We start from the raw sequence: 41165 nt of genomic DNA, 5'->3' as shown, positions 1-41165 counted from the left end.
TCGGTCGTAGGTTCGAGTCCTACCTGTGGAGCCATGGAGAAGTACCCAAGTGGCTGAAGGGGCGCCCCTGCTAAGGGTGTAGGTCGTTTACGCGGCGCGAGGGTTCAAATCCCTCCTTCTCCGCCATAAAAAGTTATATAGTGGCCCGTTGGTCAAGCGGTTAAGACACCGCCCTTTCACGGCGGTATCACGGGTTCGATTCCCGTACGGGTCACCAACAAATCTCTCTATTATTTTAGAGATTAATCCAAATTAGTAAGAGCCATTAGCTCAGTTGGTAGAGCATCTGACTTTTAATCAGAGGGTCGAAGGTTCGAATCCTTCATGGCTCATCATTTAAGGTATTTTTTATAAAATTCCAATTATACGCGGGTGTGGCGGAATTGGCAGACGCGCTAGACTTAGGATCTAGTGTCTTATGACGTGGGGGTTCGAGTCCCTTCACCCGCATTATAAAAAGCATACATATTGTATGCTCAGGCTGTTGAGAAAGTCTTCTCAACAGCCTATTTTTTTGCTTTCTAAATCCGATTTGAAATGGTTTCGATTGATCAACTTGTTCCAGTAGATCATCTTTTGCGAAAGATCGATGAAACGATTGATTTCGCAGTTGAACACCGCATGGTAGGTGGACGCGTTCTATTCACCGACTCTACTCATTTAAAGGCAAATGCAAACAAACGGAAATTCGTTAAGGAAACTGTTCAAGTAGAGACACACGATTATATCAAGGAACTTGACCAAGCTATTGAAGAGGATCGAAAAGCACACGGAAAAAGTCTTTACCAAAAAAGGACAAGGAGGTAGAAGAAAAAGAAGTTAAGGTCAGCACGACAGATAAAGATAGTGGCTATATGTTTCGAGATGGAAAGCCTGAGGGCTTCTTCTATCTGGACCATCGTACAACGGACTTTAAATTTAACATTATAACGGATGTCCATGTGACACCAGGCGATGTTCATGATTCCCGTCCCTACTTAGCACGTTTAGATCGTCAACGAGAACGTTTTGGTTTTGAATTGGAAGCTGTTGGGCTCGATGCTGGTTATTTAACCATGCCTATTTGTCATGGGCTTGAACAGAGAAAAATCATGGGTGTCATTGCCCATCGACGCTTTTCGCCTAAAAAAGGATTATTCCCAAAATGGAAGTTTACTTATGAAGTTGAATCCGATACATACACATGTCCCAATGGAGAGACTTTGACTTACTCAACTACGAATCGCGAAGGGTATCGTCAGTATCACTCCAATCCCAAAACGTGTAAAAGCTGTCCTTTTCTTTCACAATGTACAACGGCTAAGAAGCATAAAAAGATCATAACTAGACACGTTTGGGAAAGTAGTAAAGAAAAAGTCAGGGAAAATCGTCTTTCTCCAGAAGGAAAGACGATTTACAAAAAGAGAAAAGAAACAATCGAGCGAAGCTTTGCGGATGCGAAACAACTCCACGGGCTTCGCTACTGCCGGTTGCGCAGCTTGAAAGGCGCTAACGAACAAGCGCTGATGACAGCTGTAGCACAGAACATAAAGAAGATCGCAAACCACCTCACCAGAGGGTGAGATGGTTTGCGATCCTCATTTTATGAACGTTTACTGTGGTTCAAAGAGAAGAACCAACTTCAAAGAGAAACCCCCACTTAAAAAGTGGGGGTTTCTCAACAATCTGAGCATACATATTGTATGCTTTTTTTGAGGTAAAAAAGGGAAATTTCCTATTAGTGGGAAGTTGAAAATCGAATAAATATAGATGGGTTTCAATGAAGTATGAAAAGCTAAAGAAAAAACCTTTGCGGTTTTTTCTTTAGCTTTTATTTGGATTCCATGTTATCTTTTTCCGGTACTAGATCAATGCCTCCAGGATGGAAGGGGTGACACTTAGCTATTCTTTTAATCGTTAACCATGTCCCTTTAAGTGTTCCGAATCTTTTAATTGATTCTAAACCATAGTGTGAGCAAGTTGGGTAAAATCGACAGGTTGGAGGTTTTAAAGGAGAAATAAAACGCTGATAGAATGTAATGATTAATAAAAAAAAACGCTTCATAACAACAACCTTTCAAAAAAAAGTTAATTTTAAGAAGGAAATATCAAACCAATGTCTAATTATAACAAATATCGACACGAAAAGGAGGATAGAAAGTCTATTACCGCCAGTTACTCTCTTCATTTTCCCCGTCCCCCCGAATTAAAAACTCCAGAGGTGATAAAAATGAATAAGTTAGAAAAAGAAGATGGATTTACGCTTGTAGAGATGCTTATTGTATTGATGATTATTTCCGTATTGCTTTTAATTATAGTTCCTAATATGAGCAAGAATAATGAGATTGCAAGTGGAAAGGGTTGTGAAGCGACGATTAAATTATTACAAGCACAGGTACATGCGTACAAATTAGAAAAAGAAGATTTACCTGCTTCTCTTGAAGTTCTAACAAACAGCGAATATGTCGATAATATAACATGTCCCAATGGAGCAATGGTTAATTATGATCCAACGACTGGAAACGTAACACCCCCATCACAAACTACTACAGAATGAAGCATGCTGAATCCGGTTACACTTTAGTTGAACTTCTTATTACCCTTTCCTTACTCTCCATTTTAGTTAGCTTACCACTAGTAACTTTTCCTAAATTAAATGAAACCTCACTTGAAGCTGATATCATTGCAAAACAAGTAAAAGAAAATTTATTACTCGCACAGCAAGTTGCCATGTCAACTGGTCGCCTGACTCAAATAAGAACAGATAACTCAACTAAAGAATTTACGATCAGGTTTGCTCCTTTTGACAATTATTCTGTTATACCTTACCAGCATCGAGACATGCTTTTTGAGTCGCTAACTATTTCCCCATCAAGTGTTGCCTTTCTAGCTAACGGACATCCCTCTAGGTCTGGAACATTTTTATTAAAGGTTGGTCATCATCGTTATACATTTACAATTCATATAGGGAAAGGAATGATTACTTATAGGAAATTATAAAGGTTTCACTTTTATTGAAGTGATGGGAGCACTGTCTTTATTAGTCCTGTTTTCTGCAACTGTTGTTCCTTTACTTACAATTGTATATTCAGAAAGAGTAACGATACGAGAAGAAGTAAGAGCTTTAACTATATTGGAGGACTCTGTACTTGAATTTGTTGTTGATGGTGTTCCTGGTTTGAAATCAATAAATCAATATGAAATTAGCAGTGATATAGTGAAAGATGGAATTGTTAATACATGTTGTACTTGGGTTGGCTCAAATGGGAGGGAATATGAACATTGCTTATTGGCTGCGAATTGAAAAAGGCTTTACATTAATTGAGATATTATTGGTTTTGTCTCTTTTTCTATTAATCGTTTCATTTTTCTCAACTTTCGTTTTAACCGTAACAAAAGGTTATCAAACCGATAAAATTACGTTTCAACAAGTAACGATGTTTTTCAATCAAATTTCTCAGGATTTTAGGGTGACCTCAAATGTAGAGGTCGGACAAGGAATTTTAATCTTGCGAAGCGAAGAGGAAAAAGATATTGAGATTAGGTTGTTATCGAGTGGTCAGGTGAGGAGAACAAGAGATGGAGAAGGAAATGTGTTACTACTAGAAGAAGTAGATACTTTTTCATGTAGCACGTATAAGCAGATTGTTCATTGTAAGGTTGTGATCAAAAGTCTAGCTTCTTTTAATAAATCGTTCCTACTACCCTATGGTAACGAAGTGGAGAGCCCATGAAAAGTGAAAAGGGATTTATTTTTCCTACTACTTTGTTTCTTTGCTTTCTTATCATACACATTTTGATACTACAAATTCATCTTTATCAAACAGAAAAACGATTTATCTATGAACAAGAGAGATTGCTGCAACTCGAATATCTTCTTCAAGTAGGGATCAAAGAATTTCAAAGGGGAGAGTATGATCCAATTATTATTCAGCCCATCGTTTTTTCATATGAAACAGGTAACGTTACCTTTACCACTCGAAGTTTGGATGATGGGGTTAGTTTCATTTACGTAACGGTTAGTTTGAAATCTGGTCACAAACGTATAGCTGGATTTAAATATACCTGGGAAAGTTCAGAAATTAATGACTATTGGGAGAGTGTCAATCCAGGTTCTACTTCTCTGCAATTACTGATTATCAAAACTGTTTGATGAAGTAGTACAGTGTTAAAAGTTCTATCATCTGGGTATACTAGCTTCTAGAACGTCACAGAGGTGAGAGTATGTCATTGAATGATTACGTTAAATTTTTAACACAACAGGCTGTAATTAGAATGGATCAACCAAAAGAAGAGAGACGGTCGAAAAAATTAGAAAGAAAAGTAGAGCGGAAGCCTTTTTCTACTCAGGCTTTTGGTATGATTCCTTTAGGAATATCCTTGTACTTGAGAAAACGAAAAAAGAAAAAGTAATCGCGTTGCGCTGTCTCTGACAGTTGCTTCGCTTTTTCTTTGTCATTATTTGTTGAAAATGATTTATTTGCAACCATAACTGTACTATAATGGGAAGAAGATGGTAGTCTAGGAGTGAATAATATTATGGAACAAGAACAAAACACATTGAAGATAACTAGTGTGTTGTCTGATCCAACGCGGTTTTCTATTTATCAACATGTTTCAAGAAAACGTGAGAACGTAACAGTACAAGAAATTGCTGATCAATTTAGTATTCATCCAAATGTAGCACGTCTTCATTTAACCAAACTAGAAGATGTTAAAATGATTATCTCTGAAACGCAAAAAACGGGTAAAGGCGGTCGGCCTAGCCGTTTTTATAAACTTTCTAATGAGGTTATCCAATTACAATTTCCATTTAGAGACTATCAACGCTTATCTAAAATGGCAATAGAATCATTGTTTGGACTTGGGGACGTAGGTTTAGATGCTTTACATAAAGTTGGTTATAAATATGGCCGAGAGAGTGCTGAACTGTATGTTCAAGAACTTCAAGTAGACATCGCCACTCTTTCCATGGAAGAGAAAGTGAGAATGATTGAGGAAATTGCTATTAATCAAGGGCTAAATCCTGAAATACAATACGTCAAGGAAAAAGACGAAATTGAGTTTAGTATTTATAATTGTACCTTTAAAGAATTAATGACTGAGCACTCTGTTTCACTTTGCTCGATGCACCATGAATTATTTAAAGGGATTTTTTCATTGTTTCTTGGGGATCATATTCTTAAAGATAACTCAAAATTAACCGATCCTAAAGCAAAGGCTTGCTCTTATGCTGTGGTAACACTATCGAAATCTTGAGTGACACAGTTTTGCCATTGTTCAAGCATTTACAAATAAAGAGACAGTCGATATAATAAGTCTGTACTCTATCATTTGATATCCTAAGCAAATAATGCCATCGTGGTAATAATTTGTGCATGAAGGAGGGGAAACGAATGGACCGTATGTTTCGTGTTTTAGCTTTTTGGACAGGGATTTTTGCTGTTCTGTTTTTTGTAGGAGATATGTTTAATGTAGCGTTGCTATTCTTCGCACAAACTGGTGCACTTCTAGCATTAAGCTACTTAAACTTATCTGAACGTGTATATATCTATATTTTTGGCGCCTATTTAACGATTTTCTTCGTTGGCTTCACGTATTATTCAACATTCTTATTAGTACCAAGCTTTGGTGGACATTAATATTTGGTACATATACACTGATCGGAACCGTTTCCTCATTTAATAGGGGACGGTTTTCTTTTTTTATAAGAAATTTGATTGAATGAAGGGTGGGCTTCAAGTATGAAAGCCTACTCGCAAGAAATGACGGCTGTGCCGCTTTATAAAAAAAAGCGGCCTTCAACATCGTTGAAGGCCACATGGGAAGTAAATCGTATTGATGTAAGAACATTGAGGGGAGGGGGACTCCCATTCAAAGACCCACCCATCTAAGTCTCATTCTATAAAATAGTTTATCACTATGTCAACAGTAATAACAAATTATAGAAATAGAATTACCTACTTTTATAAATATAATGTGTTGGCTCCGACTAAACAGATACACTATCTGAGCAGCAATACTAAAAAGGTCTTTGAAGAAGCGGAAATGGCTACGCAGATTGTTCAAGACTACTGAAAAAAGTAAAAATAGATTTTTTAACAGTAGTCTCAATCATCGGTGCTATCTTTGCATTAAAGTGGTGACAGATAGCTTTTAATGAATTAGTATTAAAAGCCTGATAAGAATGGGTTACTATCCATTTCACTTGCTATTGTGGTCGTTGACCCATGACCACAAGCAACTATGGTGTCTTCAGGTAACTCAAGGAGCTTTTGATGGATACTTTCAATCAGTTGTTGGTGATTTCCACCAGGTAAATCTGTACGACCAATGCTTTGTGCGAATAAAGCATCACCAGAGAAAACGATGGAGTGCTCTTTTAAATAAAAAGAAACACTTCCTGGAGAATGTCCTGGAGTTTCAAATACCTCTAATTGAAAAGATCCAATAACAAGGCTTGTTTCATTTTCAATGATATGTTCAGCTGGTTTAGCTGTTATAGCGTTTGCATTTAAAAAGCGTTTTGAACCATTTTTTTCTCCATCAGAAAGCCAATCTTGTTCATTTTTGTGTATGTAGACAGGGCATTTGAATTCATTCCGCACATCATCAACAGCTCCAATATGGTCAAAGTGAGCATGAGTTAAAAGAATGGCAGTAGGCTTTAAGTTTTGTTCAGTAAGCCATTGTACAAGGGCTGGGCCTTCGCTACCTGGATCAATAACAATGGCATCTCTTGCGTCGTTCTGAACTACATAAGCATTCGTCTGTAATGGCCCGAGGGGAAGTTGAGTCCATTTCATATTTATTAACCTCCAATAAAATAAGATAGTTCTATCATACATTATGGAAATCGACTCGACAAATATTTAAAATAAGAGTAAAATAAGAGCAAAATGCCCAACCTAATTAAAAAGTTTAGTTTTGTGCTAGCTTTGTCAAAATTTAAGGCTGACAACGTTCTCATATAGTCTTATAATTGGACTAGTTAAGCTGGGTTCTTAGTTTCTACATAAGGAGGTTAAGTCAGTATGATCTTATCTATCATCCTTTTAATTGTAGCACTTTTAAGTGCTGTTGCGATCGTTCGTGAAATTAAAAGAAAGAACTTTTTCGCAGTTGGCTTTGCAGGAATTTCATTTGTTGTGTTTGGATGGTTTTCAATTGCGACAATCATCGCAATCATTACAACAGGTGGAGGAGCTCCTGTAGCTCACTAAGCCATAAAAAAACGAACTACCTCCGTGTAGTTCGTTTTTTTTTATTGGTTCAATGAGTGTGTCTATGAGCTATTATTTGAGAGAAGGCTCTTTAAAAAACTTGCTGCTGAAGATAGAACATCCCACCATTTACAACCGAAACATGGATATTAGGTTCATACTGTTCTTTCAGAGCTTGTTTTTCAACATGATAACTTTCAGGTTTTTCTTCTTGATCTTCATAAAAGGCTTCTAAAAGTTTTAAATCGGCATCCCATCTTTCGACAGCTTCTTCAGCCCAGGTATCGTCCTCATTCTCTGCGTAGGTTTGGACCATTTTTTGAAGACGGATTAACCCACTCTTAACTGTAATTAATGGTGATAGTTTAAAGCAATAGTCAGGAATGTTAGGAGTCAAATCTTTTTCACGAATCCGATCATAAAACTGGGGAACGATTTGTCCGTGTATCAAATTGAGTCCTAGTGACAACAAAACGTCCTTTTTACGGTCACATTGAAAAGAAACTTTTGCATTTAAACACAGCCAAGGTTGTAAGGAAATCGATTTATTTCCAGAAGCCTCAATACGTTCGAAGAGGCGAATGAATCCTCCTAGTTCCCTTGTTGATTCAAATAATTGTCGTAATCGCGGTGACCCAAAATGTATTTGTTCCCCGCGGATATCATCAGGCACATGAGTTTGATCGGTGATGAATGTTACTTGCATCGGACGTGGCTCACCACCGGTTTTCTCGAGATAATGCCAATAAAAGGGACGATTCATTAGGAGCTTGTCTAGCTCAATAGATAGTTGAATCTGTAAATAACTAGAAGTATTCTCAATGATTGGACTGTCATTTGCTTTAAAGTAACGCTCTAAAAAATCATGAACTTGAGGCTGTTGCATCGATAGGATCCTCCTCTTTGGATTGAGCAGCTTCTTCAGCGGCTTCATTCATTATGGCTGCAAGATGATCAAATTTAATCCTCATTTCTCCTTCTGAGTCCGATTGTAACAGGATGTCTTGAACATGTTCCTCAACTGAAGGAAGTTCAATCTTCGTTAAAATATCATCAAGTTCTCCAATCACTGATTCAAAAAGGTGAATTTTTTCATACAATAACTTAAGAATATGTTGTTCGACCGTATCTGTTACGGCAAAATTGTAAATGCGAACATCTTCTTTTTGCCCTAAACGATGAATCCGTCCAATCCGTTGCTCGATTCTCATCGGGTTCCAAGGCAAGTCATAATTAATGATATGGCTACAAAATTGAAGATTAATTCCTTCTCCACCAGCCTCTGTCGCAATTAACACTTGCGCATGGTTTTGAAACAGTTGCCTCATCCAATCTTTTTTTCCTCGTTTAAATCCACCTCTAAAAGGTACAGACGATATCCCATTTTGTTTTAGGTACCACTGTAAATAAAGTTGAGTAGCTCGGTATTCGGTGAAGATGATTACTTTATCATCAATCTTTTTAATAATTTCAAGCGCTTTTTCAGCCTTTGCATGGCCATCAATTTCTCCTATTTTATTTAGGAGTTTTTCAGCATCAGGTAAGGAACGACCATCTTTATGTGCTCGTTCAATCATGTTTTTTAAAGTCATAAAAGCCGCTTCTCTACTACTACAAAGCTCTCGTTTTAACGTTAATAAAGCAAAGTGACTAGAACCATCTTTCAATTGCTCAATCTCACTGTAAAAAGCACGCTCTGAATCACTAAATTCAATTGGAACGGTTTCAACGATGCGTTTTGTCCACTCAATTCCTGTTTCTTCCCGCCGATTGCGAACCATTACTTTATTAACAAGCTCTTTTAATTTCTCTTCATTTTTAGGCGAGCGTTTGTTGGAACGATACTCTTTTTCAAAAGAAGTGATATCGCCTAGATGTCCCGGTTTTAACAGGGATACTAAATTAAAGATTTCCTCTAATTTATTTTGAACAGGAGTTGCTGTTAAGAGAAGGCAAAACTTTTTCTTTAGGTGTTTGATGAATTCATAGTTTTTTGTTTTAGGGTTTTTTAGTTTATGAGCTTCATCAATAATGACCAAGTCATATGGTTGGTTAAGAACAATATCACGATGAGGCTGTCGTTTGGCTGTATCGATAGAAGCGACAACTACATCACATTGCTCCCATACATATGATTTACGCTGAGCAACAGCAGGTATATGAAATTTGGTATTTAATTCAATCGCCCACTGAGACACAAGAGAAGCTGGTACTAAAATGAGAACCTTTTTAACGAGTCCACGAATCATATATTCTTTTAAAATCAAACCAGCTTCAATTGTTTTTCCAAGTCCTACTTCATCAGCCAATATAGCTTTCCCATTCATTTGTTCAATGACCGTGTTTGCTACTTCAATCTGGTGAGGAAAAGGCTGTAATTGCGGGAGATGCTGTGGTGCTAGTAATCCATGAAACTCGGGTATGACTTGATGTTCTTCAGCTTCATAAGCGAGTTTAAAGAGCTCCCAATTAGACCAAGGTCCATCTTGGTCCAACCTTTCTAAAAAGGTGTTTTTCCACTTTTGATCAAAATGAATATCTATATTCACCATCTATCATCCTTTCGAACAAACTTAAGTCAATATCCGAATGAAAACAACAAAAATATATAAAAAAATATGATTTAAGAAATAATAGTTGCGTCTAATCGTTTAACTTGTTAGGATATTAATATAAATTCCGAATAACCTTACTTTCTAAAAAAGTTAAGTAGTATATAGTTAGTATGTACCAATTGTTAAAAATTCATGAGTATAAATAGGAAACAATTGAATTCAATGCGGATGAGAATAAGGGGAGAGATTGCAAGAACGTTTGTGACGCCGAAGGAGCAAGTTTCTGATAATGTGTTATCAGTTCGAATCTCTCAGGCAAAAAGACTCTTATTTGACGCAGCTCTGGAGAGCGCTGATAAAGCCACCTACGAAGACACTATATTCTTTGCTATTGAATATAGGAAACTTTCTGGTATAAGGACAGAGTTATACACATTTCAGTGTATAACTCTGTCCTTTTTTGTTTAAAATGAGTTGATTTGAAAGGGGAGTATACGATAAATGACAGAATTAAAACGAACACCTTTATGGAGTCTTTATAAAGAGAATGGAGCGAAAACCATTGATTTTGGTGGATGGGACTTACCTGTTCAATTTTCCAGTATTAAAGATGAGCACGAAGCAGTTAGAACAAAAGCTGGTTTATTTGATGTGTCACATATGGGTGAAGTGGAAATTAAAGGTCAAGGTGCGCTTAATTACTTGCAAAAGCTCATGACTAACGACGTTTCTAAGATTATCGATGGTCAGGCTCAATATACAGCCATGTGTTATGAAAATGGTGGAACCGTCGATGATTTGCTTATTTATCGTAAGTCAGAAGATAACTTCTTGCTAGTTATTAATGCATCTAATATTGAAAAAGACGTTGAGTGGATGGAGCAGCATCTAACTGCTAATGTAACGGTTAAGAACATTTCAAGTGACATGGCACAATTAGCGATTCAAGGTCCACTTGCAGAAAGGATCTTGCAAAAGGAAACTACTTTTGATTTGTCATCAATTCGCTTTTTTCATTTTGCAGAAAATGTTCAAATTGGAGGAGTAGACGCTCTAGTTTCTAGAACTGGATATACCGGTGAAGACGGTTTTGAGATTTACTGTGTGGCTGCTGACGCTCCAAAGCTTTGGAGCCTATTACTAAAGAGTGGGAAAGCAGATGGTCTTGTACCGTGTGGCCTTGGTGCCCGTGACACCCTCCGTTTTGAGGCTCGTTTACCTTTGTATGGTCAAGAGCTTACAAAAGAAATTTCTCCACTAGAGGCAGGTATTGGTTTTGCAGTAAAAGTGAATAAAGAAACTGATTTTATTGGGAAAGCTGTATTAAAGAAGCAAAAAGAAGCAGGGTTAACTAGAAAGCTTGTTGGCATTGAGATGATTGATAAAGGAATTCCACGGACAGGATATAAGGTATTCGTTCATGATAAACAAGTTGGTTTTGTAACAACAGGAACACAATCGCCAACACTTAAAAAGAATGTCGGTCTTGCTATTCTTGATCTTGATTGTACAGACCTTGATACAGAAGTAGAAGTACAAGTTCGTAAAAAGCGTTTAAAAGCTAAAGTGGTATCAACCCCTTTTTATAAAAAGTCGTAGGAGGAACGTTTATGAATCATCGCTATTTACCAATGACAGAAGCAGATCAAAAGGAAATGCTTAAGACGATTGGTGTTGAATCAATCGAAGACTTATTTTCTGATATCCCAAAGGACATTCGATTCAAAGGAGAAATGGACCTGAAGGAAGCATTAAAAGAGACTGAGTTAGTTTCTTATTTTCAAGGTCTAGCAAGCAAGAACGTTTCAATTAAACAAGTGCCGTCGTTTTTAGGTGCTGGTGTATATGAGCATTACATTCCTTCCATTGTTGATCACGTTATTTCTCGTTCGGAATTTTACACGGCTTATACGCCATATCAACCTGAAATTTCGCAAGGAGAATTGCAAGCAATTTTCGAATTTCAAACAATGATTTGTGAGTTGACAGGTATGGATTTAGCCAACTCTTCAATGTATGATGGTCCAACCGCTCTTGCTGAGGCTGCTATGTTAAGTGCTGGTCAAACGAAAAAGAAAACGATTCTCGTTTCAAAAGCCGTGCATCCTGAAGCTCGCGCTGTTTTGCAGACGAACGCAACGGGTCAGCGTTTGAATGTGATTGAAATTGATACAGAAAATGGTGTTACCGACCTTGCTCAGTTAAAAGAATTGTACGGAGAAGACACAGCTTGTGTCCTTGTTCAACATCCTAACTTTTTTGGAAATCTTGAGCCATTAGCTGAACTAGAGCAGATCACACATAGTGGAAAAGCGATGTTTGTGGTTTCAAGTAATCCACTTGCCCTTGGTTTATTAAAACCACCTGGTCATTTTGGAGCTGACATTGTCGTAGGCGATGCTCAACCATTTGGAATTGCTACTCAATTTGGAGGTCCACACTGTGGGTATTTTGCAACAACGAAGAAATTAATGCGTAAGATACCTGGTCGTTTAGTCGGACAAACAACCGATGAGCATGGTCAGCGTGGTTTTGTGTTAACTTTACAAGCTCGTGAACAACATATAAGACGTGAAAAAGCGACATCTAATATTTGTTCCAATCAAGCCCTAAATGCACTAGCAGCTTCTGTTGCGATGACGGCGATTGGTAAAAAGGGTGTTAAAGAAATGGCTTATCAAAATGTTCAAAAGTCGGCTTATCTGAAGAAGCAATTAAAAGCAAACGGCGTTGAAGTGGTATTCGAACAACCAACATTCAATGAATTTGTTGTGAAAGTGAATAAACCTGTTTCTGAAGTGAATGAGATTTTACTAACAAAAGGATTTATTGGTGGCTATGATCTTGGCAGAGATCATGAAGCACTAGAAGGACAAATGTTACTAGCAGTAACTGAGGTACGTACGAAAACAGAACTTGATAGCTTTGCTAAAGAATTGGGGGCTCTAGTATGATTATAACAAAAGACCAGCCACTTATTTTTGAACGTAGTAAACCAGGCCGAGTGGGACACAGCCTGCCTACTTTAGATATCACGGAACAAAAAATAGACGATTTAATTCCTAGTGAATTTTTAAGAGAAATCGAGCCAGAGCTACCTGAAGTTTCTGAGCTTGAAATTATGCGGCATTATACGGCGTTATCTAAACGAAATCACGGTGTAGATTCAGGGTTCTATCCACTTGGTTCTTGTACGATGAAATACAATCCGAAAATCAATGAGAACGTCGCTCGTTTTGAAGGCCTTGCTCATATTCATCCATATCAACCAGTCGAGCAAGTTCAAGGATCTCTTGAAATGCTTTATGAGTTGCAAACGTCTTTAGCTGAGATTACGGGAATGGATGAAGTTACTTTGCAGCCTGCAGCTGGAGCCCATGGTGAGTGGACAGGGTTAATGATGATTCGTGCTTATCATGAAGGAAATGGTGATTTAGAGCGTAGAAAAGTGATTGTACCTGACTCTGCGCATGGTACCAACCCTGCTTCTGCAACGGTTGCTGGCTTTGAGTCTGTAACAGTTCGTACGGATGAAAATGGTCTTGTAGATCTAGATCATTTACGGGAAGTAGTGGGTAAAGATACAGCCGCACTCATGTTAACAAATCCTAATACGCTTGGATTGTTTGAAACATATATTGTAGAAATGGCGAAAATCATTCATGATGCAGGTGGGAAGCTTTATTATGATGGTGCCAATTCAAATGCCATCTTAGGAATCGCTAGACCTGGAGATATGGGCTTTGATGTTGTCCATTTAAATCTTCACAAGACGTTTACAGGACCACATGGTGGCGGTGGTCCGGGATCAGGTCCGGTTGGTGTGAAAAAAGATTTAATTCCGTTTTTACCAAAACCACTTATCGTGAAGCGTGATGGTCGCTATGATTTTGATTACAATCGTCCACAGTCGATCGGTCGGGTAAAACCATACTATGGTAACTATGGAATCAATGTTCGTGCATATACGTATATTCGGACAATGGGTCCAGATGGATTGCGTAAGGTTTCTGAATATGCGGTCTTAAATGCTAACTATATGATGAGAAGATTAGAGCTTTATTTTGATTTACCTTATACTCAACATTGTAAGCATGAATTTGTTATTTCAGGGCGGCGCCAAAAGAAATTAGGCGTCCGTACTCTAGATATTGCTAAGCGTTTGCTGGACTTCGGTTATCATCCACCAACGATCTACTTCCCATTAAATGTAGAGGAATGTATGATGATTGAGCCAACAGAAACAGAGTCGAAGGAAACATTAGACGAATTTATTGACGCAATGATTCAAATTGCTCGTGAAGTGGAAGAAAATCCAGAGATTGTTCAAGAAGCTCCACATACAACGGTTATTTCAAGACTCGACGAGACGACAGCTGCGCGAAAACCAATTTTAAAATATGAAAAAGCCTAAGCATCACGCTTAAGCTTGAAAGAAGACTCAGGAGAGATTAGTCCTTCCTGAGTCTATCTTTTTACTTCTTTCTAATTTTACCAGACCACTTTTTAAATCCACCTTGTAGATGAGAGATGTCTTCCACTCCACGCTTCTTTTTTAGTAATTGAGCAGCTTGTCTACTACGTGCACCAGATTGGCAATACAAATACACTGGTTGATCTGTACGTACTTCATTGATTCGTTGACGAATTTGTGACATCGGAATGTTGCGGGCTCCGAGGATGTGACCACCATCATATTCACGAGGTTCACGTACATCAATTAATTGAGCTTTGCGATACCCTTTAATGAAATCGTCTTGAGATAATGTTTTTAAGTATTTTGGATTATAAAAGCGCTTAAACACAGTATAAACCACAAAACCAAGCAGAATTAGCCATAAATATACCATATGTTAATCTCTACACTCCTTTACGTACTACAGTCATTATTTATTATAATAGTCGTTGGACATTTAAGCAATAAGATCTCATTGGGCATATAGTTTGGCTAGTAAGCGTTCGTTTGTTAAAATGATTAAGATAAATGAACGAAAGAAGCGGTGTATAATGAAGGAAACGTGGCGTTTTATTGACTCAGGTGATTGTTCTCCGGCTTATAATATGGCTTTGGATGAAGCGTTACTTGATTGGCACAGCAAGAGATTAATTCCGCCAACGATTCGGTTTTATAGTTGGAATCCGGCAACTTTATCAATTGGGTATTTTCAAAAAGTTGAAAAAGAAGTTAATCTTGAAAAGGTTCAAGAGTACGGTTTAGGTTTTGTACGTAGACCTACAGGTGGTCGTGGGGTTTTACATGATAAAGAGCTAACGTATAGTGTAATTGTTTCTGAAGATCATCCGGAAATGCCTGCAACGGTAACTGAGGCCTATCGCGTAATTTCACAAGGCATTTTAGAAGGATTTAAAGATGTAGGCCTTGATGCTTATTTTTCTATTCCAAGAACAGACGAAGAGAAAAATGCGTTGAAAAATCCCCGATCGGCTGTTTGTTTTGATGCTCCTTCCTGGTATGAACTTGTTGTCGAAGGGAGGAAAGTCGCTGGAAGTGCTCAAACAAGACAAAAAGGCGTCATTTTACAGCATGGATCGATCATTTTAGATATTGACGAGGATAAACTTTTTGACTTGTTTAAGTATTCTAGTGATCGACTAAGAGAGCGAATGCAAAAGAATTTTAAAAATAAAGCAGTTGCGATTAATGCTTTACGAAAGGAACCTTTATCGATCGATGAAGCTAAAAAGGCTTTTAAAAGAGGTTTTGAAAGAGGGCTTAACATTGAATTAGAGCCTTATACCCTAACTGATGAAGAAGAAAAAGTAGTTAATGAAATCGTGAAAAGCCGGTATGAAAATCATGAATGGAACTTTAGAAAATAATCAAAGAGAAGTTTCTCTTTGATTATTTTCTAGGTAGAATAGCTTTGAACTTAGTTTGTAGGTCTTTTGTCACGGGACCTACTTCAAATGTCGTAGCAAGTTGTCCTTTAACAGATATGATAGGAGTAATTTCTACGGAAGTGCTTGTAATAAATGCTTCGTCTGCATGTTCTAGTACTTCAACAGGGAATGGTTCTTCAACAACGGAATAATTGTGTTTTGTCGCAACATCAATTAGTAGTTGTCTTGTAATACCATTTAAGATCAGGTTCGTAGCAGGGTGAGTGTATAGAACCTGATCTTTAACTAGAAATAAGTTAGAGGATGATCCTTCAGTAATCATTCCATTTCGATGAAGAATGGCTTCATGACATTGATGGTCAGCTGCCTCTCGTTTCACCATGACATTACCTAGTAAGTTGATTGTCTTTATATCACATCGTAACCAGCGAATGTCATCTGTTAGCCAAACATTGACCCCGTTTTTTTGTGTTTCTTCAAGATTTTGAGCAGCTTGTGTAAAAGCTGTAAAAACAGCAGGTGAATTCCTTGTATATAAATGGTTTCTTGGTTCTACTCCTCGAGTAATTTGAAAATAGAGAAAGCCGTCAACAACCGCATTTTTATTAAGTAGCTTCATAAGGAGTTCGGTTATTTTTTCCTCTGCGTATGGAAGAGTGATATCTAACTTTTTTGCACTCGACTGAAGTCGTTTTAAATGATGATCCATGGCAAAAGGTTGTCCGTTATAAATTTTAATTACTTCATATATACCATCTCCAAAATAATAACCACGATCTTCAAAATTAATAGAAGCCTCTTTCTTCGGTAGTAGTTGTTGGTTTTGAATAATATATTCCATTGTCATTCCTCCTGCAGAATAAACTTTGCTATTTAAGGTAACTTTGTGAAAGTACGTTTCTAGAATATCATAATAAAATGAAAAGGAATGAAATTTTTTTGTCAAATGTAATGGATGTAACGACAATCTATGCTGTACCAAGGCTTTGAATTAAAAATGATTCTGGCAAGAGACAAATTGGTTCAAAATGTCGAAAAAAAGCGGATTAAAGACTAATAAACTCGTTTATACTTCTATTATTTAGCCATTTCGCAGTTGACAAAATAACTAGAAATGAATCCTGACACAATATATGGTGTATTTTAAATAAAAGTGAGCACAATATATTGAATCTGTATTGGGACTTGTGGTAAGCTTACCCAAGAATAATTTGTACATGGACGACCATTAAAAATCAACAACTAGATTGATAGTATAGATATCCATGTAATTATGAGGAGGAGAAGCGAATGGCAATGGCGTTGTCAAATGTGTTACGCATAGATGTTGAGCGTTTAAATAAGGATATCGAACTTTTTTCACAAGTGCACCCAATTACGGGGGATATGAACATTCGGAAAAAAGGAGTATCTAGGCTCGTAATGTTAGATAGATACACATTCAAAGATACGGAGAAGAAGACATTAAAGAATGGAGACTTTGTTGTTTTAACGGTTAAAGATGATCCGAAATTTCCTGCGCGTGGATATGGGTTTGTTGTCGAACTTGATCGTGAAAACAATCGTGCGAAGGTACTTATTGATGAAGACTTTAGAGGGGTTTTAGATGGCGATGAAGCAGAAAGTGGAATCGTATATCGTTCATTAGATACGATTGAAAAGCCACTTGAACTTTACTATGAGCAAATCGCAAAACGAAATGCTACTGGCTTAGCTTCTGTTGAAACAACTGAAGAGAAAAGACAAGAAGCATTTGAGCAATTTTATGAGCAACTTGTATCAATGAATTTTATTCCAGCTGGGCGTGTTCTATACGGAGCTGGAGCTGAGACGGATGTAACTTATTTCAACTGTTATGTAATGCCTTATGTTCAAGATTCAAGAGAAGGCATCTCAGAACACCGTAAGCAAGTTATGGAAATTATGAGCCGCGGTGGTGGAGTTGGTACAAATGGTTCCACTTTGAGACCTCGCAATACATTAGCTCGTGGAGTCAATGGTAAATCCTCTGGTTCTGTTTCTTGGCTTGATGATATCGCAAAATTAACGCATCTTGTTGAACAAGGTGGGTCAAGACGTGGCGCCCAAATGATCATGCTTGCGGACTGGCATCCAGATATTTTAGAATTTATTATTTCTAAAATGCAAAATCCACGTATTTTAAAATTTTTACTTGAAAATACAACAGATGAAGTCATTCAAAAGCTAGTTAAGGACAAACTTTCTTTTACTCCATTAAACGCAGTTGAAGAATCGATGTACCAAGGGATCTTGAATTACAGAGCGATCCCAGGACAAGGTGGATTCGACCAAAAGGTTATTAACGAAGCCGAAGAGAAGTTACAAGTTGGCGGAACCTATTCTGTTAACAATTCTGAATTTTTAACTGGTGCTAATATTTCAGTTTGCTTGACAAAGGAATTTATGGAAGCTGTTGAAAATGACGAAGAGTATGCCTTACGGTTCCCAGATGTTGAGAATTATAACGAAGAAGATATGGCTACTTATAATACGACTTGGCATCAAGTTGGCGATGTTCGTGAATGGAAAGCTCGTGGATTCGGTATTAGAACTTACCGTATTATTAAAGCTAAGGAGCTTTGGAATCTGATCAACATTTGTGCGACATATAGTGCAGAACCAGGGATTTTCTTTATTGATAATGCCAACGATAAAACGAATGCGAAAGCATATGGACAAAAGGTGGTCGCCACAAATCCTTGTGGAGAACAACCACTAGCACCATATTCTGTTTGTAACCTTGCAGCGATCAACTTAGCTGAAATGGCGAATAAAGATTTAAAGCAAATTGATTTTGATAAATTAACGAAAACGGTTGAAGTCGGCGTAAGAATGCAAGACAATGTCATAGATGCAACCCCTTATTTCCTAGAAGCTAATACGAAACAAGCTAAAGGTGAGCGTCGGGTAGGTCTAGGGGTCATGGGTCTTCATGATTTGTTAATTTATTGTGAGTCTGTTTATGGGTCAGAAGAAGGGAATCAACTAGTCGATCGTGTATTCGAAACGATTGCAACAACTGCGTATCGTACAAGCATCGAATTAGCAAAAGAAAAAGGAAGTTTTCCGTTTCTTGTTGGTCAAACTGATGAAGAAACGAAAGAACTTCGAAAGGCTTTTGTTAATACTGGTTATATGAGCGAGATGCCTGAGGATATTCGAGAAGGTATTTTAAAGCACGGTATTCGGAATTCTCACTTACTTACGGTCGCACCAACAGGTAGTACAGGGACGATGGTCGGAGTATCGACAGGTCTTGAGCCCTATTTCTCTTTCTCTTATTTCCGAAGTGGTCGTTTAGGTAAATTTATCGAAGTGAAAGCTGAGATTGTTCAAGAATATTTGGATGCAAACCCTCATGCAGATGAACATCAATTACCAGAGTGGTTTATTTCGACAATGGAGCTTTCACCGGAAGCCCATGCTGATGTTCAATGTATCATTCAACGCTGGGTAGATAGTTCTCTATCGAAAACGGTGAATGCGCCACGTGGTTATACGGTTGAGCAGGTTCAAGGTGTATATGAGCGACTATATAAAGGTGGAGCTAAAGGCGGTACCGTTTATGTAGATGGAAGTCGCGATGCTCAAGTTCTCTCATTAAAAGCAGAAGACAACCGTTTTGATGATGAATCATCAAAATCATCCCCATCTGAAAGCAAAGTAGTTTTAGTCAATACAGTTACTGAAGTGAGATCAACCAACGTGACAATTGGTTCAGAAGTTGGAAACACTTGTCCTGTATGTCGTGAAGGACAAGTTGAGGACATTGGTGGATGTAACACATGCACAAGCTGCGGTGCGCAGTTGAAGTGCGGTCTTTAATCTTACCGCAAATAGTCCTTTCTTAATTAATAGCAAAAAGCGCAAGGATTTTAAAACAATCCATGCGCTTTTTTTATTGTTACATGCATTTTGATTTTTTGCCTCTTTTACGACCCATAGTTAAGACTCTTAAAACATCGGCTTTTCTATTATCTGGATTGGCTTTTTTATTTCGTTGTGCACATGCTATAAAAAAAGAGAGGTGCATGTTTTTGAAATCTTTTACTCCACAATTGGTTTATATTGAACCAGGAGCATTGGAATACCCTTTGGGACGAGAACTAAAAATGAAATTTGAAAAAGAAGGTGTGGAAATTCGAGAAACCACATCGCATAATCAAGTCAGAAATATACCTGGTAATAATGAACTTCAACAATATCGTAATGCTAAATCGACCCTAGTAATTGGTGTAAGAAAAACACTTAAATTTGATACTTCAAAGCCCTCTGCAGAATATGCACTTCCACTTGCAACGGGGTGTATGGGACATTGTCATTATTGTTATTTACAAACGACTCTTGGAAATAAGCCTTATATCCGCACTTATGTAAACTTAGAAGAAATTTTCGAATCTGCCGACAAATACATTAAGGAAAGAAGCCCTAACATTACTAGGTTTGAGGCGGCTTGTACTTCTGATGTCGTTGGTATTGATCATCTAACCCATTCATTGAAAAAAACGATTGAACATATGGGGCAAACTGAGTCAGGGCGCCTGCGTTTTGTTACAAAATACCACCATGTCGATCACTTACTTGATGCTAAGCATAATGGAAACACACGATTCCGCTTTAGTGTGAATTCGGATTATGTAATTAAACAATTTGAGCCAGGTACTTCCTCCTTCTTAGAAAGAATTGAAGCAGCGGGAAAAGTGGCAAAAGCCGATTATCCGTTAGGCTTTATTGTAGCTCCACTGATCTTGCATGAAAATTGGAAGGAAGGATACTATGACCTTTTTGAACGTTTAGAGGCCATTCTTCCCTTCTATGCAAAAAAAGATTTAACATTTGAGTTAATTCAACACCGTTTCACAAAGACAGCAAAAAACATCATCCAAAAGCGTTATCCTAAATCAAAACTTGAGATGAACGAAGAAGAGCGAAAGTATAAGTGGGGGCGCTATGGACGCGGGAAATACGTCTATAAGAATGAGCAAGCTGATGAATTAAAAGAAACGATTCAAACATATATTGATCGCTTCTTTCCTGAAGCGAAAATGGAATACTTCACATAAACTTGTCTGTTGTGCATTGTCCTCTTCCTATATTCTGGTGTAAAATAAAACTGTTGCTCATTTTCAGTAACAATATTGTAAAAATAGAATACAATTACTACATCAGTTTACTTTATACGCTTTGATCACCATTGTTAATGGTAAATATGGAGGGGACACTATGCCAACACCTAGTATGGAAGATTATTTAGAAAGAATATATATGTTGATTGAGGAGAAAGGCTATGCCAGAGTATCCGATATTGCAGAGGCATTAGAAGTCCATCCTTCTTCAGTGACAAAAATGGTCCAGAAACTTGATAAAAGTGAATACTTAATATATGAACGGTACCGTGGACTAGTTCTAACAACTAAGGGTAAAAAAATTGGAAAACGCTTAGTTTATCGTCATGAGCTATTAGAAGATTTTATGAGGATTATTGGTGTTAACGATTCTCACATTTACCAAGATGTTGAAGGAATTGAACATCATCTTAGTTGGAATGCGATTGATCGAATCGGAGACCTTGTTCAGTATTTTCAAGAACAAGAAGAAAGAGTTGAAGCACTAAGAGATATTCAAAAACGTAATGAAGAAGAGTAACCGGAAACATTCGCATGCGTGATTGCGAATGTTTCTTTAGGTTGCACTCAGTGAAGGTGTAACCTAAATTTCACAAGAAAAAAGTAAGGTAGTCCCTCTCAATAGACGTCATATGGTTTAAGTGGGAGGTGATTTCAGATGATTGTAGATGGAATTTTTGCAGGTGGTGGTGTTAAAGCCTTCGCATTTGTTGGTGCCCTGCAAGTAATGGAACAAAGAGGCTTCCAATTTGATCGTTTAGCAGGAACGAGTGCTGGTGCAATTGTTGCTGCACTTATTAAAGCTGGATATACAAGTAATGAGATATTCAAGTTACTTGATGAATTAGATGTAGAATCCTTTAAAGATGAGAGAATGTCGGTGCTTCCTTTTACTATTGCTAAATGGGTGCATATGTATTATCGCCTTGGATTATACAAGGGAAATGCGCTTGAGGCATGGTTGAAGAAAGTTTTAGGAGCAAAAGGGATTAGAACATTTGGAGATTTACCGACGGGATCATTACGTATCATTGCTTCAGATTTATCAAAAGGTAAATTACTTGTTCTTCCTGATGACTTAGGAAAATATGGGTTAATACCTGAAAGATTTCCTGTAGCTAGGGCGATTCGAATGAGCTGTAGCATTCCATTTTTCTTTGAACCGGTCAAAATCTATGACCGTGGAAATGGAGGGGAAGCTTCTTATATTGTTGATGGAGGGCTTTTAAGTAATTTTCCAATGTGGTTGTTCATGGATGGTAACCTGAAAAGGTGGAAGCGGCCGGCGATTGGCTTTCACCTAAAACCAGAATTAAGTGAAATCCCACCTAAAAAAATTAAAAATGCTATTACTCTATACCGAGCGTTGTTTGAAACAATGACTTCTGCCCACGATTTGAGATATGTCGATTCAGCCGATGAGAAAAATGTCGTCTTTATTCCGGTACTGGATGTTAAAGCAACTGATTTTGAACTCTCGGACGAACAAAAGGATAATCTCGTTACAATTGGGAAAAAAGAAACCAAGCACTTTTTAAAAAACTGGAGTTATTAAAGATTTGTATAAAAAAGGACGGTCTTCCCTTTTTTATACAAATCGATGCATGAGCGGAACCGCTGCAAGGTTTTAAGCCTTTTGAGCGGTTTTCTCGAAAGGCGGGCAGCGAGTGGAGCCATGCAAAAGGTCAAGAGAAAACCTAGATAAAAAAGGACGGTCTTCCCTTTTTTATACAAATCGATGCATGAGCGGAACCGCTGCAAGGTTTTAAGCCTTTTGAGCGGTTTTCTCGAAAGGCGGGCAGCGAGTGGAGCCATGCAAAAGGTCAAGAGAAAACCTAGATAAAAAAGGACGGTCTTCCCTTTTTTATACAAATCGATGCATGAGCGGAACCGCTGCAAGGTTTTAAGCCTTTTGAGCGGTTTTCTCGAAAGGCGGGCAGCGAGTGGAGCCATGCAAAAAGGGTTAAGAGAAAACCAAGGTAAAAAAGGACGGTCTTCCCTTTTTTATACAAATCGATGCATGATTTGTTTTATATAAAGGGTTTATTCGACGAAAAAAAGAAGAACCGAGTGTTTAAAAAAATGCTCGGCTCTTCTTTTTTTGTTTCTTACCTTCAATCACTTTAAGATTATGGCCTTCACGACGTTGTTTCGTAGAAGAACGAATTGGCTTCTTTTTAGTTTGGGGTGCCGTTACCCTTTTACTTTTAAATACAGCACCTGATGGCGAAGATGCTTGGCGCTGTGTACTTGTTCGTTTGGCTTTCTTTAACTGTGCTCCACTTGGACCTGTTTGTGACGGAAATAATGGTGTTCCGTAGCGTCTAGCCATAAACCAACGATAGATAATAAAAATGACTGCGATAAACCCAATCATCATTAATATTCTCGTTAAAAAGCCAAGGGGATTAAAGAGAAGCTCGTAACCAAGCCCAATAATGGCAAAAATCAAAACAGCCGGTATGATGTACTTCATAATCGAACGCATGTATCTGCACCTCCAATATATTGACGATCAAAGGTTACACAATTTCCTTTGCTTTTGCAAAACTAGCTTTCTAAATATGCTTCACGTTTCAGCATCTCGTTAAAGGAAGTAATTGTAACAGATGATTCGAAGGTTCCTCTTTGTTGTATGGAGCTAAAGAGGGAGCCCAGGATAACCAAGCCATTTCCTAAATTTAGTTGGTTAATGGTTGTGCTTCGTAGAAAGTCCCCAAACTAAGGTATGTGAGCAATTCGATGTAATTGCTCAAAGATATTATCATAAAGACTTCAACAAGTATGGTAAACAAGATAAAACTACTCCCACATTGATAGTGTAGTCTTAATTGTTCTTGAACATGATCAATAGTTAATGGCGACTTTCGTTCATATGCATTAATCACTATATCTTCAGCCCCGTGATAATGGAAAACTCTTCGTATTAATAGGGGGAGAGTAAATGTGTATTTTAAAAGAGAGAAACTTAATGATGAACCCTTGTAATAAGCTCTGAGTAACATGATTCGGATCTTTTCTACAAATGGTTGTTATCAAACATGATGCTTTCTACGAGTGCTTGCCCACCGTAAGCGGTCTTTGGTTGATTCCTTGACATGATGACACCAACCTATCTACATTTCAGATATTATTAATTAATTCTACATGAATTTTAAAAAATCCTTCTTTGTAGGTGCTTGCTCTTGTAATCAAGTAAAAGAATCTTTTTTTTACAGTATATCCAATTTATCGGACATTCATTCTAGGTAGACAAGATAAATTTCATGAGTTTTCAAGTTTAAAAACGGACATACTAGGCGTGGAGGTGGTCATTTTGGAAAAACAACATAGTGCAAGAAATAGACAAGAAGAACAAATGTCGTACCCAATGAAAGTTGCGTTGATAGGACTATTTGGTGGTTTAATATGGTCGCTTGTTGGATACTTCACTTTTTATTTTCAATTTATTAGAGTAGGGCCTGCCCTTGCGTTGATGCCTTTTGCCTTAGGAGATTGGAAAGATACGTATATAGGTCAATTAGTTGGGGTCGCAGTCATTTCTGTTCTTTCCATTGGAATCGCTTTTTTATATAGACTTATTCTACAAAAAATTAATAAAATTTGGGTAGGAGTAGGATTTGGATTAGTCCTATGGCTTGTTGTCTTTTACCTTTTAAATCCAATATTCCCTGGGCTGAAGTCTATTCAAAATCTTGATATGAATACGATTCTTACTTCAATTTGCCTTTATGTCCTTTATGGCACATTTATTGGCTATTCTATATCTTATGAATATGCCGAACAGCAACAAAATGTGTAGGCTTCTCCTATCAAGCTTTATGCTACAATAAAAAAGTAGTGTTCCTAAACAGTAAATGAAAAGGTGCATGTGTTATAAAGCTGAAGGTCATGTGAGTGGCAGCCGTTGTGGAAAATCACAAGACCTCTTCATGCACCCATAAAGGAGAGGGTATAGGATGAGTCGAATTGAAGCAGTGCGTTCTAAGTTAAAGGAATTTGGGATTGATGGGTTACTTCTTACAAGTCCTTATAATAGACAGTATACGACCAACTTTACTGGAACGGCAGGAGTCGCGATAATCTCGGAGCAAAAGGCCATTTTCATCACCGATTTTCGCTATGTAGAGCAAGCGAAAGAGCAGGCACAAGGTTTTGAAATTGTTCAGCATACAAGTCCAATCTATTTAGAGGTAGCTAATCAAGTGGCGAAACTCGGTTTAAAAAAGGTAGGATTTGAACAATCACATCTTACATATGAAGCACATCAGATCTATGAAAAGCATGTTGAAACCGCATCGTTAATACCTGTGTCAGGTTTGGTAGAAGGTATTCGTCTCATTAAAGATGAAAAAGAAATCAAAATGATTCAAAATGCAGCTGATATTGCAGATGCAGCATTTGAATATATCATTACCTTTATTAGACCAGGTATGACAGAATTATTTGTATCAAATGAATTAGAATTTTTTATGAGAAAGCAAGGTGCTGCTAGTTCATCCTTTGATATTATCGTTGCATCAGGTTATCGTTCAGCTCTACCACATGGTGTTGCGAGTGAGAAAGTGATTGAAAAAGGGGAATTAGTCACATTAGATTTCGGTGCTTACTTAAAAGGATACTGTTCTGATATTACTAGGACAGTTGCAGTAGGAAATGTAAATGATGAATTAAAAGCTATTTACAATACGGTACTAGAAGCTCAACTTTTAGGGATGAAAGGAATAAAACCTGGTTTAACGGGAAAGGAAGCGGATGCTCTAACTCGTGAATATATCACTGAAAAAGGCTATGGCGAGTATTTTGGTCATTCTACTGGACATGGTCTAGGAATGGAAGTACATGAAGGTCCATCTCTCTCAATGAAATCTGAAACCATTCTGGAAACTGGAATGGTCGTAACCGTTGAACCAGGGATTTATATTTCTGGGGTAGGCGGTACGAGAATAGAAGACGATACTCTCCTTACAGCAGAAGGAAATAAATCTTTTACACACTCTACTAAAGAATTATTAATAATTGGTGAATAATTTTTGAGGAGAAAGTTTTTCCAAGCTGTGGTATAGTAATGACTGTGACTGATATCCAATTATATTTGGATGTAAAGATGGAGGAATAATCAATGATCTCAGTAAACGATTTTAAAACAGGCTTAACGATTGAAGTGGATAATGGACTTTGGCAAGTGATGGAATTCCAGCATGTAAAGCCAGGTAAAGGAGCTGCTTTTGTTCGTTCAAAGCTGCGTAATTTACGAACAGGTTCAGTTCAAGAAAAAACATTTCGTGCAGGTGAAAAAGTTTCAAAGGCGCATATTGAAAACCGTCGGATGGCGTACCTTTACGCAAGTGGTGATATGCATAATTTCATGGATAATGAATCGTACGAACAAATTGAATTACCAACAGCTCAAATTGAACATGAACTAAAATTCTTAAAAGAAAACATGGTCGTTCAAATTATGAGTTTCCAAGGGGAAACTCTTGGTGTAGAAGTCCCCAATACTGTTGAACTAGAAGTAACAGAGACGGAGCCTGGCATTAAAGGTGATACAGCTTCAGGTGGAACGAAGCCAGCAATATTAGAAACGGGGCTTTCAGTACAAGTTCCTTTCTTCATTAACCAAGGTGATGTTCTCATTATCGATACTCGTAACAGTTCATATGTTTCACGTGCATAGTAAAAGACAGCCAGGTTCATTGAGAGCCTGGCTGTCTTTTGTTTAATAATAAACAAAGCTCCTATCAGTACACTATGAGAGATATAAGGAAAAGTAGATTTTTAAATTTAGTTGCAAAATTGGAAATGTTAATTCATTTAATAGGACGAACTAGTGAAATTCAAACTAGCTCGTCTTTTTTGTTCTGAATAGAAATCTTCTTTCATAGGTTGTACAAAGTGACTTTTAAGTTGAGGTGGAAGTATGAAGACCTGGTTCTACACAGTTGAAATGGCGCTACTTGTAATGGTTGGTTTACGAGTCGTTTCAGGATTAATCGAACTTACCGTAGCGGGATTGATATTGAAATTTAACAGTATAGAAAAAGCTGTAGCTTTAAACGCGGTCCTTGCTATCGTTGGTCCAGCTATCTTTATTACATCAGTGGCCATTGGTTTAATTGGAATGTCAGATCGACTTTCTGCATCTAAGTTTGTTTTTATAGGAGCCGGGGTGTTGTTAATTTTAATTGGAATTAGAAAGTAAGGGGGGCGAAGGGATCATGTTACAAGATGTTGTAGCAATTTTACCAGGGGATATTCGAGAAGTACTTAAACAGTTGTCACCAATAATCCTAGAAAAAACCGAAGAAATCCGCCTCCGAGTAGGACGTCCTCTCGAAGTCATTTCAAGAGGAATACCCTATTATCCAAGTGTCAACGATCGACATTACATCGTTAAAGCTGATGATGCCAAATTTTTATTAAATCAATTGAGTCAGTATTCGATGTATGCCTTTGAAGAAGAATTACGACGTGGATTTATTACGATCAAAGGTGGACATCGAGTTGGTTTGGCGGGAAAAGTCGTTCTTGATCACGGACAAGTTAAAACATTAAGAGACATAAGCTCCTTTAACATTCGGATCGCTAGGCAAACCATTGGTGTTGCGGATCGGCTTGTCTCACAATTATATGACCAAAAATGGTTAAATACTCTTTTTATTGGTCCACCGCAAACAGGAAAGACGACAATGCTACGAGATGTAGCACGATTAATTAGTCAAGGAATGCCGAGTAAAAACATTGCGCCATTAAAAGTTGGAATTGTTGATGAACGGTCTGAGATAGCGGCAAGTATGAAGGGTGTTCCTCAGCTTGAACTAGGGTCAAGAGTAGACGTACTTGATGGATGTCCAAAGGCAGAAGGGATGATGATGCTCATTCGTTCAATGAGTCCAGATGTTATTATCGTCGATGAAATTGGAAGAGAAGAGGATGTTTTTGCGGTTCAAGAAGCTCTTCATGCCGGGGTAAAAGTAATGACAACGGCTCATGGTTACTCGCTTGAAGATATTGAACGGCGTCCCGCATTGAAATCGTTGCTTGAAATGGAAGCTTTTGAACGTTGTGTTGAATTAACAAGAACAACCCAGGCAGGTGTAATTCGTCGAATTCGAAATCAACAAAGGCGAGACGTGGTGAGAGTAAAATGAAGCTTTTAGGTGCGGTAATCATAATTCTTGCAACAACCTGGCTTGGATTTGAATTTGCTAAACGATTAAGTGAAAGGCCAAAGCAATTACGTCAATTAAAAGTTGCGATCCAGTCACTCGAAGCCGAGATCATGTATGGATTAACCCCGCTCGCCGAAGCAAGTATGCATATTGCTAAGCAAATGCCAAGGCCTATTTCTTATTTTTTTGAACGCTTCTCTGACCGGTTACTCACGAAGCAAGAAACGGCATTTGAAGCTTGGGAAGAAAGTTTAAAGGAAACCTGGAACTTAACATCTATGCTTGATAGTGAACGAGAAGTCATGATGCAATTTGGAGCAACTCTTGGGCAGCATGACCGAGAGCAGCAGCAAAAGCAGATTAAATTGACACTGGCTCACCTAGAACGTGAAGAACATGAGGCTAAAGAACGCCAACATCGTTATGAACGAATGATTAAGAGTCTAGGATTTCTTACAGGGTTGCTAATTGTCATTCTCATGCTATAGAGCAAGAGTAGGAAGTAGGAGGGGGAGAGGTCGTGGTGTACGATGTTAACACCATTTTTCAAATAGCAGGAATCGGAATAGTTGTGGCAATGATTCATACGGTTTTGAAGCAAATGGGAAAGGAAGATTGGGCCCACTGGGTAACCTTAATTGGCTTCGTTGTCGTTTTGTATATGGTTGCCACGATCGTGGATGATCTTTTTCAGAAAATCAAAGGGGTTTTCCTGTTTCAGGGGTAAAGGGGTGAGTTGCGATTGATATTATCCAAATAGTCGGGTTAGGGCTTATCGCAACCTTCCTAGCCTTGGTTATAAAAGAGCAAAAGCCGTTGTTTGCCTTTATGTTAACTGTTTTTGTTGGAATCCTCATTTTTCTGTTTTTAATAGATGAAATCGCCAAAATAATTAACATGCTCGAGGGAATTGCTGAGCAAGCAAATATGAATATGATGTATTTACAAACGATCTTAAAGATTATTGGAATTGCTTATATCGCAGAGTTTGGTGCACAAATAGCTAAAGATGCAGGACAAGCTGCGATTGCTTCTAAAATTGAATTAGCAGGTAAAATTCTTATACTAGTAATGGCAATACCAATCTTAACAGCAGTAATCGAAATGGTTCTAGCTCTTTTACCTTCATAAAGAGCGAAAAAGGGGAGGGACAAGCGTGATTCGGTTCATCGTCCAAGGAATAATCGTAGCTTCCATTCTACTTATGTTTGCACCAGTCAGTTCGGCTGAAAATGACCCATTGGACGAGCAAGGCTTTGTTGAAAAACAAATGGAACAACTCCAATTAGACGAAGTCCGAGCATACTGGGAGGAAATTTCTACGGAATACGGTGGCTTCCTACCTGAAAGTCAGAAAGGAACGTTTATGGAATTCGTTCGAGGTGAAAAGCAGTTTTCCATAAAGGAATGGGGACTAGGCCTCCTTCGCTTTTTACTACACGAGTTACTTGTCAATGGAAAATTACTAGGGTCACTTATTTTACTAACGGTTTTTTGTATGATCTTACAGTCTCTTCAAAATGCGTTTGAACAACATACAATCAGCAAAGTAGCTTATGCGATCACTTATATGGTGCTCATGATTATCGCTTTAAATAGTTTTCACGTGGCTATTTCTTACGCCTCAGACGCCATCAACAACATGGTCCATTTTATGATCGCGCTTCTACCTTTGTTGCTTGCTATGATGGCTGCAATTGGGAGTATTACATCAGCTGCTCTGTTTCATCCATTGATTATATTTTTTGTGAATACAAGTGGATTATTAATACAGCATGTCGTGCTACCACTATTATTCTTGTCAGCAGTCCTTAGCATTGTTTCAACACTAACTGACCACTATAAAGTAACAAAGCTTGCCACGTTTTTAAGAAATATAGCAGTAGGTACATTAGGAATTTTTCTAACCATTTTTCTTGGAGTCATATCTGTTCAAGGGGCAGCAACTGCAGTTTCAGACGGCATTACGGTGCGAACGGCTAAGTTTATTGCTGGAAACCTAGTACCGGTTGTTGGTCGGATGTTTACAGATGCAGCAGACACCGTGCTCTCAGCATCTGTATTGTTAAAAAATACGATCGGGATAGCTGGTTTAGGAATTCTTCTAATGCTATGTGCATTCCCAGCTTTAAAAGTGTTATCCCTTGCCATCATCTTTAACTTATCTGCAGCTGTCCTTCAACCACTAGGCGGAGGGGCCATCATCGAATGCTTGTCCATCATCGGAAAAGCCGTCATTTTTGTCTTCGCAGCCATGGCCGTCGTCTGCCTTATGTTCTTCCTAGCCATCACCATCATGGTAGCAGCGGGGAATTTGTCTATTATGATGAGATAGATTTTGTCCCAAAAGGTGTGCACTTCACCTTTTGGGACAAAATCGTCGCGATGAGCATAGCCGCTGCCATGTTTTAAGCCTTCTGAGCGATCTTCTCAGAAGGCGCGCAGCGTGCGGAGCCATCGCAAACATGTACGCACATAACAAGGCCGAAGGGCGTATTCACCTTTTGACAAACTCGACACGATTAGGCATAGCCGCTGCCATGTTTTAAGCCTTCTGAGCGATCTTCTCAGAAGGCGCGCAGCGTGCGGAGCCATCGCAAACATGTACGCACATAACAAGGTATTCATTCAGCAAATCCAAACTTGTCTCTTAATTCTAATGAAAGGAGAAAAACCAATGGGCTTTTTGACAGAATGGCTTACGAACATCATTCTATTAATTTTACTTGCTACTATTTTAGAGTTAATGCTACCCAATTCGAATATGCAGCGCTATGTAAAAATGGTTGTTGGTTTACTTTTATTAGTTGTCATGCTTCAACCATTACTTTCAATATTCACTGAAGACGTTGATGAATGGCTTTTTTCCTTGTCAAATGTGACGGTACAAACTGAACAATCTGTAAATCATCAAATAAATTTGCAAAAAAGAGAAATAGAGTTGGGACAACGTGCATATCATTTAGAACAGGTGGCTGTCCAACTTGAGAGACAAGTAGCAGAGACATTGCTTGAACAGCATGAGCTGACAATTGACCATGTCGCTGTTGAATTGGATGACGATGTACTTGAACATTTAGATAGTCAAGAGCAGCAACTGAATGAGGAACAAATGATTTATGCGATCAAAGCTATTCATGTTTATGTTCAATCATCGTCGAAACCAACTGTTGAACAAGAAAAATCAAGAGGAAATTCATCTGTTCAAGTTGTTCATATTGATACATCTAAACCAATTACAACTACGGACGAAATCGATGAAACGAGTCATGATTTAGAACCTGTTCAACAATTTCTCTCAGAAAACTGGTACATCCCTAAAGAAAAGATTTTACTAGCTTGGGAAGGGGGGAAACGAGCAGAATGAATCGCGACGAACAGAAGGATCAACAATGGCTACAGAACCTATTCAAGAAGCAGGATAAAGGAAAAAAACGGCGTTTACCTCTTCACTATGTTTTGCTTCTTGGATGTGTAGGTCTTGCGCTCATGATAACGGGCAACCTTCTGACCAATCCAGCAGGAGACGAAGAACATTCCTTACCCGCTTTTAATGAAGAAAAAGAAGAGGAAGATGAGCCGGTATTCAAAAGGGGTTCGTCAGTGGAACCAAATTCAATGCAAGACTATGAAATGCGCTATGAAAATCAGTTGAAAGAGCAACTTGAACAGATCATTGGTATTTCAGATGTTTCAGTCATGATTAATTTAGCCGATACAGAGCGAAATGTGTATGAGAGAAATACGAATGAAAAACAGCAACATACAGATGAAACCGACCGAGAAGGTGGAACTAGAAAAGTAGAAGATATTTCTCGTGACGAACAACTAGTCATTATTCGTAACGGTGAAAAAGAAGAACCTATCTTAGTCCAAACAGAAAAACCATCTATCCGTGGAGTTTTGGTTGTGGCTAAAGGGGTTGAAAATGCTCAAGTGAAAAGTTGGGTGGTAGAAGCAGTAAGTCGATCATTAGATGTACCAACACATAGAGTTTCGGTTATGCCGAAGAAAACTAAGGAGGACTCGTAAATGGTATTGAAAAAGCAGACAGTTTGGTTGTTAACGATGTTAAGTTTGATTATTGTACTTTCGGTGTACTATGTTTCATCTCCGCAAGCTCCAGGTGAAGAAATTGCGTTTGTAGGGGAAAATCAAGAGGAACAAGAGTTAGATTTTGAGCAGCCAACCAGTGGCGATGCGAACGAAGTCATTGTTAACATTGCTGAAGAATTAGACGAGGTTGAAGAAGCAGAATCAGGAATGATCTCTTCAATTACTACGAATGAAGCTTTTGCTTCAATTCGTATGGAGCTTCAAGCAACACGTGACCGTATGGTTGAAGAGTATACAAATATTCGAGCTTCTGCAGATGCATCTGCTGAAGAAAAAGTCGATGCACATGAAAAAAGCATGGAATTACAACGTTTAGGACAAAAAGAATATCAATTAGAAACATTAATTATCGCTAAAGGTTATGAAGATGCACTTGTATTAGCAGAGGATAATCAAGTGCGAGTGATTGTTCAAACGGAAGAGCTTTCTGCAGCAGAAGCTAATGAGATTCTTAGTTTGACACTTAATCACTTAGGTAGTCAATCAGAGGTTACGGTAGCGCACCAAGCTTCAAAATAAAAAGGAAGAAGCCGCCAATTTGGCGGCTTTCGTCATTTGAAAACTAGTTATAAATAAAGCGGCATAAATTCTAGTGATGGGAAACGAAATAAAAGCGGAGAAAGTAAATGTGGATAATAAAATGCAATGAAAAATTAAAAGGGATTAAAAGTATAAAAGAAATCAAAAGTGGCATTAGTTGCTTTCTTTCTTAATTCTTTGTCCATAAAAAAAGGAAAAACCAATTTTAGAAAGGATGCATCTCGTCATTTGTCTATGATATAATACGCAAAGTAACTAATGACAGAGGAGCGATATGAAATGGAATGGAATGATTTAACAGAAGGTGCGAAGGCCGTTTTAGAGCAGACACGTAATATTAAAAATGATCATATCCAAATTGTCGAATTTGAAGTTGGCTTTGAACAGCAATTTGAAGATAACGATGAAGATACATACAAAGTTTCAATTAAAGAAGATGATTATCAAAGCTTAAAGCGTTATACGCAGGAAAATGAATATGGCGATAAATTTCACATGGCGCGTAATAAAAATATTGTGAAAATTATTTTATTAGAAAACGGAAAGATTCCAGACAACCTTTCAGAGTTTCCTGTTTTCCGCCAATACAAGAAGGAAGCTTTAATAAAAAATGAAGTTGAATCTGAAAGTGCAGCTGAGACTTCACAAGAATAAAGGCTAACTCCGCTAATTCATGTAAATGGTTTTCTAATAGAGGGCACTGAAAAGGCAAACACTGACCTTTCAAAGATCAATGTCTCCGCACATTGCACGCAAGTGGGTTTCTCATTGCAAGCTAAAGATGTGATATCTCACACCAAGAACCACTTTTTGGTTCGAGGCTATTGAAAAAGGTAAATAACGACCTTTTTCAGTAGCCTCTTCTAATAGATTCAGTCTTTTTTTGTTAATAAGATATAGAGGGATATAATCCTTTTTGTCGAAATCATTATGTTATAATAGCGGTAAACTACGATAAACTAGAAATCCTTATCCATAACTTTGATAGGGAATGAGGGAGTGTACAAAAGATGTTAAAAGTACAAGAATTAAAAGAATTAATTAAAGCATTAGATCAGTCAAATGTAAATGAATTAAAATTCGAACAAGATGGTACTAAGCTTGTTCTAAAAAAGCAGGCTGCACCAGCACCAGCTGTTGACAAGGTTATAGAAGGACCAAGAGAAACAGTAGCAGTAGCAGCACCCGTTGTACAACAAGAAGAAAAAGTAACCGCAGAGTCAGTTATCACAAAAGCTCAAGAGCCAACAACAAATGCGAATGTACATACAATCACATCACCTATGGTAGGAACATTCTATTCGGCACCATCACCTGACTCAGAGCCATATGTAAAACAAGGAGCTCGGGTAACAGACGAATCAGTCGTTTGTATCGTCGAAGCGATGAAGCTAATGAATGAGATTGAAGCAGAAGTTAAAGGGAAGATTGTAGAGGTTCTCGCTGAAAACGGTGAGCTTGTTGAATACGGTCAACCATTATTTGTTGTAGAGCTTGTATAGCTAGGGAGAGATCAGATGATTAAAAAAATCTTAATTGCCAACCGTGGAGAAATTGCTGTCCGTATTATTCGTGCATGCAGAGAATTAGAGATTGAAACAGTAGCAGTATATTCAGAAGCAGATAAAGACTCTTTACACGTACGGTTAGCTGATGAAGCTTACTGTATTGGTCCAACAGCTTCTAATAAAAGTTACTTAAATGTAACAAACATTATGAGTCTTGCGACATTAACGGAGGTTGATGCGATTCATCCTGGATATGGATTCTTAGCAGAAAACGCTGATTTTGCGGAAATCTGCGCGGCGTGTAATATAACGTTTATCGGACCGAGTCCATATGCAATTAATCAAATGGGTACAAAAGACGTGGCAAGAGCAACAATGGCAAAAGCGGGAGTACCTATTGTACCTGGGTCAAGAGGAATTGTAGAAAATGTAGAAGCAGGCCTAGCAGTAGCAGAAGAAATTGGATTTCCTGTCATCATTAAAGCGACTGCCGGTGGTGGCGGAAAAGGAATTCGTGTTGCTAGAACAGCTGAAGAACTCAAAAAGGGAATGAATATTACCCAACAAGAGGCAGCGACAGCATTCGGTAATCCCGGTGTGTACATTGAAAAATACATTGAAGATTTCAGACATGTTGAAATTCAAATACTCGCTGATAACTATGGAAACGTGATTCACCTTGGTGAACGAGATTGTAGTATCCAAAGAAGGTTACAAAAACTATTAGAGGAAACTCCTTCACCTGCCATATCAGCTAAAACAAGAAACGAGATGGGAACAGCCGCGGTAAATGCAGCTAAGGCAGTTGATTACTCTGGGGCTGGTACAGTTGAATTCATTTATGATCACATAAATGGAAAATTTTATTTCATGGAAATGAATACCCGTATACAAGTAGAGCATCCTGTTACAGAAATGGTGACTGGAATTGATCTAATTAAAGAACAAATCCGTGTAGCAAGTGGAGAAGAATTAACGTTTACACAGGATGATGTTACCTTCCAAGGATGGTCAATTGAATGTCGAATCAATGCAGAAAATCCAAAAAAGAATTTCATGCCTTCTCCAGGTAAGATAACCAATTACTTGGCACCGGGTGGTCTAGGGGTTCGAATTGACTCTGCAGTCTACCCAGGTTATGTCATTTCTCCATTTTATGACTCAATGGTTGCTAAGGTTATTACGCATGGAGCGACCCGAGCTGAAGCTATTGCAAAAATGAAACGAGCGCTTGAGGAATTTGAAATTGAAGGTGTGGAGACAACAATTCCTTTCCATCTTCGCCTCCTGAATCATGAGACGTTTATTTCAGGTGATTTTAATACGAAATTCCTTGAACTGCATGATGTCATGTCCGTCAAATTAAATTAATTAGGAGGAACATAGCATGAATGAAAATCATATTCTCGAACTCGAAGAACAAAAGTCTGAACTTGGTAAAGTTGAAATCTCACCAGAAGTCATTGAAGTCATTGCTGGTATTGCTGCATCAGAAGTAGACGGTGTAGCGACAATGCGTGGTAACTTCGCGACTGGAGTAGCTGAGAGATTAGGTCGTAAAAACCATGGGAAAGGCGTTAAAGTGGAGCTTGCTGAAGATGGGATTACAGTCGATGTTTCTGTTGTGATCACATATGGAGTATCGGTCCCGGAAGTGGCTAACCTGATTCAATCAAATATTAAACAAGCTTTACAAACGATGACAGCTATTGAATTACAAGCGATTAACGTTCATGTTGTAGGCGTACAGTTTGAAACAGCTGAACCTGTCGAAGACGAAAACTAAACAATGATAGTTTTTGGGCAGTTGAGGTATAATCCTCGACTGTCTTTTCGTTATTTTGGGATATAATAAAAAGAAAAGAAAAGAAAATAGCTTCAAACCTTCCTTTAAATTCTTTTATTTATGAATAGAGCCATTGTCTTTGTGTCAGAATTGTAGCATGAATAACCTCTGTGAATAGGTATCCTAAGTAAGCAGAGCCTTTTATACTCTGTTCGTGTCTAGGCGGAAGGAATAGTCATTGCACGTGAAACACACACATATATAAAGTCAGTTTGATTGAAACCGAAAGATATCAATGTGTTCAATCTAAATTGTTCTGTTTTAGCATGGCGTGATATGCTATCATCAACATATTAATTGTACAAGTATGCGATCTATTTATGCATACTTTTAAAAAGGAGTTTTACAAATGAATCGAAGAGTAGCAAGACTTAGAGCAGCACAAGCGCTCTATCAAATTGATTTAGCGGATACAGATATAGACTCAGCCATACATAGTGTGCTTGATGATGAGGAAACGGCAAGTGATTTTATGACCGACCTTGTAAAAGGAACGGTTGAACAAAAAAGTGCAATTGATCCGTTGATCTCTGCAAGCCTTCAAGGCTGGACCATTGATCGAATGGGTCTTGTTGATCGTGCGATTGTTCGTATGTCACTTTATGAGATGAAATACATTGAAGATATTCCAGTAAACGTAACGTTTAATGAGGGTATTGAGTTAGCAAAAGCATTTGGTGGGGAAGAGTCAGGACGCTTCGTAAATGGAGTATTGTCCAAAGCTATGGAAGAAATTTAAAACTTAAGGGAGTGGAAAAAGAATGACAGCTTTATTATTGAATGGAAAAGAACTTGCAGCGAAAAAAAGAGAGCAATTAAAAAAAGACGTGGACCAACTGACAACTGAAAATGTAATTCCTGGACTAGCCGTAATTTTAGTAGGGGAAGATCCAGCTTCACAAAGCTATGTAAAAGCAAAGCAAAAAGCTTGCGAACAAGCTGGTATCCATTCTGTCTTAATTAAAAAGCCAGATACGATTACCGAAGAAGAATTATTATCTGATATCGAGCGTCTAAATGAAGACAACTCCATAGATGGAATTTTAGTGCAACTTCCAATTCCAAAGCACATTTCTGAACAGGCAGTTATTGAAAAGATTGCTCCTGAAAAAGACGTAGACGGTTTTCACCCAATTAATATTGGTAAAATGATGGTAGGGGAAGAGACCTTCTTGCCTTGTACGCCATATGGTGTTGTTGAAATGTTGAAAGAAGCTAAAATCGATCTAGTAGGCAAGCATGTTGTCGTTGTGGGTCGTAGCAATATTGTTGGTAAACCTGTTGGGCAGTTACTTTTAAATGAACATGCTACAGTTACATACTGTCATTCTCGAACAAAAAATCTACGTGAGATGACGAATTTAGCGGATATTTTAATAGTGGCAATCGGAAGAGCTAATTTCATAAATGCAGATGATGTAAAGCCAGGAGCAGTCGTCGTTGATGTAGGAATAAATCGAGTTGATGGCAAACTTTGTGGTGATGTAGACTTTGATAGTGTAAAAGAAAAGGCCTCTTATCTAACTCCTGTTCCAGGTGGGGTTGGTCCGATGACGATTACGATGCTCTTAGAAAATACTGTTCAATCAGCACGAAAGCGTTTATAGGTTCAGAGAAAATGGCAACTCAAAATATTTGGTCCATATCTGAGGCGACTCGCTACATCAAATCGCTCTTAGAGGAAGACTCCATCCTTCATAATGTTTGGTTAAGAGGAGAACTTTCCAATGTAAAGTTGCATAGCCGTGGACATCTTTATTTCACGATCAAAGACGATCAATCAAGAATGCAAGCTGTAATGTTTGCTGGTCATAACCGGTATTTGGCATTTAAGCCGGAAAATGGTATGAAGGTAATCGTTCGTGGAGAGGTGAATGTTTACGAGCCTTATGGTCAATATCAGTTCTATGCAAAAGAAATGCAACCGGATGGAATTGGGAGTCTATATTTAGCTTATGAAAAATTAAAAGCTCAACTTGAGCATGAAGGTTTATTTGATGCAGAAAGAAAAAAGCCGATCCCTATTTTTCCTTCTCGGATTGCAGTGATCACATCTCCTACTGGAGCAGCGATTCGAGATATTGTGACGACCTTAAAGCGACGTTATCCTGTTACTCAAATCACCTTGCTCCCTGTCCTCGTACAAGGAGAGCAAGCACCAGGATCTATTGTTCGTGCCATTAGGCAAGCAGATCTTGCTAATTGCTTTGATTGTTTGATTGTTGGGCGTGGTGGGGGTTCCATTGAGGAGTTATGGGCTTTTAATGATGAGGGAGTCGTTCGAGCTATTGCCGAAACTCGAGTCCCTGTCATTTCTGCGGTTGGACATGAAACGGATTTTACGATTAGTGACTTTGTTGCTGATTTACGAGCACCTACACCAACAGGGGCAGCTGAACTTGCAGTCCCAGATATAAGAGAAGTTCAACGTTCTCTTCAGATGATGCAGAAACGTTTGAAGAAACTTATGGGTGACAGACTAGTAACGGAAACCAACAAGTTGGATCGGCTAAAGCGATCGTATGCTTTCAGATATCCCGAGCAGTTAATTCGTCAGAAAGAACAACAATTAGATGGATATATTGATCGTTTAAAACGTTCCATTGTAATGACTGTAACAGAACCTGCTAATCAACTAGGACACCTAGATAAAGCTCTTAATCGATTGCATCCTCATATCAGAGTTGGGCAAGCAAGAGAAAGAAAGCAACAGTTGCAAGACGCATTAATAAAAGCGATAAAACAACAAGTGAAAGAAAAACGTCTACCGTTTGAAAAAGCACTCGGAGACTTAAATTTGTTAAGTCCTTTGCGAATGATGGATCGTGGATATAGCTTAGCCTACAAAGAGGATCATTCACTAGTGAAATCGGTCAAACAAGTTAATAGCGGAGTAAAATTAAATATACGGGTTAAAGATGGAACGATTCATTGTTTGGTTGAAGATATAGAGACAACGGAATAGGGGGAGAAAAAATGGCTGAGAAAGAAGAGCTAAGCTTTGAAGAGGCGATGGCTGAATTAGAGCAAGTAGTAGAACAACTTGAACAAGGAGATGTTCCACTCGAAAAAGCGATTACAATGTTTCAGGAAGGAATGGCTTTGTCTAAAAAATGTCATGAAAAACTTGAACAGGTGGAAAAACAAATGGATCAAATCCTTCATGAAGATGGAGAAATCGAACTGCTAGATTTTCAGGAGGATGAATAACAGTGAGTGAAGAGCTTCGTTATTTTCTAAATGAGGTAAAAGCTAATATTGAACAGCAACTACCAAGCCATATTGAGAAGCTTGCAGCTCCATCTATCTTAAAAGAAGCAATGATCTATTCTCTTAATGCGGGTGGAAAAAGAATTCGTCCTGCTTTGTTGTTTGCCACACTAAAAAGCTTTGGAAAACCAATGGAAGAAGGGTATGAAGTGGCGTGTGCCATCGAGATGATTCATACATATTCTCTCATCCATGATGACTTGCCAGCTATGGATAATGATGACCTAAGACGTGGCAAGCCTACAAACCATAAAGTATTTGGAGAAGCGATGGCGATTTTAGCAGGAGATGCCTTATTTACATATAGTTTTGAACTTATTGCTAACATGCAAGGAGTGAACCTTTCGTCAGAAAAAAAGCTTTTGCTTGTCCAAGAAATAGCAAAGGCTTCAGGACCAGAGGGAATGGTAGGTGGGCAGGTAGCTGATATGAAAGGCGAAAACCAAGCTCTTTCTATTGAGGAACTCATGTATATTCACGAACATAAAACAGGAGATTTATTATCTGCATCGATTATTTCAGGAGCCATTATTGCTGGGGCAACTACAAATGATCTTGCTAATCTAAAACTGTTTGCAAAAGAATTAGGACTAATGTTTCAAATTAAAGATGATATTCTTGATGTTGAGGGGGATATGGAATTAATTGGTAAGCCGATCGGTAGTGATAATGGCAATAATAAAAGTACGTATCCCAATCTTTTAGGGTTAGAGGGAGCAAAATCCATGCTTAATGAGCATAAGGATAAAGCGAAGAAATTTTTAGCCAATGTAAATATGGAACAGCAATTACTATTAGCTTTAACCAACTATGTAGCAGATCGTGACCATTAATTTCAAAGCATTTCCATTGAGCTTACAATGTCGCCATGCTATAATAGCAGGATACGAGAGTGGTGCAGTATTCTAGTCAGTTCTCCGTTCTTGAAGGCGGGGCTAAAAATCCGCCAAAGGGCACATCGATGAAGCTCCTTGTCTTGGCTTGAGGCGCCCAGCTTTGGGTCTTGATTGGGAGATAAGGTAGTAGGGCGATCCACAAAGGCATGTGGGCGTTGACCCTCCTACTGTGGAGGCCTTTTGCTCGGTCCTTACACGAGTAAGGTACAAGTGCAATGGGTATGAACCTGCATCGGCAAGCTAGGGAGCTTGTCTGCAGCGTAGCCTGCCTTGAGTGGAGGAAGAGGGGATTATGGAGATGAGGTTGGTATCTGTCGGCCAACAGCTTTCAACCTTAAGTCATATGAAATCTACTCTGCAAAAGAGGATAAAAGAACGGCAAGGAACTGCCGAGGAAATCTCCTAGACTGTTCAATAGACATTTAAAGAGGATTGCAGTGTAGACTAAGTGGTAATCTAGTCTGACGCTTGGTGACAACGTCAAATTCAGCGTAAAGGGAAACCGCCTTTGCGGCGACGCATTGGTTCTGAATTGGGAAAACCTACTGGACCTAAGCTACAGAGTTTACTCTTTAAATGACCACTCCATCATTTATACATAGTCTATTCTTAAAAAGGTGATTTTGAGAAAATTATGAAAGTTATTCTGAAATCGATACATTGGAGTTTGGGTATTGCCGTTATCACACTCGTGCTAGCGGCTATTTTTTCAGTTATTTCCACATTTATATTAAGTGGTGTTACTTGGGCTATTGGGATGGGGATCGTTTTCATTATTGTCTTTTTAGGGGTGTTCTTTGATACAATTGGAGTAGCCGCGACAGCAGCTAATGAAAAGCCATTCCATGCGATGGCATCCGATCGTTTACAAGGGGCAAAGCATGCCGTCTTGATTACAAGAAATGCGGATAAATTTGCTAACTTTTGTAACGATGTAATTGGAGATATTTCTGGGATTATTAGTGGTACGGCTTCTGCCTACGTTGTTTTACAGCTGTCTTTACAGCTTGGCTATAGCGATACGTCCTATCAGCAATTTGCCATTTCC

General features: G+C 38.3%; 47 protein-coding genes, 4 tRNA genes, 1 pseudogene and 1 riboswitch (1 of these 53 only partly in view). Of the genes and pseudogenes, 44 read left to right on the top strand and 8 right to left on the bottom strand.

Annotated elements, in window-relative coordinates; all coding sequences use genetic code 11:
- Positions 1–35 precede the first annotated feature (35 nt).
- From LDX58_RS19460 to LDX58_RS19440, 5 genes and pseudogenes are all read left to right on the top strand, one after another.
- A tRNA-Ser gene (locus LDX58_RS19460) sits at positions 36–126 on the top strand.
- 16 nt (positions 127–142) lie between these two features.
- A tRNA-Glu gene (locus LDX58_RS19455) sits at positions 143–217 on the top strand.
- A 42-nt stretch (positions 218–259) separates the two neighbouring features.
- Positions 260–332: transfer RNA gene (locus tag LDX58_RS19450), tRNA-Lys, on the top strand.
- Between the two features lie 36 nt (positions 333–368).
- Positions 369–450, top strand: a tRNA-Leu gene (locus LDX58_RS19445).
- A gap of 156 nt (positions 451–606) precedes the next feature.
- Positions 607–1562, top strand: a pseudogene (locus LDX58_RS19440) (IS1182 family transposase); the annotation flags it as partial.
- 248 nt (positions 1563–1810) lie between these two features.
- Here the strand turns inward: LDX58_RS19440 and yidD are convergent.
- Positions 1811–2044, bottom strand: coding sequence for a membrane protein insertion efficiency factor YidD (gene yidD / locus LDX58_RS19435; protein ID WP_227938544.1), 234 nt, complete (start codon positions 2042–2044; stop codon positions 1811–1813).
- A 165-nt stretch (positions 2045–2209) separates the two neighbouring features.
- Here yidD and comGC point away from each other — a divergent pair, with 165 nt between their 5' ends.
- From comGC to LDX58_RS19395, 8 genes are all read left to right on the top strand, one after another.
- Complete coding sequence (gene comGC / locus LDX58_RS19430; RefSeq protein ID WP_227938542.1) at positions 2210–2536, top strand: competence type IV pilus major pilin ComGC; 327 nt, start codon at positions 2210–2212, stop codon at positions 2534–2536.
- Positions 2533–2979, top strand: coding sequence for a competence type IV pilus minor pilin ComGD (gene comGD, locus LDX58_RS19425; RefSeq protein WP_227938540.1), 447 nt, complete (start codon positions 2533–2535; stop codon positions 2977–2979). Before comGC ends, comGD begins: the two co-directional genes overlap by 4 nt.
- Before the next feature lie 22 nt (positions 2980–3001).
- Entirely contained in the window at positions 3002–3283 is a 282-nt protein-coding gene (locus LDX58_RS19420) for a hypothetical protein (RefSeq protein ID WP_227938535.1), read from the top strand.
- Complete coding sequence (locus tag LDX58_RS19415; protein WP_227938534.1) at positions 3255–3713, top strand: ComGF family competence protein; 459 nt, start codon at positions 3255–3257, stop codon at positions 3711–3713. Before LDX58_RS19420 ends, LDX58_RS19415 begins: the two co-directional genes overlap by 29 nt.
- Entirely contained in the window at positions 3710–4132 is a 423-nt protein-coding gene (comGG, locus tag LDX58_RS19410) for a competence type IV pilus minor pilin ComGG (RefSeq protein WP_227938531.1), read from the top strand. The genes LDX58_RS19415 and comGG overlap by 4 nt, the downstream gene beginning before the upstream one ends.
- Positions 4133–4203: 71 nt before the next feature.
- Complete coding sequence (locus LDX58_RS19405) at positions 4204–4392, top strand: YqzE family protein (protein ID WP_227938529.1); 189 nt, start codon at positions 4204–4206, stop codon at positions 4390–4392.
- A gap of 126 nt (positions 4393–4518) precedes the next feature.
- Entirely contained in the window at positions 4519–5238 is a 720-nt protein-coding gene (locus tag LDX58_RS19400) for a helix-turn-helix transcriptional regulator (protein WP_227938527.1), read from the top strand.
- A gap of 137 nt (positions 5239–5375) precedes the next feature.
- A complete protein-coding gene (locus LDX58_RS19395) occupies positions 5376–5621 on the top strand; it encodes a DUF2626 domain-containing protein (protein WP_066160801.1) in 246 nt (81 codons plus the stop codon).
- Between the two features lie 528 nt (positions 5622–6149).
- Here the strand turns inward: LDX58_RS19395 and LDX58_RS19390 are convergent.
- A complete protein-coding gene (locus tag LDX58_RS19390; protein ID WP_227938525.1) occupies positions 6150–6785 on the bottom strand; it encodes an MBL fold metallo-hydrolase in 636 nt (211 codons plus the stop codon).
- Between the two features lie 228 nt (positions 6786–7013).
- Here LDX58_RS19390 and LDX58_RS19385 point away from each other — a divergent pair, with 228 nt between their 5' ends.
- Positions 7014–7202, top strand: a complete 189-nt coding sequence (locus LDX58_RS19385; protein ID WP_227938523.1) for a DUF2759 family protein — start codon at positions 7014–7016, stop codon at positions 7200–7202.
- Between the two features lie 91 nt (positions 7203–7293).
- On the opposite strand, the gene LDX58_RS19380 is transcribed toward LDX58_RS19385, so the two are convergent.
- Positions 7294–8088, bottom strand: coding sequence for a YqhG family protein (locus tag LDX58_RS19380; protein WP_227938521.1), 795 nt, complete (start codon positions 8086–8088; stop codon positions 7294–7296).
- The gene (locus LDX58_RS19375; RefSeq protein ID WP_265416771.1) at positions 8066–9754 is read right to left on the bottom strand and encodes a DEAD/DEAH box helicase; all 1689 of its coding nucleotides are present in this window, start codon (positions 9752–9754) and stop codon (positions 8066–8068) included. Before LDX58_RS19375 ends, LDX58_RS19380 begins: the two co-directional genes overlap by 23 nt.
- 231 nt (positions 9755–9985) lie before the next feature.
- Positions 9986–10094, top strand: a riboswitch (glycine riboswitch).
- Between the two features lie 164 nt (positions 10095–10258).
- On the opposite strand from LDX58_RS19375, the gene gcvT reads away from it, so the two are divergent.
- From gcvT to gcvPB, 3 genes are read left to right on the top strand one after another with little or no spacing between them, the layout of a single operon-like run.
- On the top strand, positions 10259–11356 hold the full coding sequence (gene gcvT / locus LDX58_RS19370; protein ID WP_227938517.1) for a glycine cleavage system aminomethyltransferase GcvT: 1098 nt from the start codon (positions 10259–10261) through the stop codon (positions 11354–11356).
- 11 nt (positions 11357–11367) lie between these two features.
- Positions 11368–12711: an aminomethyl-transferring glycine dehydrogenase subunit GcvPA gene (gcvPA, locus tag LDX58_RS19365; RefSeq protein WP_227938515.1), complete on the top strand. Its 1344-nt coding sequence runs from the start codon at positions 11368–11370 to the stop codon at positions 12709–12711.
- A complete protein-coding gene (gcvPB, locus tag LDX58_RS19360) occupies positions 12708–14171 on the top strand; it encodes an aminomethyl-transferring glycine dehydrogenase subunit GcvPB (protein ID WP_265416770.1) in 1464 nt (487 codons plus the stop codon). Before gcvPA ends, gcvPB begins: the two co-directional genes overlap by 4 nt.
- A gap of 61 nt (positions 14172–14232) precedes the next feature.
- On the opposite strand, the gene LDX58_RS19355 is transcribed toward gcvPB, so the two are convergent.
- Positions 14233–14607 carry a rhodanese-like domain-containing protein gene (locus tag LDX58_RS19355; RefSeq protein ID WP_227938513.1) on the bottom strand — a complete coding sequence of 125 codons (375 nt, stop codon included), beginning with the start codon at positions 14605–14607 and terminating at the stop codon, positions 14233–14235.
- Positions 14608–14761: 154 nt separating this feature from the next.
- Here LDX58_RS19355 and lipM point away from each other — a divergent pair, with 154 nt between their 5' ends.
- Positions 14762–15598: an octanoyltransferase LipM gene (gene lipM, locus LDX58_RS19350; protein WP_227938558.1), complete on the top strand. Its 837-nt coding sequence runs from the start codon at positions 14762–14764 to the stop codon at positions 15596–15598.
- 22 nt (positions 15599–15620) lie between these two features.
- Here the strand turns inward: lipM and dat are convergent, their stop codons facing one another.
- Positions 15621–16460, bottom strand: coding sequence for a D-amino-acid transaminase (gene dat, locus LDX58_RS19345; RefSeq protein ID WP_227938511.1), 840 nt, complete (start codon positions 16458–16460; stop codon positions 15621–15623).
- A gap of 449 nt (positions 16461–16909) precedes the next feature.
- Here dat and LDX58_RS19340 point away from each other — a divergent pair, with 449 nt between their 5' ends.
- The 4 genes from LDX58_RS19340 to LDX58_RS19325 all read left to right on the top strand — a co-directional run bounded on the left by LDX58_RS19340 (position 16910) and on the right by LDX58_RS19325 (position 22321).
- Positions 16910–19465, top strand: a complete 2556-nt coding sequence (locus tag LDX58_RS19340; protein WP_227938509.1) for a vitamin B12-dependent ribonucleotide reductase — start codon at positions 16910–16912, stop codon at positions 19463–19465.
- Positions 19466–19671: 206 nt separating this feature from the next.
- Positions 19672–20703 carry a spore photoproduct lyase gene (splB, locus tag LDX58_RS19335; RefSeq protein ID WP_227938507.1) on the top strand — a complete coding sequence of 344 codons (1032 nt, stop codon included), beginning with the start codon at positions 19672–19674 and terminating at the stop codon, positions 20701–20703.
- A 160-nt stretch (positions 20704–20863) separates the two neighbouring features.
- Entirely contained in the window at positions 20864–21286 is a 423-nt protein-coding gene (mntR, locus tag LDX58_RS19330; RefSeq protein ID WP_227938506.1) for a transcriptional regulator MntR, read from the top strand.
- 138 nt (positions 21287–21424) lie between these two features.
- Complete coding sequence (locus LDX58_RS19325; RefSeq protein ID WP_227938503.1) at positions 21425–22321, top strand: patatin-like phospholipase family protein; 897 nt, start codon at positions 21425–21427, stop codon at positions 22319–22321.
- A gap of 519 nt (positions 22322–22840) precedes the next feature.
- Here the strand turns inward: LDX58_RS19325 and LDX58_RS19320 are convergent.
- On the bottom strand, positions 22841–23254 hold the full coding sequence (locus tag LDX58_RS19320; protein WP_227938501.1) for an SA1362 family protein: 414 nt from the start codon (positions 23252–23254) through the stop codon (positions 22841–22843).
- A gap of 193 nt (positions 23255–23447) precedes the next feature.
- Positions 23448–23771, bottom strand: coding sequence for a DUF1385 domain-containing protein (locus LDX58_RS26300; RefSeq protein ID WP_227938499.1), 324 nt, complete (start codon positions 23769–23771; stop codon positions 23448–23450).
- Between the two features lie 308 nt (positions 23772–24079).
- Here LDX58_RS26300 and LDX58_RS19310 point away from each other — a divergent pair, with 308 nt between their 5' ends.
- From LDX58_RS19310 to LDX58_RS19205, 22 genes are all read left to right on the top strand, one after another.
- The gene (locus LDX58_RS19310) at positions 24080–24568 is read left to right on the top strand and encodes a YqhR family membrane protein (RefSeq protein ID WP_372459252.1); all 489 of its coding nucleotides are present in this window, start codon (positions 24080–24082) and stop codon (positions 24566–24568) included.
- Positions 24569–24725: 157 nt separating this feature from the next.
- On the top strand, positions 24726–25796 hold the full coding sequence (locus LDX58_RS19305; RefSeq protein WP_227938497.1) for a M24 family metallopeptidase: 1071 nt from the start codon (positions 24726–24728) through the stop codon (positions 25794–25796).
- Positions 25797–25888: 92 nt separating this feature from the next.
- Entirely contained in the window at positions 25889–26446 is a 558-nt protein-coding gene (efp, locus tag LDX58_RS19300; protein WP_227938494.1) for an elongation factor P, read from the top strand.
- 243 nt (positions 26447–26689) lie between these two features.
- Entirely contained in the window at positions 26690–26971 is a 282-nt protein-coding gene (locus LDX58_RS19295; protein WP_227938492.1) for a YqhV family protein, read from the top strand.
- Positions 26972–26987: 16 nt separating this feature from the next.
- Positions 26988–27920 carry a stage III sporulation protein AA gene (spoIIIAA, locus tag LDX58_RS19290; protein ID WP_227938490.1) on the top strand — a complete coding sequence of 311 codons (933 nt, stop codon included), beginning with the start codon at positions 26988–26990 and terminating at the stop codon, positions 27918–27920.
- Positions 27917–28429, top strand: a complete 513-nt coding sequence (spoIIIAB, locus tag LDX58_RS19285; RefSeq protein WP_227938488.1) for a stage III sporulation protein SpoIIIAB — start codon at positions 27917–27919, stop codon at positions 28427–28429. Before spoIIIAA ends, spoIIIAB begins: the two co-directional genes overlap by 4 nt.
- 32 nt (positions 28430–28461) lie before the next feature.
- Complete coding sequence (gene spoIIIAC, locus LDX58_RS19280) at positions 28462–28668, top strand: stage III sporulation protein AC (RefSeq protein WP_034630453.1); 207 nt, start codon at positions 28462–28464, stop codon at positions 28666–28668.
- A gap of 14 nt (positions 28669–28682) precedes the next feature.
- Positions 28683–29072 (top strand): stage III sporulation protein AD, encoded by a 390-nt coding sequence (spoIIIAD, locus tag LDX58_RS19275; protein ID WP_227938554.1) that lies wholly within the window; start codon positions 28683–28685, stop codon positions 29070–29072.
- Between the two features lie 28 nt (positions 29073–29100).
- Complete coding sequence (gene spoIIIAE / locus LDX58_RS19270; RefSeq protein ID WP_227938552.1) at positions 29101–30276, top strand: stage III sporulation protein AE; 1176 nt, start codon at positions 29101–29103, stop codon at positions 30274–30276.
- Between the two features lie 342 nt (positions 30277–30618).
- Positions 30619–31308: a stage III sporulation protein AF gene (spoIIIAF, locus tag LDX58_RS19265; RefSeq protein WP_227938486.1), complete on the top strand. Its 690-nt coding sequence runs from the start codon at positions 30619–30621 to the stop codon at positions 31306–31308.
- Positions 31305–31973, top strand: a complete 669-nt coding sequence (gene spoIIIAG, locus LDX58_RS19260; protein WP_227938484.1) for a stage III sporulation protein AG — start codon at positions 31305–31307, stop codon at positions 31971–31973. Before spoIIIAF ends, spoIIIAG begins: the two co-directional genes overlap by 4 nt.
- Positions 31974–32576, top strand: a complete 603-nt coding sequence (locus LDX58_RS19255; RefSeq protein ID WP_227938482.1) for a SpoIIIAH-like family protein — start codon at positions 31974–31976, stop codon at positions 32574–32576.
- A 300-nt stretch (positions 32577–32876) separates the two neighbouring features.
- A complete protein-coding gene (locus LDX58_RS19250; protein WP_227938480.1) occupies positions 32877–33251 on the top strand; it encodes a hypothetical protein in 375 nt (124 codons plus the stop codon).
- Between the two features lie 356 nt (positions 33252–33607).
- Positions 33608–34099: an acetyl-CoA carboxylase biotin carboxyl carrier protein gene (gene accB, locus LDX58_RS19245; protein ID WP_227938478.1), complete on the top strand. Its 492-nt coding sequence runs from the start codon at positions 33608–33610 to the stop codon at positions 34097–34099.
- Between the two features lie 15 nt (positions 34100–34114).
- On the top strand, positions 34115–35476 hold the full coding sequence (accC, locus tag LDX58_RS19240; protein ID WP_227938476.1) for an acetyl-CoA carboxylase biotin carboxylase subunit: 1362 nt from the start codon (positions 34115–34117) through the stop codon (positions 35474–35476).
- Between the two features lie 16 nt (positions 35477–35492).
- Complete coding sequence (locus LDX58_RS19235; protein WP_227938475.1) at positions 35493–35891, top strand: Asp23/Gls24 family envelope stress response protein; 399 nt, start codon at positions 35493–35495, stop codon at positions 35889–35891.
- A 409-nt stretch (positions 35892–36300) separates the two neighbouring features.
- A complete protein-coding gene (gene nusB, locus LDX58_RS19230) occupies positions 36301–36690 on the top strand; it encodes a transcription antitermination factor NusB (protein ID WP_227938473.1) in 390 nt (129 codons plus the stop codon).
- A gap of 22 nt (positions 36691–36712) precedes the next feature.
- The gene (gene folD / locus LDX58_RS19225; RefSeq protein ID WP_227938471.1) at positions 36713–37558 is read left to right on the top strand and encodes a bifunctional methylenetetrahydrofolate dehydrogenase/methenyltetrahydrofolate cyclohydrolase FolD; all 846 of its coding nucleotides are present in this window, start codon (positions 36713–36715) and stop codon (positions 37556–37558) included.
- Positions 37559–37569: 11 nt separating this feature from the next.
- Entirely contained in the window at positions 37570–38916 is a 1347-nt protein-coding gene (xseA, locus tag LDX58_RS19220; protein ID WP_227938469.1) for an exodeoxyribonuclease VII large subunit, read from the top strand.
- Between the two features lie 11 nt (positions 38917–38927).
- Positions 38928–39161 (top strand): exodeoxyribonuclease VII small subunit, encoded by a 234-nt coding sequence (gene xseB, locus LDX58_RS19215; RefSeq protein WP_227938467.1) that lies wholly within the window; start codon positions 38928–38930, stop codon positions 39159–39161.
- A 2-nt stretch (positions 39162–39163) separates the two neighbouring features.
- Positions 39164–40054, top strand: coding sequence for a polyprenyl synthetase family protein (locus LDX58_RS19210; protein WP_308017580.1), 891 nt, complete (start codon positions 39164–39166; stop codon positions 40052–40054).
- Between the two features lie 697 nt (positions 40055–40751).
- Positions 40752–41165, top strand: the 5' portion of a protein-coding gene (locus tag LDX58_RS19205; protein WP_227938465.1) for a hypothetical protein. It continues 198 nt past the right edge of the window; the window shows 414 of its 612 coding nt (coding positions 1–414); its start codon is at positions 40752–40754; its stop codon lies off the right edge, out of view.

Origin of the sequence: Alkalihalobacillus deserti, from assembly GCF_020734105.1 — a bacterium.
Lineage (GTDB): Bacteria > Bacillota > Bacilli > Bacillales > Bacillaceae_D > Halalkalibacter > Halalkalibacter deserti.
Note: the sequence above shows the minus strand (reverse complement) of the source record. Positions and strands in the feature narration are given on the sequence as shown.

Coding starts and splice junctions, on each gene's coding strand:
- spoIIIAG (WP_227938484.1), top strand. CDS start 31,305: ATGAATCGCGACGAACAGAAGGATCAACAATGGCTACAGAACCTATTC.
- LDX58_RS19340 (WP_227938509.1), top strand. CDS start 16,910: ATGGCAATGGCGTTGTCAAATGTGTTACGCATAGATGTTGAGCGTTTA.
- LDX58_RS19355 (WP_227938513.1), bottom strand. CDS start 14,607: ATGGTATATTTATGGCTAATTCTGCTTGGTTTTGTGGTTTATACTGTG.
- mntR (WP_227938506.1), top strand. CDS start 20,864: ATGCCAACACCTAGTATGGAAGATTATTTAGAAAGAATATATATGTTG.
- comGG (WP_227938531.1), top strand. CDS start 3,710: ATGAAAAGTGAAAAGGGATTTATTTTTCCTACTACTTTGTTTCTTTGC.
- yidD (WP_227938544.1), bottom strand. CDS start 2,044: ATGAAGCGTTTTTTTTTATTAATCATTACATTCTATCAGCGTTTTATT.
- dat (WP_227938511.1), bottom strand. CDS start 16,460: ATGGAATATATTATTCAAAACCAACAACTACTACCGAAGAAAGAGGCT.
- LDX58_RS19395 (WP_066160801.1), top strand. CDS start 5,376: ATGGACCGTATGTTTCGTGTTTTAGCTTTTTGGACAGGGATTTTTGCT.
- LDX58_RS19295 (WP_227938492.1), top strand. CDS start 26,690: ATGAAGACCTGGTTCTACACAGTTGAAATGGCGCTACTTGTAATGGTT.
- LDX58_RS19415 (WP_227938534.1), top strand. CDS start 3,255: ATGAACATTGCTTATTGGCTGCGAATTGAAAAAGGCTTTACATTAATT.
- comGC (WP_227938542.1), top strand. CDS start 2,210: ATGAATAAGTTAGAAAAAGAAGATGGATTTACGCTTGTAGAGATGCTT.
- comGD (WP_227938540.1), top strand. CDS start 2,533: ATGAAGCATGCTGAATCCGGTTACACTTTAGTTGAACTTCTTATTACC.
- spoIIIAF (WP_227938486.1), top strand. CDS start 30,619: ATGGGCTTTTTGACAGAATGGCTTACGAACATCATTCTATTAATTTTA.
- LDX58_RS19390 (WP_227938525.1), bottom strand. CDS start 6,785: ATGAAATGGACTCAACTTCCCCTCGGGCCATTACAGACGAATGCTTAT.
- gcvT (WP_227938517.1), top strand. CDS start 10,259: ATGACAGAATTAAAACGAACACCTTTATGGAGTCTTTATAAAGAGAAT.
- accB (WP_227938478.1), top strand. CDS start 33,608: ATGTTAAAAGTACAAGAATTAAAAGAATTAATTAAAGCATTAGATCAG.
- LDX58_RS19375 (WP_265416771.1), bottom strand. CDS start 9,754: ATGGTGAATATAGATATTCATTTTGATCAAAAGTGGAAAAACACCTTT.
- gcvPB (WP_265416770.1), top strand. CDS start 12,708: ATGATTATAACAAAAGACCAGCCACTTATTTTTGAACGTAGTAAACCA.
- gcvPA (WP_227938515.1), top strand. CDS start 11,368: ATGAATCATCGCTATTTACCAATGACAGAAGCAGATCAAAAGGAAATG.
- LDX58_RS19385 (WP_227938523.1), top strand. CDS start 7,014: ATGATCTTATCTATCATCCTTTTAATTGTAGCACTTTTAAGTGCTGTT.
- LDX58_RS19255 (WP_227938482.1), top strand. CDS start 31,974: ATGGTATTGAAAAAGCAGACAGTTTGGTTGTTAACGATGTTAAGTTTG.
- LDX58_RS19250 (WP_227938480.1), top strand. CDS start 32,877: ATGGAATGGAATGATTTAACAGAAGGTGCGAAGGCCGTTTTAGAGCAG.
- LDX58_RS19405 (WP_227938529.1), top strand. CDS start 4,204: ATGTCATTGAATGATTACGTTAAATTTTTAACACAACAGGCTGTAATT.
- LDX58_RS19320 (WP_227938501.1), bottom strand. CDS start 23,254: ATGCGTTCGATTATGAAGTACATCATACCGGCTGTTTTGATTTTTGCC.
- accC (WP_227938476.1), top strand. CDS start 34,115: ATGATTAAAAAAATCTTAATTGCCAACCGTGGAGAAATTGCTGTCCGT.
- folD (WP_227938471.1), top strand. CDS start 36,713: ATGACAGCTTTATTATTGAATGGAAAAGAACTTGCAGCGAAAAAAAGA.
- LDX58_RS19305 (WP_227938497.1), top strand. CDS start 24,726: ATGAGTCGAATTGAAGCAGTGCGTTCTAAGTTAAAGGAATTTGGGATT.
- LDX58_RS19400 (WP_227938527.1), top strand. CDS start 4,519: ATGGAACAAGAACAAAACACATTGAAGATAACTAGTGTGTTGTCTGAT.
- LDX58_RS19235 (WP_227938475.1), top strand. CDS start 35,493: ATGAATGAAAATCATATTCTCGAACTCGAAGAACAAAAGTCTGAACTT.
- efp (WP_227938494.1), top strand. CDS start 25,889: ATGATCTCAGTAAACGATTTTAAAACAGGCTTAACGATTGAAGTGGAT.
- xseB (WP_227938467.1), top strand. CDS start 38,928: ATGGCTGAGAAAGAAGAGCTAAGCTTTGAAGAGGCGATGGCTGAATTA.
- xseA (WP_227938469.1), top strand. CDS start 37,570: ATGGCAACTCAAAATATTTGGTCCATATCTGAGGCGACTCGCTACATC.
- LDX58_RS19420 (WP_227938535.1), top strand. CDS start 3,002: ATGGGAGCACTGTCTTTATTAGTCCTGTTTTCTGCAACTGTTGTTCCT.
- splB (WP_227938507.1), top strand. CDS start 19,672: ATGTTTTTGAAATCTTTTACTCCACAATTGGTTTATATTGAACCAGGA.
- LDX58_RS19380 (WP_227938521.1), bottom strand. CDS start 8,088: ATGCAACAGCCTCAAGTTCATGATTTTTTAGAGCGTTACTTTAAAGCA.
- spoIIIAA (WP_227938490.1), top strand. CDS start 26,988: ATGTTACAAGATGTTGTAGCAATTTTACCAGGGGATATTCGAGAAGTA.
- nusB (WP_227938473.1), top strand. CDS start 36,301: ATGAATCGAAGAGTAGCAAGACTTAGAGCAGCACAAGCGCTCTATCAA.
- LDX58_RS26300 (WP_227938499.1), bottom strand. CDS start 23,771: ATGTTACTCAGAGCTTATTACAAGGGTTCATCATTAAGTTTCTCTCTT.
- LDX58_RS19325 (WP_227938503.1), top strand. CDS start 21,425: ATGATTGTAGATGGAATTTTTGCAGGTGGTGGTGTTAAAGCCTTCGCA.
- spoIIIAB (WP_227938488.1), top strand. CDS start 27,917: ATGAAGCTTTTAGGTGCGGTAATCATAATTCTTGCAACAACCTGGCTT.